We start from the raw sequence: 57,671 nt of genomic DNA on the forward strand, positions 1-57,671 counted from the left end.
TTGCACCATCGATCTTCGCTGCCTCATAAACAGAATATTCGATGTTCTGAAGTCCTGCCAGATAGAATACCATATTGTATCCGGTCCATCTCCAGATCAGGGCGATGATAATAACAATCTTCGCACTGGTGGAGTTTCCAAGGAAATTATATCCTGTGGAGAGAATTCCCAGTTTCATCAGAACACTGTTGACCAGACCGTCTGTTGCAAACATGGAACGGAAGATCAAGGAATAGGAAACCAGGGAAGTTGCACATGGAAGAAATACACATGTACGGAAAAAGCCTTTGAACTTCAGGTCTTTGTTGTTCAGAAGCTGTGCAAGCAGAATCGCAAGAATCAGCATGATCGGAACCTGAATGATCAGATACAGGAATGTGTTGCCAATGGACTGCTGGAACACTTTATCTGCAAGGATACGTTTGTAGTTACTGAAGATTGGATCTGCAAAACGCATATTTGCGCCGGCACCTGTCTGCAGGGAAATGATAAATGCCCGAATCATTGGATAAAAGCTCATGATGGCGATCATGATAGAAGCTGGTGCCAGGAATATCCATCCGGCAGCTTTCTGCTTCGTAGCCAGTGTCATACCTTTTTTCTTGGAATTCACAGGAACTCCTCCTTTCAAGCCTATATATACTGCAACTTTTCCATCTAACAGCTGTACCAGTGAGCAAAATATTTTTATGTAACTTCCTTTTGCTCAGCCGTACAACTGTTAGATAGGCGCCTGTATGGAGTAACAGGCATTTTCTTTGAACAGAAAACGGAGGACTACTTAGCAGTCCCCCGCCTCCTAATAATTAATTCCTATTTAATTTCAATTACTTGTCCCGGAAAGGATTACTCAGTCATCTTGAATGCCAGTGTATCCTGTGCTTCCTGAAGAGCGTCTTCCTTAGCTGTTCCGTTTACGATATTAACAACAGCTGTGTTTACGCACTCTCTTGCCTCATAGTGATATGGAGTCTTTGTGAACTCCGGAATATGAGAAGAGTACTCTACGATTGTTGAGAAAATCGGCTGTCCGCCAAAGAACTCGTTTGGCTCGTTGTAAACATCAGACTCACCAGCTGGCAGATAGCAGGAAATAGCACCTGTCTCAGAAAGGATTGCATCATAGAAGTCTGTGCTGGAGCCAAATGTGCTTGCAAGGAAGTCCTCAGCAAGCTCTACATTCTTGCAGTTAGAGGTAATATACCAGGAAGATCCACCGTTGTTTGCATAGTTTGTAGCTGTGTCAACACCGTCAACCTTAGGCATTGTGGTGATTCCCCATAAGCCTTTCTGATCTTCTGTGGACATCAGAGTAGCTGTGATCCAGTTACCATTTACAATACCAGCAGCCTCACCGCTTGTGATGGTTGCAATGTACTCATCCCAGTTGTTTACAAGTTTCACAACGTCGTTCTGAACCAGCTCTGTGTAAAGGTCGATACATTTCTCAGCTGTCTCATTGCCAACGATATAAGCTTCGCCGTCTTCGTTAACGAAGTTCGCACCACAGGACTGGATCATCATCATAAGGGTATCGCCGCCTGTTGCTTCGCTTGTAAGAAGGTATTTGCCGGTCTTCTCGTGAATATCTTTACCAATCTCTTCGAATTTGGACCATGTGATATCTGTAAGGTCATCCAGTGTATATCCTGCTTCTTCAAGGATATCGGTACGGTAGCAGGCGATAACAGCACCGTTATCAAACGGAACACCGTAATGTGTATCATCTACCATAGAATAGGACTGTTTCAGAGCTCCGAAATCATCCCAGTTAACATTCATATCTTTCAGGTCTGTGAAAGCATCTGGATAAGCTTTCAGGAATTTCTGATAGCTGTTATCCTGCATGAGAACGATATCCGGAAGTGTGCTGTAGTCACCAGCGTTAGCTGCTGTAGTAAGCTTGGTCTGGCAGTCATCAGAAGATGTCTCGATGATATCTACTGAAAAGCCTTCATGATCAGCTGCATACTGATCAGCTGCGATCTGCATGGACTTGATATTGAAGTTCTGGTCCCATGCCCATACGGTTAATGTGTTGTCGTTGTCCTCTGCAGATACAACTGTTGCTCCTGCTGCCATGGAAGCTACCATTGCACCTGTAAGTAATACGGTAAGTACTTTTTTCTTCATAGAAATATCCTCCCTTAAAATTGTTTCTCTGTATTTCTTATGAATGTATTATACCATCCGCATATAGGGTGATGTATGCAATACCGCCCATATAATGTGCATTTTCGACCATTATGCTTGTTTTTTTCTTTTTCATGTTTCGTTCATTTTTTCAATTTTTTCGTCATGCTTACGAAGTATATGGTTTTTTTTCACTAAAGCACACATATTTCATTTGTTTTTCTGTACTTTTTCACAAACTTTATATGTATATTTTGTGAACTATTCACATTCTTTTCTTTTGTTTCTATGCAAAAAAGACTTTCTGTGGATACCTGGTTTTCAGGGTATGGAGCATCTCTTCTGTAAGATCCAGAAGTAATTTGATCTTACGTCCGTCTTCCTTAATGATCATTGTGTAATAGGGAGTATCTTCTTCATAGGAAGTATAATCATACTTCTTTAAGTGCTCTGTTCCACCGTTCTTTTTGTACTTTGCCACTGAGCTATGCCAGTGAGGGGCTACCACCTCCAGCTGCCGGAGATCCAGCTCATGGGCTGTCTTACGGTACTTGTTTCCATAAATCACATCTATGGTAAGCTGTTCATTTTCCATTATGTATTCATAATCCCGCTGGCAAAAGGTCCCGTAAATAAAATAAAGACCTGCCAGGCAAAAACCAGCCAGCATAAAGGCCTGAGATATGGTAATTCCCATAACAACAAACACTACGGCAAAAAATACCATGGTCTTTTTTAATACTCCGGAAAGCCTCTTTTTCTTTCTGGTCACCTGTTCTACTATTTTGTAATCGTACATTCTACCATCCCTCCTCTGAATGAATATCAAATTTCAAGAGCTGCTGCTCGTAATTTTCCGGGCGTTTCCGCCACTCTGCCGGCGACATTCCCATCAGCTGGCGGAAGTTCCGGTTAAATGTGGAATTTGTTGTAAAGCCACATTTGTAGGCAATATCTGCGATAGACTCATCCGTCTTTTTCAGAATCTCACAGGCTGTCTGAATTCTTACCTTGTTAATATATTCCAGAGGACTCATATGCATATAGGAGGTAAACACCCTGCGAAAATGAGTCTCACTGATATGACAGGCTTTTGCCAGATCACCAATTCGGATATCCTCCATATAACATTGGGAAATATAGTCAATAGACCTGGAAATCATATTGGTGATTTTTCCTTTTTCCTCAATATTTTCTTCCTCAGAGGAACGGTTCATTCTTGCCACTTCCGCAAGTAATGCCAATAATACTCCTTTGGCCTCTTCCAGATAAAACTCATCACTGGCGCGCATAATTTCCAGTATCTTGATTATTTTGTTTGAAAGGCTTTTATATTCTGATTCTTTCAGGCAAAGTGCTTTTGAATAAATACGCTGGATCATTTTTTCTGCCCTGAGGGGCGTTCCTGCAGCCACCTGCAAAAAACCTTCCGCATCAATAAACAAATATTCCCATTTGCTGATATTTCCCACATCGCTGGTGGTCGTATGGGGAAAGTTCGGTGGAATAATGGTAAATTCCCGCCCTGCAAAGCGTACAGGCTCTTCTCCTAACACCAGCTCTCCTTCGCCACTGTAGCAGAAACCGATCTCCAGATAGTTATGAAAGTGAAGGTAATCCACATCCCTTCCATAATTCTGCACCCACTTTTCACCAAGAAGTGCCAGAATGGGGATTCCATCCTGCATCTGGTAATAGCGGAATTCCATTTTCATTTTTCGTTTTTTCGCCATGTAGTCTCCTATAACAAAATTAAAAATATAGTTTTTTTTATCATACCACACTTTCCTTGTAAAAAGGAAATTTTTCTGTTATTCTCTTTTTAGATAAACGCAAAAAGGAGGATACTTATGTCACAAACCCAGATTTTATTATATAATTTTAAAGATGAGGATCGTCTTCACCAGATCCGTAGATATTTGAACCGACACAGAATCTCTGTCCGCATGGTACAGCAACCAGAGTACCTGGAAAGTCTCGGATTTCTCTTCGAGATTCCTGGGTTTTCTAAGAATCCGGTATTTAATCTTGGAAAAAATTTTCAGGAAGAAATGATGGTGCTGAAGGATTTTTCCAGTGAGCAGCTGGATGAATTTCTGGCTTTCTTTAAGGAAAATGGCCTGCTGCCAGTGAACTTAAAAGCTATGCTTACACCGGTTACGGTTCACTGGGATTCTTTGAAGCTGCATGATGAGCTTATGAAAGAACATACGGAGATGTATTCACACAAATAAGCCAAATCAAGATCTGCTTCCTTGTCTGGATGAAGGCGCCGCAGCGGGCTACGGCAACCGAATTCGGGCAAAATGTACCGCAAAGTGTGCGTGCAGATTGCGGGAATAATTTTTCAGACACACTTTAGAGCGTATCTGAAAATCCAGGACGCGAAAAGGCCCTGCACTCGGCAGGGCCTTTTCTTTATTAACATCTAATCTTAAACGGTCTGATTAGTACAGTTTAGCCATCTCTTCGATGTTGTCTGGGTTGAACTCAAGTGGAGCACCAAGAACTACTTCTGTACCACCGTCATCAGCTGCTGTGATTGTGTAGTCGCCAAGGTCACCAGCTGTGAAGGTTTCATCAACAGCACCTGTGATTTCATCATTGATCAGAGCGATTGTTGTCAGAGCGGAAAGTTTTCCAAGGCCCTGCATATCCCACAGATAGAAGTATGGGCAGGAATGCTCATCATCAGCACCTGTGTACTCAAGCATCTCAGATGGAAGTCCAAGACCTGTCAGTTTGCAAGCAGATCCATTGTCCTGAAGGTATTTAGCAGCTGCAGCGATACCAACTGTTGTAGGTGCGCAGATAACTTTCAGATCCGGATATTTCTCAAGAAGAGCTGCTGTCTGGTCTGTGGATTTCTGTGGCTCGTCATCGCCGTATGCAACTTCTACAAGCTCAAGCTTGGAATATTTGTCATCCTCTTCCATGATCTTCTTCATAGCGTCGATCCATGCGTTCTGGTTTGCAGCCTGAGAAGTAGCGGAAAGAATTGCGAACTGTCCCTCTCCACCTGCGATATCAAGGCAAGCATCAAGAAGAGCCTGTCCTACAGCAACAGTACCAGCCTGGTTGATGAAGATCTGACGGCTGTCTGGGTTTGTAGCGGAGTCGAAGCAGGAAATTTTGATTCCCTCATCCATAGCTTCCTGTAATTTAGCCTGAAGAGCGTTTACGTCGTTTGCGGAGATACAGATTGCGTCATAGTCCTGGGAAATCAGGTTGTCAAGAACTTTGATCTGAGCATCTGCTGTAGCTGCCTCTGGGTAAACAGTATCAACAGTAGCACCCTCTGCTTCAGCTGTCTCTACGAAAGATTTTGCAGCGATTTCGAAGAATGCGTTACCAGCGGATTTACCAACCAGTGCGATTTTCTTTCCGTCAGCGGAACCTGCCATAGCCGGAACTGCGGATCCAAGGATCATTGCACCACAAAGAAGTGCGCTTACGATTTTTTTGTTCATGTTTTTTTCCTCCCATGGAATAATATAGTTTTTGTATTTGTAACTGCCCTGCCTTCTGCAAGGCAGTTTACAAGCTTTATAAGGTTACATATGAGTTAGTTAAGGATTTTTTATTTCGCTGTTTTTGCTTTTTTCTGAACTTCTTTAATAATGTTTGGAAGTGCAACTGCACCGATCAGAAGCACACCGATGATCAGCAAGATAACCTGCGGATGAATGTTTCTCTGTCCAAGACCAACACGAAGGCAGACGATGATAAATGCGGAAATCAGACCGCCGGCGATATTACCTTTACCACCTGTGGAGGAGATTCCTCCGAATACTGCCATTGCGATGGCATCCATCTCAAATCCGTTACCGGTTGTGGTATTTGCACCGAATGAGGAAGACATCAGAAACAGTGCACACAGTCCGGAGATGGTTCCCATCAGGGTGTAGATCACGAAACGGATCTTCTGTACATGGATTCCGGAGTAATAAGCTGCAAGACGGTTGGTACCGATTGCATATACTCTGCGTCCGAAGGTACATTTTCCAAGGATAACAGCTGCGATGATTCCAAGGATCAGAACCAAGAAAAGAATGTAAGGAACACGTCCTACTTTTCCGCCAAGTGCTGCAAAGCCTTCTGTGTTTGTTACGGAAATACTTCCGCCGCTTCCAAGAACGATTTCTGCAATACCTCTGAAAATAATCTGGGTTGCAAGTGTTACGATCATTGGAGGTAGTTCTTCAAATCTGGTAAGAACAAATGCGTTTACAGCGCCGCAAAGGGATCCAACCAGAAGTGTGGCAAGGATTACCACGATAAACGGGGCTCCTGTGTTTGCCACGATACAAGCCATTGTTGCGGAGAGACACACGATAGATCCAACGGAAATATCGATCTCGCCAAGTACCAGAATGTATGCCATCGGCAGCATCAAGAAGATTTCTGCCAGGTAAACAGGCATCTGACGGAGCAGACTCTTCAGATTATAGAACTCAGAAAAGTTTGCACAGAAAATATTTACTGCAATAAACAGGAGTACCAGAATGCCTTCCCAGCTGAAGATCATCTGTTTCACAGGGCTTTTCGGCACGTTGTTAATACTTCTTCCAGATTTTCCAGCCATGATTACATCTCCCTTCCCTTTAATGCATTTTTGTCAGCTGTACGCTGTAAAACAATGTTTACAACAACGACTACAAGAATGATAACACCCTTGATGGTATTCAGCCACAGCTGATCGAAGAATGGAATCAGCGGAAGTGCCTTTGCAATAGTTGCAAGGATCAGGGATCCAAGAAGAGCACCAAGTACTGTACCACGTCCACCACTCATGCTTACACCACCGATAACGCAGGCTGCGATAACATCCATCTCACCGCCCTGCTGCATATCAGGCATTGCAGAAGCGTAAATGGAAACCTGAAGAGCTCCGCCAAGACCTGCAAGAAGACCCATAATGGTATAAACAAGAAGTTTAATATTTTTTACATTGATACCGGAAACCTCAGCTGCACTTGGGTTACTTCCTACTGCATAGATTCTTCTTCCGATGGTAGTCCATTTCATAAATACGAAGAAGATCACATAGCAAAGGATGATCACCCAGATTACAAGGCTCATTCCCAGGAATTTTGTTGTTGCAAAATCTTTAAATTTGCCAAGGGCTGCTGCACTTGCCCACTCACCGTTGTGGGAAACAAGATATCCCATAGCACGGTAAATGTACATGAAGCCCATTGTTGCGATGATCGGAGGAACATCTGCTCTGGAGATCACAAGACCTACCAGGAAACCACATGCGATTCCGATTGCCAGTGCGATCACAAATGCCAGGAAAGTACTGGAAATGTGCTCGTATTTCAGAAGCATACCGATTGACATACCAGTCAGTGCCAGAGTAGACATGATGGAAATATCAATTCCGCCTACCAGCATAACACACAGCATACCAAGTGACATTACCATTGTTACCGCATTGTTTTTCAGCATATCCGTCAGAGACTTGAATGTAAGGAATGACGGGCTGATGATTGTGATTACTACGAAAAGCAGAACCAGGATCACTGCAAGCAGTGCTTCACGGGAACCTGTCAGCTTTTTCATGAAAGATTTCTTTTCCATTATTTAGCTGCCCCCTTTCCTGTTGTACCTTTCTCCATAGCCAGCTCAAGGATCATCTCCTGGGTTGCCTCTCCTCTTCCAAGCTCTCCTGTCTTACGTCCGTTGCACATTACAACGATTCTGTCAGACATTCCAAGGATTTCCGGCATTTCTGAGGAAATCAGGATAATTGCATAACCTTTCTTTGCAAGATCACCCATAATCGCATAAATCTCAGCTTTGGCACCAACGTCAACACCTTTTGTAGGCTCATCCATGATGACCACCTTCATCTCCTGGCTAAGCGCCTTGGCAACTACAACCTTCTGCTGGTTACCACCTGACAGAGAGCTTGCAGGCTGGAAAATATCAACGGCTTTGGTATCAACCTCTTCCAGAAGTCTCTTGGAAAGATCTCTTTCTGTCTTCTCGTCATTGAAGCCTTTTTTTGCATATTTGCTGATAGTTGGAAGTGTTACATTTCTTCCAAGTCCCCAGCTCATGATCAGACCTTCCTTCTGACGATCCTCCGGAAGAAGGATAATTCCTTCCTTCATTGCGTCAGACGGCTGTTTGATATGTACTTCTTTTCCTTCCAGATAAACCTTTCCTTCATCTGGAGTTGTGATTCCACAGACGCTCTCTACAACCTCTGTACGACCTGCACCAACCAGACCTGTAAGACCTACGATCTCGCCAGCGTGTACATTGAAGGAAACATCTTTGAAATATCCGGTGCGGGATAAGTGCTCGATACGAAGCATTTCATCACCGATCTTAACCTCCGGTTTCGGGAACAGATCCTTGATCTCACGGCCAACCATGGCTTTGATCAGGTCTGCATTGGTGATTCCATCTACATCGTAGGTACCAATGTACTGAGAGTCACGGAATACGGTAACTCTGCTTGCCAAACGGTACATATCCTCAAAACGATGGGAAATGAAGATAATAGAAACTCCTTTTTCCTTTAACTGATCTACGATTCTGTAAAGTTCCTCGGATTCTCTCTTTGTAAGAGAAGCGGTAGGCTCATCCAGGATCACGATCTTTGCATTTGTAGACAATGCCTTTGCGATCTCAACCATCTGCTGCTGGGCCACACTTAAGGTTCCCATTTCTGCTGTGGAATCGAAATCTGCATTCAGCTGCTTCAGAAGCTTATTTGCCTCCTCATTCATAGCTTTCCACTGGATTATGTGATTCTTCTTGATCTCATGTCCCATAAAAATATTTTCAGCTACTGTTAAATGTGGATAGGATGTGGGGTGCTGATAAACAGCTGCAATTCCTGCTTCCTGTGCATCCTTCGGACCTTTGAAATCCACTTTTTCTCCAAACAGGTACATTTCGCCTTCTTCTGCTTTATGTACACCGGTAATTACTTTAATGAAGGTAGATTTACCTGCACCGTTTTCGCCCATCAGTGCGTGAACTTCGCCAGGCTTTAACTGGAACTGTACATTGTTCAGTGCTTTAACGCCGGGGAAAATTTTCGTAATGCCTTTTAATTCAAGAACATATTCAGACACGGCTTTTTCTCCTCCCTTTCTTGATCTGTTATTATTCTACCACCTGTGCACTTTGTTTGAAAATGGGAAAATATTTTGAAACAGGGTAAAATATTTTCCACTTAATGGGTAAAATTTTCCACTGATCTTAAAAATATTCCACAAAGCAAGGTACTTTTAGTCTCGTATTTTGGATATAATTGTGGTATGATGGGTGTGGCATTTTTTATTAATACGTTTTTATAACCTTACAGATAACTGTTCATTTCTTTCGCAGTTACTGTCATTTCACTAATCAGGAGCTCCGGTGATTTCCGGAGGGATATAACGGAGATTCATTATGAAATTACTGATCGTAGACGATGAAGAGCTCACCCGTACCGGTGTGATTTCTTCCATTGACTGGCAATCCATCGGAATCCAGGAAGTGCTTCAGGCAGATGATGGAATAAACGGAATTGAAATGGCCAGGGTACACAGACCGGACATTGTACTATGCGATGTGCGTATGCCCCGTCTGGATGGAATCGCAATGCTGGAACAGCTGGAAGAAATTCTTCCTGATATTGTTCCTGTTTTTATGAGCGGATATTCGGATAAGGAATATCTAAAGGCTGCCATCAAGCTAAAAGCCGTCAATTATATAGAGAAACCTCTGAACCCAGTGGAAATCCGGGATGCCATTATGGAAGCCCGTGATCTTTGCCTGGAGAAAAAACGCACCCGGCAAAATGCGTCCATCCATTCCATGGAAAGCGCTTCCCGCCTGGCACTTCTTCTCACCCAGCCTTTCGCACATGCGAAGGAAAGTATTGATCAGCTCATAGCGGAGCTGTCTCTGTCTATCAGCAATACCACTCCTTTTACTGCAATTGTGCTTAAAACCGATACAGAGGAGGAGCTTCCTCTTTCAGAGGCAAACGCCATGTTTCTGTCAGTCCGGGAATTTTTAAAAACCTTCCATATAGATTGTATTTTTGCAGAAAAGCGTGTGCAGTATATGGTTTACTTTTTGTTTGGTTCCACTCCCGGAGCTGCCGTTCGAAAAAGTATTGAAGAATTTTTCTGTAATCTGTATTCCCGCTGCACCAGATTCTGCATCGCAGCCGGAGACACTGTTACAGGTATTTCCAGAGCTTATCAGTCCTATACTTCTGCTGTTATTTCCCTGCAGAGCAGCTTCTTTTTCCCCACAGGTACCTTTCTGTCTCCTTTTTATCAGGCACCTGTTTCCGAAACAGCCGCAGAGCTTTCTGCCAGTCCGGAGAATGAATTTCTCACTCTTCTCACTGAAAAAAATAAGGAAAAAGCAAAAGCTTTCCTTGATAATCTGTTTCTGTATTATAACCAGAATCAGAATATTCTGCCTAATCAGGCCAAGGATCTCTATTACAAATTATTCCGTGCTTTGGACAATGCTGCGCGTCAGCTGAAGCTAACCTTATCAGATACCCAGGAAAATTTAATAGACACATTGGAAAAGATTTTTTCCTATAATGAGATGCACCAGAAGCTGGTGAAAAAGACAGAGATTTTTTTCCAGACAGCAGTCAGCACAGAAGAAGAAAATTCTACTATTTTTCTGATCAAGGATTACATAGGGCAGAAATATATGAACGAGACCTTATCTGTGAAAGATATCAGTGATCATGTATTTTTATCAACCTCTTATGTATGTACCTTCTTCAAAAATGAGACCGGTCAGACTTTAAATCAGTACCTCACAGAATACAGAATGGAAAAGGCCAAGCAGCTGCTGTCTGACCCCAGGTATAAAATTACAGATATTTCCTCGCGGGTGGGATACAGTGACGGGAATTATTTCGGTAAAAGTTTTAAGAAGTATACAGGTTTTTCTCCTTCTGAATATCGAGAGAAAATGAGTTAGTTTTCTGCAACACATAAAAAATTTTATATATTTCAAAACACCTATATATTTTTGAGGAGTGTGAAATAATTTGCATAAGCTTAAGCAATGGTACCAGGATCTGAACCTGCAGTCCAAGTTTACCCTGGTACTTCTTTTGATCGTGTCAATTCCTGCGATCGCCATTATCTTCTTTTTTTATGGAAGAGCCTACGACATGGTAGTTTCCTATACGATCCGCCAGGAACAGGACCGGTCTGCAGAAACGGCGCCGTTGATAGAAGAATCCATTCAGAAAGTCCTGGATGTAAGTGAAGAAATTTCTTCCCTTGATTTTTACCAGACACTTTTTAAAAATGCCATAACCGACTCCTTCACGGATCTGGCAGTTTCCCCGGATGCGGCATCTTTTTCCCAAAAGGTAGATCAGCTGATCACTGGTACACCTGTTACCAATGTCAAAATTTATATGGAGGTACCAAAAGACTCTCCTTCAGACATAAATGCACTTTTAAATAAAGAAGACCTGAAAGATACTTTTCTATCTCTTGATCAGGTCCGTGGAACCTACTGGTATGGTATTTTCCGCGGAAGCCGCGTTTCCCAGCTTTTTTGTCCCTCCTTCTATCTTGGTACAAAGGAACAAAAGGCATATGGAGATCAGGCATATATCACCCATGCTTCTGTGATCTATAACAACGGAACTTATGATGCTTACATGGCGGTCTATTATTCCGGTCATGATTTTCAGCAAATCCTGTCTGAGAATCTTACTCTGGACGGCAGTGTATCTTATATTATGAATGAGCGTAACAACCTGGTTTCTGCTTCCAGTGATTCTCTCGCCGGAATTTACTGGCTGGATTACGACAAGATCATGGAGTCCTACATGTCCTCCAACAGTTTCGTGGAGCAGGATATTCTAGGGAAAACCGTTTACGTTGGTTTCTACCGGATCAAACAGCCAGGCTGGTTTATGGTGACGGTACTTCCCTCCCAGCCCCTGATCAATCAGAGTAATATCCTGGTTTTGCAGTTTTTATCCATTTATATTGCGGTACTGGTGCTTGCCTTTTTGCTTGCAAGTACCTTGTCCAAATCCATTACAGGGCGAATTTCCTCCGTTATCAGTCAGATGAGAACAGTCCGTCACGGTCCTCCGGTCCCTATGGACAGCCCAAGTGCGCACGATGAAATTGGTGACCTTATTGATACATACAACTATATGACACGCAAAATGAACCAGCTTATGGAAAAACAGGCCCAGGCTGCTGAGGATCTGCGAATTGCCGAGTTTAATTCCCTGCAGGCTCAGATCAATCCCCATTTTCTTTATAATACCATGGATATGATCAACTGGATGGCCCAGCAGGGACGTACCTCTGAGGTCTGTAACGCAGTGCAAAGTCTTTCCAGATTCTACAAGCTGACACTTAGTCGCAAAAAGGGAATCAGTACTATCGCCAAGGAAGAAGAACATGTTTCCATCTATGTTCACCTGCAGAATATGCGCTATCATGACAGCATTTTCTTCATTTCCGATATTCCGGATGAACTGATGGAATACCAGATTCCAAAGCTGACCCTGCAGCCTGTTATAGAAAATTCCATACTTCACGGCATTCTGGAAAAAACTTCCAAGTCTGGAACTATTGTACTTACCGGATGGATGGAGGATGGGGATATTGTACTTCTGATTTCTGATGACGGAGTTGGAATCGCGCCGGATAAACTGCCCGTGATTCTTTCCGGGGAAGGAACCAGTATTTCAGGTGGAACTAATATTGCGATCTATAATACTCACAGACGGCTTCAAGTGCTTTATGGCGCAGATTATGGATTGACTTATTCCAGCGATGTAGGAAAAGGAACTGAAGTGCAAATCCGAATTCCGGCAAAGAAGGATGTAGAAAACAAATAGCAGTTTAATCTTATCATCTACAGCAAAAGAGAGAGTCTGACGACTCTCTCTTTTACTGAATATGAATATGTGTACAAACCATATAGATGGTCTTATTCTTGCTATTATTTGCACAGCTTTGAAAATTATCTTGTTACAATATCAACCGGTACATTGAAGATCTTTGCAACCTTCAGGATGGTATCAATATGTCTGCCTGTTGCAGCTGCCATATGATGTGTCGGGCCAGCTTCACTCCAGCGGTTTACAAACTCTCTTGCACCACATGTAAAACGAGTTCTCATGTTCGTATCGCCAAAGGAAAGGATTGGTCCTTCCTCATTGATTCCCTCAGCAACAACGAATTTGAATCGTCCGTCTCCATCCTGTGTGATTGCAAGATAGGTAACCGGACCTGTGTATGGATAGAACTGTGTCAGATATCCGCCGCCTGTTTTGCCATGGAACACTGGTACGATCTTCATGGTAGGTTTCTTATCAGAAATATCGGCATCACCACTTCCGGAATGACCGATAATGCAGATGTCATCATTGAAGTCAATGGAATACATCTCGGAAAGCTGGCCTGTGCCGGAAATTGTCTTCAGAATACTCATTGCCATGGCAACCTTCATATCACCCTCAACAGCACATGCAGTACCCTGTTTGATCAGCATAGAGAATGCCGGAATCAGCATACTGTCAAGGACACCAGCCTTGCCCTGTGCAAATCCGTCATAATGGGAAGCGATCATTCCAAGATGCTCGTCCTTTACCCATTTCTCAAATGCTACAACATATTTTGCCATATCCCATACTTTCTCAATTGTTCCGCCGCCCTCAATATCAAAGGTGTCCAGAATATCCTGAGCTTTTGCACGAATTGCATCCTCATCTGTGATATCATCCGCAATTGCCCACATTTTTTCCCAGTCAAACTGTTTGGTATAAAGGAACATTCTGTTGTACAGGTTGGTCTCATCAATGTAAAGGTCCATCATACCTGGGTAAGGTCTTCCAATCTGGGCAATATTTGTGTCACGGAATCTTCTTCTTACCTGAGCTGCTTTACACCAGTCTTCAATCTCAGCCTGAACGCCTGGATCTCCGCCTTCTACAACACCAGTGATAACAGCATGTCTCTTTCCAGCTCTCTCAAGGTCAGCAACAGCTTCTCCAACAGCACCGCAGGCATATCCTTCGCCGAGCCATGTAGCAATGTCTGTGTGATCGTAATCCAGAGCTTTCAGCTTCTGAACATTTACCAGAACAACCGGAACATTCAGGTCACGGATTGCAGGAAGCATGTTGTAAGATGTAGCGTAGGTTAACATCTGAAGGAAAACGAGATCAACGTCTGCTGCACGGAATTTATCCCCAGCAGCCATAGACTGTTCTTTTGTTGTTACCATTCCTCCATCGATGATTTCTACGGTATCCGGAATTGTTTTCTTAAATGCCTCGTACTGAGCCTCAAACTCTGGTACCAGTGAAGGGAACTGAGGCAGATATGCGCCTAAAGCAATAGAAAATACACCAACTTTTGCTTTTGTGTTTACTAACATAGTAGTACCTCCTGTTTAATTTGATATATTATGCATCTGTGATTCAGGCTGCGAACATAACGCTTATTGCTCATAGGTTCAGAAACAATCTGTTTGCCCATATGCCACAGCTCATAACCACAATTGCCATTATACAAATGATCGTATATCCCGGCTGTTTTAACTTCTCATTAAGCCTGATATACCTTAATTCCAAAGGACTCATGAATGGTAGTACGAGCCTCTTCGATTGATTTAAACTCTTCTGCTTTTAACATCTGAGCTGTAATATTACCGATTGCAGTTGCCTCTCCAGGACCTGCATGAACCTCTTTGCCTGTTGCTCTCGCAGTCAGCTCATTAAGATAGCCTGCATTGGAACCGCCGCCAACTACATGGATACGACTGAAGGTTCTTCCTGTCATCTCTTCCAGTTCCTTTGCTGTCTTTGCATAGCACTCAGCAAGACTGGTATAAATAACAGTAGCAATTTCTCCTAAAGTTTCCGGAACCTTCTGTCCGGTTCTTCTGCAGTAATCTTTAACCTCTTCGATCATGCTTTCCGGAGAAAGGAAGCACTCATCATTTGCATCTACTCTGGATGGGAAATCTTTCGCTTCCTCTGCCATCTGACAGATTTCTGCAAATCCATATTTATCATCATATTCATGACGAACAGACTGGATCATCCAAAGTCCCATGATATTCTTCAGATAACGGAATCTTCCTGCATAGCCGCCCTCATTTGTAAAGTTCATCTCGCAACTCTTCTTGGAGCAGTCAGCTTTTTCTCTTTCAATTCCCATCAATGACCATGTTCCTGAGCTGATATAAATAAAATCGTCGTCGTTTGCAGGAACTGCAAGAACTGCGGATCCGGTATCATGTGTAGCCGGTGCTACAACTTCCACATCAAACCCAACTTCTGCTTTTACCTCTTCTGTAAAGTGTCCAACACTGGTACCAGGCATGATCAGCTTCTGGAACATTTTTCTTGGATATCCAAGTTTATCAATCAGTTCGTAATCCCAGTCCTTTGTTTCTGCATTTACCAGCTGACCTGTTGTTGCCTCTGTATACTCACAGGTTTTCTTGCCTGTAAGAAGATAATGGAAATAATCCGGTACATGAAGCATAGTTTCAGCCTGTTCCAGATATTCCGGATGTTTTGTCTTCACAGCCATCAGCTGATATACCGTGTTGAAAATTGCTTTCTGAATACCGGTACGTGCATAAAGATCCTCAAGAGAAATCGTCTTATATACTTCCTCATCCATACCTTCATTTCTGTGATCACGATATCCCACCGTATTTCCAAGAACCTTGTCGTCCTTATCCATCAGTACAAAGTCAACGCCCCAGGTATCAACGCCCATGCTTACCGGAATCTTGCCGATCTCTTTACATTTCTTAAGACCATTCTTAATTTCCTGGAAAAGTCTGTCAAACTCCCAGCAAAGCTCGCCGTCTTTCTTTACCATTCCATTCTCAAAACGATGAACTTCCTCAAGCTCCATTTTTCCATTCTCAAGATGTCCAAGGATCAGACGTCCGCTGGAAGCACCGATATCTACTGCTAAATAATACTTTGTCATTTTATGAAACCTCCTCAATTGTAAAATTACGCTGTATGTATCAAGGTTCCTGTCTTATTGTCACACACAAATGTCGCATCAAACATTTTCCATAAACAATAACGTTACTGTTCACTCCGTTCACAGTAACGCGCTTCGCGATGCACAGAAATCATGCATTCGCATGATTTCGCACCGCAATTCTCGGGTTTTCTGTGAACTTTGTTCACAAAAAACGCCTCGCGGAACGTTACCAGTGAACAGTAACACAATAACGTACCAATCCTGATATTCCTCATACAGCGGCTTTTCTAATTGATGATATCATAGTACTATAATATTCATCAATAAATAAGAACCTTGTTTGTCTAAAAAAGTGTCCTTATTTGCAAACAGAATGTTCTGTCCACTATATTCACAAAAATCCTCTCACATAAAGTATCTGGAAGATAGTGACAATATTTTCCGTGCTGCAATAATTCCTCTTTCACCCAGAAAACCCCCGGGGCAATGCCCCAGGGGTCTGTTTCATTCACAGTTTATAAACCTGCAAACATTGGACGTTGTATCGTCTCTTTACTTTTTAATTAGTCATAAAGGTTTGGAGCGATGTCTTCAGCGTCGATGTTTGTAGAATCATACCAGTAACCAGCTGTAGGAACATCCTCAAGCTCAGCTCCGTTAGCAGCTGCTGTCAGAGCGTAGATTGCATAATATCCCATCATCAGAGGAGACTGTGTAACTGCACCAAGGAATGTGCCATCTGTTACAGCTGCTTTAATGATAGAACCAGCGTCGAAACCAACACCGATAACGTCGCCGTTAGCTGCGTCAGAACCAAGAACGTTCAGGTTAGCGTTAGCTGCAAGAACACCCTCTGCTGCAACCTGGTTGGAACCGAAAATTGCGATACAGTTTTCCTGGGAAAGGATAGCCTGAGCCTCTGTGGAGCAAAGCTCTACAGTTGTCTGTGCCGGAACTGCAACCTGGATAACAACGTCTGCGTCAGCTTCTTCAGCGTCAGCACCTTCTGCTGCGTTTACATAGAACTCATTACCTTTAACTGCTACTGTTTTTCCATCAGCTTTAATCAGCTCGATCATCTTATTGATGAATCCTGTACCACGCTGCTGGATGTTAAGACCTGTAGCATCCTGGTTAACCTCACCGATGATAACCTGTCCGTCAGCATTAGCGATAACGTCTTTGATTGCCGGATACATGTTCTCAGCTGCTACAGAACCAGCCTGATTGTTGTCTGTGCAGACTTCGCAAACTACAGATCCTTCCGGAGCATCAGCGATACCTGTATCAAATGTAACAACCGGGATTCCTTTGTCAACACATGTCTGAAGAGCTTCCTGAACAGAAGATGTATCGCAAGCTGCAAGTCCTAATCCAACAGGATTAGCTGCGATAGCTGTATTGATCATGTTAACCTGGTCAGCGATATCGGACTCACTGTTTGGTCCCTGTGCTGTATAGGTAACACCTAATTCTTCAGCTGCTTTGTCCATACCTTTCATAGCTGCTTCCCAGTATGTAGCCTGGAAAGATTTAACCATCATAGGGAATTCATAAGCTTCGTTAGCTGTAAGTCCTTCAAACTGATCTTCCGGAGCTGCCATAACAGTTGTTGCTGCTAAACCAGATACCATTGCTGCACAGAGTACTAATGCCATAACTTTCTTTGCTTTCATTTACTACTTCCTCCTTGAAATAAAAATTATATAGTTTTTTATGATGATACGTCGCTACACTCTCCGACGCTTCACATCCGTTATGAAATTGTTACTGTTTACCAGCTGTTCTGCTTATAAACAGAATTCTGCTTTTCTTCAGGCTGACTGTCTGTAAGCCAGCCTGTATGTTTCAGTTATTAGTGTGCACTTTTTTTCTCTTTCAGGATATCGATCAATACTGCAACGATCAATACAACACCTGTGATGATCTGCTGCCAGTTTGCCTGCAGACCGACATATGGAAGACCGGTCTTTAACAGCATGATTACGAAAATACCTACCAGAGTTCCTACTACAGATCCATAACCACCGGAAGCTGCAACACCACCAACGAATACACCACCGATTGCGTCCATCTCAAGTCCGGCACCAGTACCAGGCTGTACAGTAGGAGTTACTGCTGCGTATGCGATAGCTGCAAGTCCGGTAAACAGACCGCAAACTACGTATACCATTACATGGTAAAACTTAACATTGATTCCGGAAAGAGCTGCTGCTTCTTTGTTGGAACCGATTGCGATGGTGTAACGTCCGAATTTTGTATGATTCAGAACGAACTCCATCAGGATTACCAGAAGGATCATCCAAAGGAAACCGAGCGGGTAACGGGAAGCGCTTCTTCCCTGTCCGATTGTCAGTTTAAAGATGGAATGGAACCATCCGCCTGGCTGATTCAGTGTTGGCCATGGTGTAGCACTGCAAAGAGAACCAGCACCACGGGTAATCATACAGGTACAAAGAGTAGCAAGGAATGGCGGCAGGTTCATGATACCAATGAGAACACCGTTCAATGCGCCGATTGCAATTCCAAGCACTACACAGAGCAGCATTGCTACTACTACTGGAACATTGTTGCTTCTTACAAGTGTTCCGCCGATCAATGCGTAACATACCATACCAGTTCCGATTGACAGGTCTACACCGCCTGTGATAAGCGGGAATGTAACACCGATTGCCATCAGAAGGTCATAATATGAGAAATCCAGCATACTCAGGATTGTGGTGTACTGTCTGAACTCCTTACTCATAAAGGAGAAAACAGCAGACAGTGCAATGATAACCAGCAAAACAATAAATCTCTGATCACTTAAAATACTTTTTTTCTTCTTAGTCATGACGTCCTCCTTAATCGATATTCCGTGTCGCCTTATTCATGATGTGTTCCTGTGTAGCTTCAGAAATATCAATATTTCCTGTTACCTTACCTTCACACATAACGATGATTCGGTCACTCATTCGGAGAATCTCGGTCATTTCAGAGGAAATCATAATAATAGATTTTCCTTCTGCTGCAAGCTTGCTCATTAACTTGTAGATCTCGTTCTTCGCACCAACGTCGATACCTCTTGTAGGCTCATCGAAGATCAGGATCTCACTGTCACGGGTAAGCCATTTTGCAATAACTACCTTCTGCTGGTTACCACCGGAAAGATTCACTACCAGCTGGTCTGTAGAAGGAGTCTTGGTTGCAAGCTCTTTCACATATCTCTCTGTAACTTTTTTCTCTTTGGCTTTGTTGATGAATAAACCGTTGCAATATTCTTCCATGGTAGCCAGAGTTGTGTTCTCTGTTACAGATTTCTGAACAACAACTCCATATCTTCTTCTGTCCTCAGACAGATAACCGATACCATATTTAACAGCATCCTGTGGGCTGTTGATGGTTACTTCATGGAGCTGTCCATCTTTACCCATAATGGAAATCTTACCGCTCTGTTTCGGATCTGCCCCAAACAGTGCTCTGGCTGTCTCGGTACGTCCTGCTCCCATCAGTCCTGAGAAGCCAAGGATTTCACCTTTACGAAGCTCGAAGCTTACATCCTGAACCATCTTGCCTGCATTCAGATGCTCTACCTTCAAAACAACCGGGGCATCTGGTGCAACCATGCTATGATCCTTCGGATCTTCGTAAATAACACGACCAACCATCATGTTGATAATATCTTCTTTTGTACTGTCTGCTGTGATCAGGGTTCCAACATAGCCACCATCTCGCATGACAGTTACACGGTCTGTGATGACCTTGATCTCATCCATACGGTGTGAGATGTATACAATACCAAGATTCTTCTTACGAAGGTCTTTGATGATTTCAAATAAATCCGCAATCTCCTTCTCAGTAAGAGCAGCTGACGGCTCATCAAAAATGATCACCTCAGCTTTGTGGGAAATAGCCTTTGCAATCTCACACATCTGCTGCTTACCAACAGTAAGATTACTCATTTTTTCTCTCGGATCGATCTCAATATTCAGATCCTGAAATAATTTCCTGGAATCTTCGATCATCTTCTTATCATCTACACGGATTCCCTTCTTCGGTTCACGTCCGATAAAGATATTCTGTGCAACAGTAAGATCTCCGATCATATTTAATTCCTGATGTACGATCACCACTCCGGCATCCTGAGCTTCACGGGTATTGTGAAATTCTGTCTCTTTGCCTTTATATGTAATTGTTCCGGAATCCTTCTGGTAAATACCGGTAAGCACCTTCATCAGTGTGGACTTTCCGGCTCCGTTCTCTCCCATAAGTGCATGTACTTCACCGCGTTTCACTTCGAAATTAACATGATCCAGGGCATGAACTCCAGGAAAGGACTTATCAATATCCTTCATAGTTAAAATAACTTCACCCATTGTCGAATCCTCCCTTATGATCAGTTCTTTCTGCGTCTTGCAGAAACGTCAGCGTAAACTGCTACAATAACAATGATACCTGTAATAATCATCTGCTGTCCTTTACCAAGACCAAATGCCATGATTCCCTGCTGAAGAAGAGAGATGATAAATACACCGATTACAGTACCGCCGATGGAAGCAAGTCCACCAACCATGGATGTACCACCCATTACGCAGCCTGCAATTGCCTCGTTGTTATACTGATCGCCATATCCTGGCTGAACGGTTGTATAAGTAGCTACAAAGAACAGTGCTCCGATTCCTACCAGGAATCCACAGATCACATATGCAAGCATTCTCCATTTTCTGGTGTTGACACCAGAAAGACGAACTGCCTCGCTGTTAGATCCAAGACAAAGGATATAACGTCCTGGCTTTGTATTGTAAAGAACAATACCGCAAACCACTGCCATTCCAAGGAAGATCACAAGACCAACCGGGAATCCATTATAAGATGTGATATTACGGAACCATCCGTTTACCGGATCAGAACTCTGCGGCCAGCTGACTGACTGTGTCTTGGTAAATACAGAAGCAATACCTTTTGCAATGTTCATGGAAGCCATGGATACGATAAATGGCGGAACTGACATATAAGAAACCAGCCATCCATTAAATATACCAAATGCAAGACCGATGAGCACACACAGAACCATGGCAGCTGCACAAGGAACTCCATAAGAAGTCATGCAGTAACCGGAAACCAGTGCACAGCAGAACATAACCGGTCCGATGGAGAAATCAATTCCTCCCGTAGCAATTACAAATGTTACTCCAAGTGATAAAAAGCCCAGGAAGTATACATAGTTCAAAGTAGATTTGATACTGTCGCCAACAGGGAATTTACTTCCGAGTACTACCTTGAAAACTACGAACATAAGAACAAGAATACAGACAAGCATGATTCTGTTCAGGCCGAGCTTTTTCACAATTGGATTTTGTTTTAACTTTTCCAACTTTTCACCCTCCTTGATTTTTTGTTATTGTCCAGGTTTATCTCACTCTTCCTGAGCAATAACTTTTTGCACTCTCTGCGTTTTCTATATAATACCTTGAATTCTGCACAATTGTAATAGAATATTTTCCAGAAAAAGGTTAAATATTTACGGTATGGTCATAAATTTTTAACCTTTTATGTGAAATATGCACTAACACTTTACCATGTAAAATCAAAAAACCTCAAATTCAATCCTTTTCATACGTAAGAAACGCAAAAGGATCGAACCTGAGGTCTCATTTTATCTGACAGAGTATATTAAAAAGATCTGGTACAGCATAAATCGGGTAACTCTTCCGCAAAACGTGCAGCTGTGAAGATACAGAACAGCTACAAAGTCTGTTTTATGGTATTAAATGGGAAGATCAGCTTTTCGATTTCGCTGGAATACATATTCTCCGGAGTTACAAGCTGACAGCCGGAATTTACATTCTCATCGTAAGGTTTGCCCTGCAGCATACGCACAGTCTCCGTTACACCCAGATAGCCCATCTTAAACGCTTTCTGCACAACAATTCCCTTGAAGACACCCTTTTCCATAAGCTGAACTGCTTCCTGGGAGCTGTCTACCCCCACTACCTGGATTTGGTCTTCCATATCATGCTTCTGTACCGCCCGTGCTGCGCCTACAGAGGAATATTCATTCATTCCTGCAATCATTTCAAGATTCGGATATTTCTCCATCAGTTCTTCTGTAAGCTGGGAAGCCTTATCAAACTGGGAATTACAATATACTACGTCTACAACATTCTTATTATAATCCCCCAGACCTTCCCGAAAGCCCTGTTCTCTTTCGATTGCGGTGGAAACACCTTTTACATGGCTTACAATTGCAATCTGAGAATCCTTATTTAAAAAAGTTCTGGCATATTCCCCCAGTTGCTTTCCTGCTTCCAGGTTATCTGTGGCAACTGTCATATCCTGAATATTGCTTTCTGTATAGGAATCTATAAATGTGATCTTGATTCCCTTATCTTTTGCCTTCTGCAATAATTCATCGGAAGCATCAAAGCTGGAAGGGGAAAATAATATTGCATCCGGATTTTTCTCAATGGCCTCTTCCAGAAGTTTATTCTGTACCTCCACATCCTGTTCTCTCTCCGGTGCCAGCACTTCCAGTTCTGCACCGCATTCCTGCGCCGCCATTCTTGTCCCGGAAATCAGGGAGGTCCAGAAGTCATTGGTTCCATCCTCTGTTTTCGGTATGTAAATTAATGACCACTTTTTGTTATTATTTTTTTGACGAATATAAAGCATTCCTCCGGAAACCAGACACACCGCCAGCGCTATGCATACAAGCATAAGCCATTGTTTACGCTTTTTCATGATGTTCCTCCTGCTCGATCGGAATTACCACTGTAACAGTCGTACCTTTTCCTTTTTCACTTTTATAGCTCAGACCATATTCCTTTCCATAGTACATACTGAGACGTCTTTGAACGTTGTATACACCGACACCATTAGAACGATAATTGACTTTATGCTTCTCAAAAATCCGGTTCAGGGTCTCCTCATCCATTCCCACACCGTCATCTGCTATTTCGATAACTGCATTTCCATCTTTCTGGTATCCGTTAACAGTAAGCATCCCTTTTGATTCCTTATATTTAAGACCATGATAAATTGCATTTTCCACAATTGGCTGAAGTACAAGTTTCACTATATGCACACTGTTAATAGATGGATCCACATTGATCTCAAATTCCAGTTTATCCTTATAGCGCATTTTCTGAATGGTGAGATAACTCTTTACATACTGGATTTCCTGGCCGATGAGGACCGTTTCATCTTCGTTGCTGATACTTTGCCGCAAAAGCCGTGCCAAAGAAGCGGTCATCAGTACTACATCTTCATATTTCTTTCCTTCTGCCATCCAGATAATGGAATCCAGCGTATTATAAAGAAAGTGGGGATTGATCTGGGACTGAAGAGCTTTCAGTTCACTCTTTCGCTTCAGTTCCTGTTCGTGGACATTCTGTGCCATCAAATCTTCAATCTTATGGGTCATCACATTGAATGATGTGGTAAGACTTCCAATTTCATTCTGGGAAGGTATAACCAGATCATCTGCTGCCTTGAAATCTCCTTCCTGAACCCTTTCCATAGAATCACGAAGCTTCTGAATCGGAAGAGTTATGCTTCTGGCAATAAAGCTGGAAATAAGCATGGCGATCACAACCAGTACAATGGCCGTCATTACATATATGTTATTGGCCTCTTTACTGCTCTTTAAAAGCTCTGCCATATTCATGCAGCCAACAATCGTCCAGCCAGTTATCTCAGAGCGGGCAAGTGTATAGATTTTTTCGTCATCTCCCTCTCCTGTTACTACCGTATCTGTGTCGGCATTCATAACAATATCAATGTTCTCCGTCTGAAGCTCATTATACAGCTGCTGCTGGCTTGGATGATAAACGATGTTTCCATTCTGATCCAGAATAAATACATATCCCTTATCCCCAATGCTGTTCTGGTCGCAGAGCTCACTGATGGCGCTGTAATTCAAATCAATAAATACAACACCGTCACTGTTTCCCGTGCCATAGAAATTGTGGACTTCGCGGCTTAAAGTAATCACCCACGGACGCTGCCCCTTGATCACATGCTGGACATGGGAAGAACTGAGACAATACTGATTGTAGTTATCTACCGCATTGGTGTACCACTCCTGAGTGGAAAGATCCAGATCCGGATTGGTGGCCTGATATCCGCTGTTTATAAGCATAACTCCATCTTTTTGCACGATTCCAATGTTGCAGATGTCATCACGGCCTTTCAGTATCGTACTAAATTGTTCCAGGAGACGTTTCCTGTGTCCTTCTTTTACAGCCTCATCCTCACCGATGCGCTGGTACAATAGCTGATACGCATCCTGGCTTTTTGCAATAACTGAGGCAATATTATCCATATATGTAATATACGAATCAACATTCTGATTCAGCTGATGTATAATTGTCTGGGTATAAATGGCAGAGTTCTCATAAACTGTAGAATTCGTATATCTTACTGATACTGCAGTCGCTGCAAGCACCGCACAGAGAACCAGAGCAGAAACAGCCACAAATATAGTGCTTTGAATACTTTTAAAGCCTTTAAGAAATTTTCGCTCTCTTTTGTTTTCATTCATAGGCTGCTCTCCCTTGCATTTTTCTCATTCATTTCAACTTTTTATTTTTCATACCTTTCATTACTGATTTCTGCAGAAATAATTCACCTGCTGTCAACAACTCTTTTATAGCTGCAATTATTCACTTCCGGATTCAATCATTTCCAGATCACATTCTGTCTGAAAATTTTCCTTAAGATTCTCTGAAATATGAATCTTCCCATCATCTGTTACCAGGATCACATTGAATTCTTCCCTGTGCTGCCGCCAGAATTGACAAGCTTTCTCATAACCCATGATATAAAGAGCCGTGGACATTCCATCTGCAAGTGTACCATCCCTTGATACGATTGTCACAGACAGCAGATCTCCATCTGCCGGATATCCTGTCCTGGGATTGATGATATGAATATAGGTCTTCCCATCTTCTTCAAAATACCGCTCATAACCGCCAGAAGTAACTACGGCCTGATTTTCCACAAATAAAACACCAATATAATCCTGCTGTCCGCCTTTTGGATCACGTATTCCCACTTTCCAGCTGCTGCCGTCTGGCTTCGTCCCTATCGCCTGAATGTTTCCTCCAAGAGAAACCAATGCGGAAGAAACGCCATATTCCTGAAAAAGCTCTGCCAGCTTCTGACCTGTATATCCTTTTGCAATTCCTCCAAAATCAATCTGCTGATCTGCTCCAAGCGTTACAAACTTTGTTTTTTCTTTGCTGTCCCTACCCTTTTCATCAGAGTCCCGGGTCTGTATTTCTACTTTATTTCCATCCACCAGTGCCAGTTTTTTTTGTACTTCTGCAGCTGTAGGCACATGATAATTGCCTGTAGGGAATCCCCATAGCTTCATCACCGGATAAATAGTATCGTCAAAAAGTCCGTCTGTCTCCTGATAAATCTCTTTTCCCCGGAGGATCAGCTCTGCCAGATCATCTGTTGCCTGCAGATTTCCCTGTTCGTTTAAAGCATATACTTCACTTTTACTGTTTTCTGCTGATAACATCGCATCCAGTTTCTGTACTTCTTCTATAGCTGCATCTACAGCTTTTTCATTGTTTTTACCATATGCGGTAAACTCCATATAGGTGTCCATCGCAAACAGCTGCTTCTGGCATTTCTGATTCTGAACAAAATACCTGGTTCCTTCTGTAAAAATCAAAATTCCAATACAAATGCCGGCTGCCGTCAGTACTTTTCTTTTCATATGGATCTTTTTTCCCTTGCATACTCGGTAGGAGTCTTACCTGTCATTTTCTTAAAAGAAATTCCAAAATAATGGGGATCTGAAAAGCCCACCTTCTCCGCAATCTCATAGTTCTTAAGTGCAGTCTGTTCCAGGAGTTCCTTTGCCTTTTCCATACGGGTCTTACTGAGGAATTCCAGGAAAGTGCCTCCTGTGGCTTCCTTAAAAATAGTACTGAAATAGCTTGTACCAATATTCAGATAGGAGCAGATATCATTCAATCCTAATTCCGGCTCATTGTAATGCTGGCGAATATATTCCATAGCAAGTACCGCCTGCTTCTGCCCGCTGGAGCTGTTCAGGGAAGAGCACCTTTCGAATACCTCGTGAACATAGTCCTCTGCCATTTTAAAAGCTTCCTTAAAAGTTTTCTGTTCGGTTACCCGTCCCATGAGAATTTCTCTTTTGTGGAACAGATCTTCATTCTCAGAAGAAAGAGCTTCCCAGCAGCTTCCTGCATGGCGCAGAATCATCTGAAGGCAGACACAGGCCTGACTTTTATCCACTCTGGCCTTTTTGATCTCAGATTTCATAACAGAAAGAGCCTGATTCATCTCAGCTTCATTGCCTTTCTTGATTCCATCTACCATATCGCTTAATGGCTGCTGCAAAGAAATACTTCTCTCCGGATTCAGTGTTTCTGTATCAATGAGCAGATTTCCGCCCAGTAAATAGCGCAGTTCAATAGCCTTCTCAGCCTGGTTATGAGACTGGATCGTATCTCCGGGATTCCTTACCCAGCCCCCAATTCCTGCTGAAGCTTCAATGCCGATCACTTCTTTTACTTTTTTCTGGATTTCCTGACAGATTTCCTGTATTTCTCTGGAAAACTCCCTGCTGCGGTTTCCCATAAAGAGGATACACACCCGGTTATTTCCTTCCTGATAGGCAATTCCTGCATTACGATCTGTCACGATCTCATCTGCAACATTAAATAAAACAAAAGCCATTAATGCGCTCTCCTGGCGTTTTTCCATATCAATCTGATGAATATCGGAAAACAGATCCATGTCAAATAACGCAACCCGATAAGATGCTGCCTCCAGATTAATTCCCATTCCAGACAATTCCTCCAGGCTCTCCTGCACATCCCGCGTACAGCTTACCAGAGATTCAATCGCTTTCGAACGAATCACCAGAGCATTTTTGTGATAATCCTGAGATGTCTTTGTGAGGGATTCTATTTTCTTCTTTTCTTTTCTCTGCAGATCTACTTTTTCTTTCATTTTGCCAATAACTTCTCTGAGCTCCATAGCAGTTACCGGCTTCAGCATGTATTCGCTTACATTATACTGAATTGCTTTCTTTGCATATTCAAATTCCCCGAAGCCACTGAAGATCACAATTACGATCTCCGGGTAATTATCATGCAGAAAATGGCTCAGTTCCATTCCATCCATATACGGCATCAAAATATCTGTGAGAACAATATCTACCGGATGGCTCTTCACAAAATCTGCTGCCTGCTTTCCGTTTTCGCAGTCTCCTACAAGCTGGCAATCCATGGACTTCCAGTCAATATTCTCCTTTATGGCGTCACGTACCAGGATCTCATCATCTACAAGTAAAATTCGATACATAGTTTTCGCTTTCCCTTTCTATACACAGCATGTACCTCATCGGCTCCCCTGCGCCTGTTTGCACATGGTATTCTATTAATTTCGGCTAAATATTATATTATCACATACCATAAAATCATGCAAACTAAACAAACAATTCCAGAGTTTGTTTAAAAAACATTGGTTACTGTTTACTCCGTTCACAGTAACGCGCTTCGCGCCGCAATTCTCGGGTTTTCTGTGAACTTTGTTCACAAAAAACACCTCGCGGAACGTTACCAGTGAACAGTAACAAACACTGTTACTGTTTACTGGTAACAAAAAAGCTGCAAAGTTATAAGAATTATAAACCCTGCAGCTTTTCTGCTGTGTAAGATATTTAAAGAAGCTTTGAAATTATAACCATTATTTTACGATCACTCCATCCTCATCCCAGAGATCGTGCCAGTCCTTTGCACCTTCCCACAGGAATACATGGCCTTTGATCAGACGGTTATTCTTATCAAGGGAACGGATGGTTTCCATCTCTTCTTCTGTCAGAGGATCTTCCGTGACACATTTCAGGTTCATGGTGTAATTCTTCTCTTTCAAAGAGAATGGAATTGGGGAAGCACCTCTCTGTACAGCCCATTTAATGCAGATAACTGCCGGATGAACACCATGTGCCGCTGCAATTGCTTTCAGCTCTGGCAGTTCAATATCCGCAATATCTTCTGGCATCTTATCACGTTCCGGACGCTCAGGAGAACCAATTGGGCAGAATCCTACCACTTCAATACCATGCGCTCTGCAATAATCAAACAGCTCCGGCTGCTGGAAGCATGGATGAAGCTCCATCTCGATCGCAGCTGGTTTAATTCTGCAAAGTGGAAGTACTGCCTCCAGTTTCGGAATTGTCATATTAGACATACCGATATGTTTCGTCAGACCCATATCTACCAGGCGCTCCATCTGGCGCCAGGTTTTCATAAAACGCTCTACTGTGAACGGTTTGGAATCAGGATTTCTGGAATCCACATCACAATGCGGTGCATGATAGTTCGGGAATGGCCAGTGAACATAATACATATCCAGATAGTCAAGCTTCAGATCCTTTAAGGTCTTCGCACAGGCAATCAGTACATCTCCGTCGCCATGCATATCGTTCCATACTTTGGATGCAATAAAAAGTTCTTCTCTTTTTACAATGCCTTCTGCAAATGCATCTGCGAAGATCTTTCCGATCATATCTTCATTTCCGTAACATGCAGCACAGTCAAAAGAACGGTAACCTACACGAAGTGCACCTGCAACAGAAGCAGAAACTGCATCTGCATCTGCATGGTCACTTCCAAAAGTGCCCATTCCAACAACTGGCATCTTAGCGCCAGTATAAAGTGTTCTCTGCGGAACAATTGCCGGATCGATCATTGTCATTTTCTTATCCTCCTTAACATTTCGTTTGCACTATAGATTTCAATTACAACGCAATTTACTTTCGCTTAATATCTTTTACTACATTTTCTTATAATTTAGTAACCTCAATCTGTGGAAGCAGTTTCTCCATATCTTCCATCACAAAAAATCCAGTCTCCTCGCGCATGGCTGCTGACGCTGAAATAGCACTTGCCAGTTTCATTGTCTCAGGAAGTGAAAGTCCCCTGGATAACCCCAGTGCGAATCCTGCGATCATAGAATCTCCACACCCAACTGTGTTCACTGCATTTATTCTCGGAACCAGTGCACGGAAAATCCCTTCATTTCCTACTGCAAGAGAACCGTCAGCTCCCAGGGAAACAGCTACGATTTCCACACCTTTTGCATGAATCTCTTTCGCCGCATCTATAATATCCTGGATATCATCACAATTCTTACCTGTGAGCATGCGGATTTCATCAATATTGGGCTTGATCATAGTAGGTGCTGCTTCAATTCCCATTTCAAGAAGTTTGCCGCTGGTATCCAGAATAACCGGAATTCCTGCCTCTTTTACAATCTTTATAAGACGCTGATAAGCAGTTCCGTCAAGTCCTTTCGGAACACTTCCTGACATTGCAACTACTTTCGCTTCTTTTACAAGATTACGGAATTTTTCCTCAAATCCGGCAAAATCCTCTTCTGTAAGGGTAAACCCCGGCTCCAGAAATTCTGTCTGTACTTTATTAACCTCATCCCAGATATTAATACAGGATCTGCTCTCTGCAGCTACATGATAAAAAGCACTTTTAATACCAAACGGCTTCAATGCATTCTCAATATAAGCTCCTGCATAACCACCTACAAAGCCTGTAGCAGTCACCTCTGCTCCGTAAATTGAAGCCGGCTTGGATACATTCAGACCTTTTCCACCAGGAACATAAGTACATTCCTTTACACGATTTACTTCTCCGGTCTTAAAGTTATTTACCACATACCGCTTATCAATAGCTGCATTTAATGTTACTGTCAGTATCATATGCTCAATCCTCATTCACCAGAAGAATCTTCCCCTTTACAAGACCAGGCGTCTTATAGAGCTGGAATGCTTCCTGAGCCTGACTCATTGGCATTTTGCGATAAATAAATCCCGGATCAAATTTCAGCTGACCGGTTGCAAAATAATGAGCTGTAAGATCCCACTCTTTGCCTGGAAACGGGGAACTATAAGACATCCAGGAGCCTGTAAGTTTGAATTCTTTACGATTCATATTCTCCCACTGCTTTGGTGTAAACGTAAGATCTGCATGAGGTGTTCCAATGAAGCATACGTGTGCCTTATTCGCAGCAAGTTCAAATGCCATATGCATAGTGGGAACCTGTCCGGCTGTTTCAAACACATATTCATAGCCCTTACCACCGGTAATTGCCATAGCCTCTTCCATATAATTCTCTTTGGTTGTATTGATAACTGCATCTGCGCCCATTCTCATGGCAAGATCCAGGCGTTCCTCACTAATATCAAATACGACAACCTTCTTGGAACCAAAGATCTTTGCCCACTGCATTGTGAATATGCCAATTGTTCCACATCCTAAAATCGCTACGCAGCGACCGCCCTGATAATCATTCTGAAGGAGTCCATGAAGAGCAACTGTGGATGGCTCGAACATTGCACCCTGTTCATAGGAAATAGACGGATCAAAAGGAATCGCATTCTGCTCTGGAATTACTACATAATCCGCATTACTTCCCTGCTGCCTGGAACCGATAAAACTGTAATGCTTACATAAGGAGAAGTTTCCATTCTGACAATCATCACACTTCATGCACGGAAGAAGCGGAGCCCCGGAAACGCGGTCGCCAACTTTCACCTTAGTGACCCCTTCGCCAACTTCTACTACATCACCAGAAAACTCATGTCCAAGAACGATAGGATAAAAATGAACACCATGATTCAATACTCGCGGAACATCAGAGCCACAAATGCCGGAAGCTTTTACTTTAATCTTTACCCAGCCTGGTTTTGCCTGCGGTTCTTCGATTTCCTGGTACTGTACATCCTCGTTTGCAACTACAACTGCTGCTTTCATCTTGAAATACCTCCTTACTTCCGTACCATCATAGCTTTCAGAGATTCATATAAATCCCTATATGTACGGTATGTCTTATTATAAACTTCTTTATTCTCAGGATTGGGCTCATGGCGTCTTGTCTCTTTCACTGTCATGGAAACCGCTTCCTCGTAATCTTTATAAAATCCAACTCCTACGCCAGCCAGGATTGCAGCACCTAATGTGGTTGCTGTATCGGAAGCAGGGACCACCACTGCCTTGCCTGTCACATCAGCCTTAATCTGAGTCCAGAGAAGGGAATTGGCTGAACCTCCCATAGCACGAAGAACTTCTGCTTTAGCACCTGCTGCTTCAGCCACCTCCAGATTATGGCGCAGGGAAAATGCTACGCCCTCCATACAGGCTCTTACCATGTGTCCCTTGGTCTTAGCAAAATCAAGTCCATAGAAAACGCCTTTGGCGTATGGATTCCAGACAGGGGATCTCTCCCCGGACATATATGGAAGGAACACAACGCCTTCACTTCCGGCTGGTACTGCCTCGGCAATTTCATTCAGTTGTTCCAGAGAGGATTTCCCGGTATCCGCCTTGCGGCTCCTCTCATAAGCTGCAAATTCTCTCTCAAACCAGCGCATGACACCGCCGCCTCCGGTAGTTCCTCCCTGAAGAAGCCACTTGCCTGGCACTACGTGATATCCTAAGATCAGACTTGGATCTGCTTTGTATGTATCTGTGCAGATGCTCATGCCACCAGCCTGTCCACCCTGCTCCTGGGTCTCCCCCGGATGGATCACACCTGCACCAAGTGTCCCACAGGCTGCATCCAGACCGCCGGCCACTACAGGAGTTCCGACAGTCAGTCCACTCTGGGCTGCCGCCTCTTCCGTCACAGTTCCCACTACCTTATCGCACGTAACAATCTCCGGAAGAAAATCCACAGGAATTCCCAGTTTCTCACACATCACTTCATCCCAGGTACCAGTACGCATATCAAAGCAATGCAGGCCATATCCCTGTGAAAGATCCTGTGTGATGGCACCAGTCAGTCTGTAAGCAATAAAGCTGTTTGATTGAAGGATCTTGTAAATCTTATTATATACTTCAGGCATATTCTCCTTATACCAGAGAATCTTCGCTGTGGTATAAGAAGGCTGAAGAGAATTACCTGCAACATTGAAAATATTCTCACTGCCGATTTCATTATTGAGTCTGTCGCAGATTTCCTGGGCTCTTGTATCCATCCAGATAGGTGTATCTGTCAGAACATTTCCCTCATGGTCAATGGCAATAGCCGACCAGCTCTGCCCATCAATTCCCACTCCGGCAATCTGCTCTCCTGAAATATTACCCGTCTCCAGGCATTCGCAAATAGCGCCGCAAACCGCATGCCACCATTCATCCGGCTTCTGCTGCGCCCATCCCTCATGAGGATAATAAACAGGGTAATCCCCATTGGCGGAAGCCATCACCTTTCCGTTCTTGTTAAATATGGCAACCTTGCACGCGCTGGTTCCAATATCAATTCCTAATAAATAGTCTTTGCTCATCCTTGTCTCCTTATGGATTTCCCCATAAAAATATCAGTCTGAAGTTTCCGTACAATATGGTCAGGAAGCTCATCTCTTCCTTCAAGCCGTTCCAGCATGATCTGTGCTGTTTCCCTTGCAATTTTCTCTGTGGGCTGTGAAACAATGGTAAGTGCAGGTCTGCATGCACGGGCAAAAGGCAGATTGTCAAATCCCACCAGGGAAATCTCCTCTGGCATGGATACCCCCATCTCGTTAAGCCCGATCACTGCCCCCATAGTCATCTCATAGTTCGTCACAAAAACAGCTGTCATATCCGGATTCTCTTTCACCAGCTCTTCTACTGCCTGAACCCCTCCCTGGATCGTGTAATCACCATGACAGATCAGCTTTTCATCAACCGCAATTCCATGAGCCTTAAGTGCTTTCATATATCCTAACATACGCTGTCTGGCAGTGAATACCTCATCCGGTCCACCGATCAGACCAATCTTCTGATGCTGTTCTTCTACCAGCATGCCAACAGCCTTCTCAGCTGCATTTACATTATCCACCAGCACACAGTCGCAGGATATTCCCTGGATCATACGGTCGATAAGCACAATGGGTTTACCTGTTTTCTGAAATTCATTCAGATGGGCTCCAGTCATATCTACCGGCATATTGATAATTCCATCCACACGTTTCCGGGTAAGGAAATCCACTGCTTCTTTTTCAAGCTTCTTATCTGTTCTGCAGTCACAGACAATCGCTGCATATCCATGGCTTCGGAGGATATCCTCCATTCCACTGATGATTTCTGCGCAGAAAACATTGTTCAGCTCTGGAATCACAACCCCCACTGTCTTGGTCGCATTGGTCTTCAGACCGCGGGCAACTTCATTTACTTCGTAATGTAATTCTTCGATGGCTTCTTCGATCTTGATACGGTTCTTCTCTCTTACATTCCCCCCATTGAAATAAGAGGAAATCGTTGCCAGACCAAGTCCTGTCCGTCTGGCAATATCTTTCATCGTCGCTGCCATAAATCAGCCTCTTACTCAGCCTTTCCGTCACAGCCGCAAACTTTCATACGGGCCATTACAAGCTCTTTCACAGCTGCAATTCCAGCCTTGCCATATGCCTTAGGATCAAATACCTTCTCATCCTCAAGTGTCTCTCTGACAGCCTTGGAGTATGCTGCACGAAGCTCGGTGGCAAAATTAACCTTACAGATTCCTCTCTTTACGCAATCCATAACATCCTCATCGCTAAGGCCGGAAGCGCCATGAAGAACCAGAGGAATATCTACAACTTCACGAATTTCACTTAAACGCTCCTTATCAAGAACAGGAGTTCCCACATAGAAGCCATGTGCTGTGCCGATTGCTACCGCAAGAGAAGTAACGCCGGTGCGCTCTACAAATTCTCTGGCTTCCTGTGGATCGGTATTGGTATCTGCAACTGCAACCAGGTCGTCTTCCTTACCACCTACCTTACCAAGTTCTGCCTCGCATGGGATTCCCATAGAAGCTGCTACGTCAGCCACCTTCTTGCTCACCTCAATGTTTCCTTCATAATCCAGCTTAGAACCGTCAATCATCACGGAAGTATATCCAGCCTTCAGAGCCTTCATGGCGAGATCAAAGCTACTGCCGTGGTCAAGGTGCAGGCAAACCGGAACGGAAGCCTTTGCAGCTTCTGCTGCAACGATTGCCTGATAGGTCTCAAGAGTGCCATATTTAATAGTAGATGGAGTAGTCTGGATCATAACAGGTGCTTTCAACTCCTCAGCTGCCTGAATGATAGCTTTCACCATCTCCATATTCTCTGCATTAAATGCACCCACTGCGTAACCGCCCTGCTGAGCTTTCAACAACATTTCCTTAGATGTAACAAGTGGCATATTCTCCTCCTTCTGCCTGCTGATACAGGCCGTGAATCTTCTGTTTTCAAGAAACCGAAACGTTTCTGTTTTAGTTCATATTAACTCTTTTCCAAATTTCTGTCAACAGTAAATATTTCATCTTTTTGCGTAAAATTTTACCTTGAAAAATCCAGCAAAGAAAGGTAACTTATAGAGTAGAATACTTTCGGAACCGGTATCAGTTTTTATAGATTACTGTGCCAGATTTCTGAGAAAGAACGAAGGGAGAATATATTATGTTAAAAGGAATTCCAGAAATACTTTCACCACAGCTTTTAAAAGTTTTATGCGAGATGGGACACAGCGACCGCATCGTTATCGCGGACGGCAACTTCCCAGTAGAATCAATGGGTAAAGATGCAATTGTTGTTCGCTGCGACGGACATGGAGTTCCAGAACTTCTGGACGCTATCCTTACTGTTATCCCTCTTGATTCTTATGTAGAGAAACCAGTTACCCTGATGGAAGTTATGCCTGGCGATCCGGTAAAAACTCCAATCTGGGATACATACAAAGAGATTGTTTCCAAACATGATGAACGTGGCGCCGAGGCAGTTGGAAATATCGAGCGTTTCGCATTTTATGAAGAGGCAAAGAAAGCATATTGTATTATCGCTACAGGTGAGAAAGCTGTTTACGCAAACGTTATGCTTCAGAAAGGTGTTGTTATCAACAAATAATTTTTTATTTCAGCTAAAAAGCTCCGTCGGATTCCCGGCGGAGCTTTTATTATTCATGTTTATTATGATTCACTATTTTTTCCTTTTTTCTTAAGGAGCCAGATTACCACTGCGATGCCAATGATAATAACTACAACCAGAATCCAGATAACAGAATTCATTCCTTTATCTGTGCTCTCCACATTTTCGCTGGACGCTTCCTGTTCTGCACTTTCTGAAGGAGCAGTTGTTACTGCTGCCTCTTCTGTAGGCGCAATAGTCTCACTTGGCTCCGGGATAGGCGTACTTGTCTCAGTCGGCTCCGGGGTAGGCGTACTTGTCTCAGTTGGCTCCGGGGCAGGCGTGCTCGTCTCAGTCGGCTCCGGGGTAGGCGTACTTGTCTCAGTTGGCTCCGGGGCAGGCGTACTTGTCTCAGTCGGTTCTGAAGCTGCAGTTGCTTTCTTAGTAGGTTCTGGTACAGGAGTACTCGTCTCGGTTGGCTTCGGAGTAGGAGTACTTGTCTTCTCAGGCTTCGGGGTAGGAGTGCCTGTTAGCTCTGCCTCCGCATCACCGATATCTTTGCCTTCGGTACCTGCTTTTCCAACTTCAGAAGTATTCTCTCCAGCCTGAACAGATTGGGAACCGTCTTCCGCTTCTTTCTCAGTTTCAGGAACAAGTTCTACTGTACTCTCTTCCGTATTGGTGGCTTCTGCAATATTTACCCAGCCAGAAACATCACCAGCCTCTGTGTGTCCCCAGATACCATCTTTACCAGTATCTACTTCTGTATCAATATATAACTTCTCACCATTCGCTATATTACAGCCTCCGGAAACTGTGCCGTACTTTTTTCCAGGTCCTTTATACAGGCAAACGGAACCGTCTTCCTTAGCATTGACTGTAATACTGTAATTCGCATCCTTGCTTCCGTATAAAACAAGCTCTGATGCCACTGCCTCGGCAAGAGTAGCCGGCTTCAGATAATTCTCTTCCAGGAAACCAAACATGCCATGAAGCTGAGCATATACCCATACCTTTCCAGCTTCATCTGTGGTCTCTCCTTCTACATGGATCGCAGTTCCATTAGGAATCAGCTCATCATTCAGCTTCGGGCTGGAAGCATCTGCCTCTGAATACATGTCAACACCGCCATCAGGCGATTCTACAATCATATAGTAATCTGTTTTATAATCAACCTGCTGTGTCTTTCCTGCATCTGCAAAAACTCCCACAGTCATGCAAAAAGTAAGAAGCACAGCCAGCAACATTCCCAGCTTTTTCTTCATATATATCCTCTTTTCCCTCTTGTATACATTTTTCGTTACTGTTTACTGATAACATTCCGCGAGGTATTTTGTGAACGGAATGAGCAGTAACCATTTTTCTGCTTTTCATTGTAACACACCAGGAAAAACTTGCAACCATTTTTCTCATATTTTCCCATTATTTTACAGCAACAGTTACTATTCACCGGTAATGTTCCGCGAGGTGTTTTTATAAACAATTTCACAGAAAAATCGGGAATCCGGGCGTGAAATCATGCGAATGTATGTCCGATAAAGAGCCCCAGACAATAAAAGAGCGAGACAAAAGTCCCGCTCTCTCAGCTTTCCTTCATTGTCCTGGGGGAGTGAAAGAAAGCAGTTAAATTATAAAAAGCTAATTATTTATAAAGAGGTCCATAGTTCTTGCAAGCTCTGAAGTCTGCACCCTCTTTATCCATTCCAAATGCATTCCATGCTGCCGGACGATAGATATCTTTCTCCGGAACGTTATGCATAGATACCGGGATACGAAGCATAGAGCACATTGTGATCAAGTCAGCTCCGATATGTCCGTAGGAGATAGCACCGTGGTTAGCTCCCCAGTTGTTCATTACATCATAAGCTGTCTTGAACGGTCCCTCTTTGCCATCGCATCTTGGAGCAAACCATGTACATGGCCATGTGTAGTCTGTACGTTTCCAAAGTTTGTCAGATACTTCTGCTGGAAGAGCAACTGTCCATCCTTCAGCAATCTGCAGAACCGGTCCAAGTCCTTTAACAAGGTTCAAACGGATCATTGTTGCAGGCATCTGAGCTTTTGTTTCATAACGGCTGGAGTATCCGCCTCCACGGAAGTATCCGTTGTCAGCCATACACCATTCAGTGTTTTCCATGATAGCTTTCTGGTCTTCTTCTGTGATATCCCACCACTGTTTCATAACAGCATTGCCGTTTTCATCTTTAGCTTCGCCGTTAGCGTCAAGGCAAGCAGCACCGGAGTTGATCAGGTGAAGGAATCCGCCAGCTTCTTTAGCTACGCCTTCAAGATCATATCCTGTAGCTTTCTTAACAGCCTCTGGGCTCCAGTATGTACGAACATCAGCGAAGATCTGAGCTCTGTTTGTAAGAAGTTTCATGAACATCATTCCAAGTCCGTTGAGAACGTCATTCTCTGTAGCGAGGATGTATGGCTCACGAGCTCCGTTCCAGTCGAAGGATGTGTTCAGCATAGCTTCTGCAAAGTCACCGTTTGGATAGAAATCTGTCCACTGTCTCTGTCCCTGGAAACCAGCTGCCAGAGCGTTGTGTCCGATTGCTTCCTCGGAGAATGCAGGATCAAGGTTATCGCAGCCGTTCATCAGCTCTTTGATGATAACTGCCATTTTAACTACGAACTCAAACTGCTCTTCTTTCTTCTCTGGGGAGAACTGCAGTTCTTCAGGGTTCTTGTCCCAACCAATCTTACAGGTCTCTTTCGCCCATTTGAGAGCTTTCTCAAATTCTGCGTGATCGTAGATGCCTTCTGTCATACGACGGATGATTTCTACCTCATCAACGGATTCAACACGCATTCCAAGATAGGATTCGATGAAATCGGAATCAATGATAGATCCGCCGATACCCATTGTAACGGAACCGATCTGCAGATAGGATTTGCCTCTCATGGAAGCAGCTGCAACTGCTGCACGTCCGAATCTGAGTAATTTCTCTTCAACGTCTGCCGGGATAGATGTGTCATCAGCTTCCTGAACATCATGTCCATAGATACCGAATGCCGGAAGACCTTTCTGTGCATGTGTAGCAAGAACGGATGCAAGGTAAACTGCTCCTGGTCTTTCTGTTCCGTTGAAGCCCCATACAGCTTTGATTGTCTGAGGATCCATATCCATTGTCTCTGCGCCATAGCACCAGCACGGTGTAACAGTAAGTGTGATGTCTACGCCTTCTTTACGGAATTTGTCAGCACATGCAGCACTTTCACCTACACGTCCGATTGTTGTATCAGCGATAACAACTTTAACAGGCTCACCGTTGGAATATCTCAGGTTTTCTTCAAAAAGTTTCGCAGCGGATTTAGCCATATTCATTGTCTGCTCTTCAAGAGATCCTCTGACATCGAGTGCTCCTCTACGTCCGTCGATTGTTGGTCTGATACCGATAACCGGATAGCTGCCTACTAATCTGCTCTTTGCCATGATTCATTACCTCCATAATAAATATATTCTTTTTTAAGAGGTTTCACTAAAAAACCTCCCTGTTTCCTATAGTTCATAGTATACAATTGCCAAACCGTAATTACTTGTGATATAATGGCAAAAAATAGTATAATATTCACTTTTTTGATCATTTTGTAAAAAATCCATCAAATTAACTTAAGGAGGAATTTATTTTGCAGGATCTGGACCATAATGAAGACCGTTTAAGGGGAACATATGATTTTCCTTTTGAATTTCATCATATTGATCAGGCTCATCCGCGCTATGTAATGTCCTATCACTGGCATGTAGAATATGAAATCATTCGTATTCTTGAGGGCTCTCTCACTGTCACTTTAGACGAAAAAAGTTTCATTGCAACAGCTGGAGACATCATTTTTGTACATAGTGGAATTCTTCACAGTGGAATTCCTGATAATTGTCTTTATCAGTGCATTGTTTTCGACGGAAATGTTTTCCTCAAAAATAATTCTGTTTGTGCAGGATATATGCAGAAGATTATTCATCAGGAAATTCTGATCTATCATCATTTTACACCAAAGCATATAGAAATCTGCAATACAATAAACAGTCTTTTTGATTCTCTTTGGAAAAGAGAACCTGGCTACGAGCTCACTGTAATTGGACAATTTTACCACTTTTTCGGCATTATTTTTAGTAATCATTACTATCTTGAAAGTATAACACGCGCAAGACGTGATTATAAGAGAATTTTACAGCTGAAACAGGTACTTGATTTCATTGAGCACAACTATACGGGGGCTCTGACACTAAAACAGCTTTCGGCCTCCGTATCCATGTCACCCAAATACTTTTGCCGTTTTTTCTCCGAAATGACCCATCAGACTCCCATGGATTATCTGAACAGGCAGCGCATTGAGAGAGCCTGCTATGAAATCTCCACAACCGATGATTCTATTACAGATATTGCATATCGAAATGGATTTAATGATCTGAGCTATTTTATACGTACATTTAAAAAATACAAAGGAACTACACCAGGAAAATATAAGAAAAGCTGATTAGGAGGGCGAGCATTGGCCGGATGCCCGCCCACAAAAAAAGAATTGACTTCTTTTTCTATTATTTCTCAGATATGCTAAAGATGTGATTTTTTTCGTCGTAAGAAAAACGACAGAGAATCATTCCTGTATTTTTTACAGGCTACGTTGACGCATTTTATGCGTTTTCTTTTGCTGTTAAGACTCGAAAAAAGCCATAGCTTATTCTTGTTTTCGCTATATATGCCATTTTTCCAGAATGGTCTCTTATTCCAGGACCCTTATGTAGCAGGTTTTCAAGTAACCGGATGATGGAATTGCTGCTGATCAGGCAGATTAGCCCATGGCAGAAAACTGTCCGCACATACTGCTGCAGAACGCCGCAGAAAATCAGAAATTGTTTTTCTCTTTCGTTTCTTTTATTCTAACAAAAGCCGGTTGCCATTACAACGAAATTCGGTCGTAAAATTCTCACATAATTCGACACTTAAATGATAAATTTTATCTGTAACTGAAGTTTTCTTTTTTCTGAAACGTGCTATAATATTTTCAATTAGAAGCAACTAACATAAGTATGACGAAAGGAAGCTGTTGAATCATGGGAAGATGTTATCATTTATCAAAAACTGTTACGGAAGACCTGGCAAATGAAATCATAAAAGAACTGACAGAGCGAGGCGATGTGAAACACGCCAGAATCTCCGCTGACGGACGTTATCTTCATGTGGATACTATTGACGGAGAATTTTCCGTGGTAATGTATTCAGCAGTAAATATCTGCAGCCGTATTGCAAACTGCGAGCTGTCCTTTGTGAAATTTGATTACACAGCTTAGAGCGTGTTTGAAAACATACCGCCAGGACATTTATGGCAAATCTATTAAAAAAGGGAGATTAAATTATGCAGCAGATTACATTAAAAATAGACGGAATGATGTGTGGAATGTGTGAATCCCACATTAACGAAAGTATTCGTAATAACTTTTCTGTAAAAAAAGTCACCTCGTCCCATACAAAAGGAGAGACGGTTATCCTTACAGAAAATGATCTTGATGAAGCAAAACTGAAAGAGACTATTGATAAAACGGGTTATAAACTGCTTTCTGTCTCAAAAGCTCCATACGAAAAAAAGAAAGGCTTTTTCTCTTTCCTAAAGAAATAGCCTTTCCCTGTCATAATCCTTGTACTATATTCCAACTACAATATTTCCGGTAATACGGACAATGCATATTCTGCCAGGCTGTGATCTTCCTCTCCTGTGCCTCCGCTTATACCAAGACCTCCGATAATCGTATCTCCGGATTTCAGCGGCACGCCGCCTCCGAAAATCACGATTTTTCCACCATCCATCTTATCTACGCCATAAAAGGTTCCGCCTGGCTGAGCCAGTTTAGATAATTCCATGGTGGACATCTTCACCGCAACAGAAGTATAAGCTTTTTTCAAAGCGACATCAAAGCTTACCAGAAATGCCCCGTCCATTACATGAACGGCAATTGGATTTCCTTCCGGACCACAAACTGCAATCACCGCTTTCTTACCGCGGCGAAGGGCTTCCTGTTCGATTTTCCCGATCAGTTTCTTCGCTCCATCCAGTGTAATCTTATTCTGCATACCCATGCGGCGCAGTACTGCCTGAATTACAGCTTCGTCTACAGAATCAGAGGTACCAGATATGAGAGAATTTTCAACTTTCGTATCCACGCTCACGCTTCCTCCTGCCACTTTCTCAGTTCCACTTGCATGTAGTTCCGTATTTTCAGAAGATGCGTCAGTTTCTACAAGCTTTGACGTTCCCGTCTTCTGACCTGCTGCCTCCGCTTCTTCGTAGCGTGCAAGCACATACAGATAGTCGGCCAGACGGTTCATATATTTCTTGCTTCCTGTGTCAGAACCAAACTTTACACTTACAGCGGCAAGATCACGCTCCGCTCTTCTGGCCACAGCCCAAGTCACATCAATCTCAGCAGACAAGCGACAAGCCCCAGGTAATGAGGACTCCTTCGGCATATGAAAAAGCCCCGTCAAACGGTCAATCTCTTCCTCTAAAAACTCTGTCTTGTCATCATTGATCTTATACTCTCTATTATATGGATCTGCCACTCCTGCATCAATTCTGGTCAGATTTTCCTGGATCTTTTCCAGGAAACGGATGGTATCTCCATCTCTGATCATGGTTTTCAACACTCCAATATGGCAGGAAAGTTCATCTATGGTTCCCTCCAGCTGGATTCGGTCATCCGCTTTGGAAACGTTTTTCGAATGGACAAGATTGGTAGTTCCCTTGTCACCATTCTTTGTATAAATACTCATACGACTTTCTCCTGACATTTTACCCATCCGGCAAAATGGATTTTATTATGCACCAATACACTGAATATAAGACAAGGTTCGTGCAAGAGCAGGAAATAATCCACATTATCTTACGTTCACTACATTAGTTATAAACAGACTCTGGACAAATACACGCAGTTCCACCGTATTTGTCCAAAGTCTCTTATATGTTACCGGGCACAAAGTGAACAGCAACTCTTAACTTCATTAAAATGACCACAATTTCCTGTAGATCTTCACAATATCCTCTTTTGTTGGGACTCTTGGGTTGGCAGTTGTGCAGGCATCAGCAAGCGCCAGGTTTGCCATTTTGTCAATTGCTGCAAAATACTCATCCTCAGAAATAGTTCCCATTTCTTTAATCGTAAGCGGAATATTCATTTCCTTCTGCATAAACTGAATCCAGTTTACAAGAGATCTTACAGACATTACTTTGTTGTAGTTACTCAGTCCAAGAATATGTGAAATATTGGCATATCGCTTTACTGCCGGAAGATATTCCTGCTGACTTCTGCTGTGTTTGTTGATATTTGCATTAAATTCTACAATATGCGGAAGCAGCATTGCATTGGCACGTCCATGAGGAATATGGAAAATAGCTCCCAGCTGATGTGCCATACTATGTGTGATTCCAAGTCCTGCAGCATTAAAAGAAAGTCCGGCAAGACAGGAAGCTACATGCATTTTCTGACGGGCATGCATATCACCACCGTCAAGGTATGCTCTTAACAGAAAGACTCCGCAGATTTCAATTGACTTTTCTGCAAGAGCAGACGAAAATTCATTGTGATTGATACTTACATAAGACTCAATTGCATGAGTCAGTACGTCCATACCTGTATCTGCTGTGATAGAGGGCGGAACGCTCTTTACCAGTTCTGCATCCAGGATTGCCTCATCAGCTGTAAGGCTGTCTGAGATCAGCGGATACTTCACATGATTATCTGTATCATTTACAACTGCAAAAGAGGTAACCTCAGATCCGGTACCACTGGTAGTAGGAATTGCAATAAGACCTACTTTGCCGTAATTGTTGATCTTCAGGGCAAACTCACGGATTGCCTTGGATGAGTCAATTGCAGAGCCGCCTCCGACAGCTACTACAACCTCCGGCTGATACTCCAGGAACTTCTTTACACCTTCTGCGATTTTTCCTACCGGTGCATCCGGCACAACATCACTGAATACTTCAAACTCCTTGCCACCGCGTCTCAATGGGTCTGTGATCAGCTCGATCATTTTCCCTTTTGCGATGAATGGATCTGTGATCACCAGAACTCTTTTGTATGGCAGTTCTGCCAGTCTATCCAGGGCATTGTCACCAAAATGGATGACTGTTTTCATTTCAAAAGTTTTCATAATTCAATGCTCCTTTATTGCAGCTTTCTTTTGTGAGCAGAAAGCTTCTATCGGACAGATTCCGGATATCTGCACTCCACGCCCTCTTCTTCAAAAAGCTTCAGCCATTTTTCAGAAGGCTTCACATCTGTCACGACGATATCAACATCCCGCAATCTTCCGGCAACGGAAAATGCGGTCTGGTCAAATTTCGTATTGTCCACAACCAGGATTTTCTTACGTCCTGAATCCAGCATTGCTCTCTTTGCTGTTCCAAAAGCTTCCTGTGATTCCATTACTCCCCAGTTCTCATCAAGAGCCTTACAGGAAAAAATAACGGTATCTACAAAATAAGAGCGAATGACTTCTTCTGTCCGGGATCCAAGAAAAGCCAGATAGCCTTCCTTCATCATCCCACCTGTGGAAATAATATTCCATCCTGACACATCTGCCAGTTCCAGAAGGATCTCCATGGAATTGGTGATCACAGTCAGACGCTCCTTCTCTTTTAATGCCTTTGCCACAAACACTGCAGTAGTGCTGGCGTCCAGAAGCAGATGTTCCCCGTCATGCACAAGAGAGGCTACAATTTCCGCCATCTTCTGTTTCCCAACTACATTCTGATTCTTGCGCACATTAAAAGGGAGATCAATGCTCACATCTTCATTGATCACAGCTCCGCCATAACTTTTAATGGCAAGCCCTTCCTTCTCCAGCTTGTCCAGATCCCGTCGGATGGTTTCCTCAGAGACACCGTATAACTGGCTCAGTTCACTTACTACTACGCGCTTCTCATTCTGTAATTTCTCAAGGATCAGATTCCGTCTCTCTAACGCAAGCATGTTCAGGTCCCCTCCGCGTTCATTTTATTGGTCAGACCAGAATTACAGAAGGCTGTCGATCATTCTCTTATCCGGATGTGCAATAACAGAGGAATCCAGATACATGCCTTTTTCAGCAACAAGCTCTTTCGCTCTGTCGATTGATGCGGATACAGCAGAAACCTCACCAGTGATCATCATGTAAGATTTTCCGCACATGCCTTTTGCAATACGAAGCTCAATAAGATCTACAATTGCAGTCTTTGCAGCCTGATCTGCAGCCTCAATAATGGAAGCTGCATCATATGTTTCAAGAATTCCCAGCGCACTGATCTCCTCAACCTGAGTAGTTCCATAAATAGCCGGGAAAAGAGACTCGTGTGGATTACCCAGTACAAAACTGTCAATGCACTTGTCCTCATATGTTGTTACAGCTGTATCTACGGCAGCTTTTACCGCACTGAGATCACCGGTAATAATTGCAATATATTTACCCGGACACACGGTCTGCGCCTCAACGATTTCTACATCAGATGTCTTAACCATTGCATCTGCTGCAGTAACGCCGGTAGCTGTAGTTTTGAATTCAATCATTCCGATTGCTTTACTCATTTTCTGCACGTCCTTTCTAATTCTTTGCAACTACGATCCAGCGGTCTGTCACCTCGGTAACTTTACCGGAGATGGTTGCATGGATACCAACACTTAAGCCCTGGGCAGGAGAAGCGATCATCTGACCTCTTGTCACCTGATCTCCAACTTTTACAATTGCCTGAGCAGGTGCTCCGATATGCTGGCTAAGAAGAATTTTAACCTTTGGAATATCAACCAGTGTCTCGTCCATCGGTGCGTCTTTGTCATATTTTGTAAGACCAAGACGTGCCATCAGGCGTTCTTCCGGAACCTTGCGGTATTCTCGGGATTCCTTAACTGGTACTGGCTGTACTCCCTGAGGAGGACGAATACCTGCCTTACGAAGTCCGCCCTTCATGTCTGCAAGAAGTGTTCTTGGAGCAAGGCTCTGAGGACATGCATACATCTCACAAACTCCACAGGAGCTGCAGAAGCTTGCATTGATGTATGGATTAACATCTCTGAAATCCTGATTGGAAGCTGCACGCATGAAGCGGGCTGGATCAATCGGATGTCCCAGATTGTTACGTGGGCAAAGATCTGTACAAGTATTACACTGGCAGCAAATAGATGCTGCACGTTTTAAATCTATAGCAGAAGTCCGCATCTTCTTCTGTACGATTAAATGGTCTTTTGGCAGAACCAGAATCGCATTTGTTGTCTTCGTCACAGGGTCAGAACCTTTTCCGATTCTTCCCATCATCGGTCCACCAATAAAGTAAACCGGATCTTTTACAGTAGTTCCGCCTGCCTGGGCAACAACATCATCCATAGTACATCCAAGAGGTACTTTTACAGTTACCGGATGATTTACCTCAGCTACAACAGACACATATTTGGCTGTTACAGGCTCTTTTTTCTCTACTGCCTTGTATATATTATACAATGTCTCTACGTTAAACACAGCAACTCCCTGCTCAATAGGAAGTCCGCCAGGTCTTACAACTCTACCAGTTGCTTCGTAGATCAGTACAACCTCATCTCCCATCGGATACACTTCATCCAGAAGGTGAATGCGCATTCCAGGGAACTCTTCAATATGCTGTTTCAGAGCATTTACTGTCTGAACGTAAGATTTTTTGATTCCAATAATGGCTTCAGAAGCTCCAACCGTTTCCTGAACCATATGGAAGGTTTTCATAATTTCGTAAGCGTGCTTCTCTAATAACTGTCTGTGTAATTTCAGTAAAGGTTCGCACTCTGCACAGTTCATAAGAATGGTATTTGCTTTGTCTGTCAGCTTCATGTATGTAGGGAATCCTGCACCGCCGGCACCAACTACACCATTCTCCTGTATAATATTCTGTAATTCTTTGATATCCATGGCGTTACTCCAATCCTGCACCGTCATCAACGATACCTACAATGGCGGCATCTACCGGTGCTGTTTCTACGCCGCAGCCAATTCTTGCCGCGCTTCCTTGTGCCACCAATACATATTCTCCGATTCCTGCACCGATAATATCGATTGCAACAATCTGACTGAGGTCACCTTTCATGTGATGAACCGGTTCCACGATCATAAACTTATTGCCGATCAGCTTTTCGTTTTTTCTTGTGGAAACAACGCTTCCTACTACCTTGCCAACTATCATGTGAACCTCCAAATTTTATATCAGTTCAGCCATGCACCTGTCATTTTCAGAACCAGCATGGCTGAACACTTTATTTTAGTAATGAGGAAATGATTCCCAGAACATTACTTTATAATTGTAACTGTATTGCCTGTGGCAATTTTTGCTGCATTTGCTTCATCTGTATCAATGTGCATCTCCAGTGTAAAGCTGTCATCTACACGGATCTTCACCTGATTAAAAATGGTTCCTCTCTCATTGTCAGCCTTAACAGATACGATATCTCCATCCTTCACACCGGCTGCCTGGGCATCCTTCGGGGACATGTGAATGTGACGCATTGCTACGATACATCCCTCTTTCAGATAAATCGCACCTTTCGGTCCGACAATTGCAATAGGAGCACTTCCCTTAACATCTCCAGACTCACGCACCGGTACTTTCATACCAAGCTTGATTGCGTCTGTAGCTGATACTTCAACCTGGGAAGCCTTGCGGACCGGTCCGAGAATACGTACATTCTCAATTGCACGGAGCTTCAATCCAACGATAGTTACTGTCTCATTGGAGGCAAACTGTCCGCCCATCAGCTCTTTCTTCTTGGTGAGCTGATATCCTGGTCCAAATAAAGCTTCAACATGTTCCTGTGTCAGGTGGATATGTCTTGCGGAAACTCCGATGGGCACCATGAAGCCATTGCCTTTTTCTTCTTTTTTATTGAGAGCATCCAGTACCATTCTGGTAATCAGCTCAACATTATTGGTTTCCAAAAGTACACCTACTTTCTTCCTGGAATTCGGTAATGTCTGACATAGCAGACATTATAAAAGTAAGAAGCATCCATGAATTCGCTCATGCAAGCACAGCTCATTCATGGCTGCTGTCTGGACTTTTATATTATTTCAGAACTGGAAGGATTTTCTCAACATCTGTATGAGGTCTCGGAATTACGTGTGTAGCTACAAGCTCTCCAAGTCTGGATGCTGCTGCGCTTCCGCTCTCTACTGCAGATTTAACTGCTCCAACATCTCCACGAACCATAACTGTTACAAGACCGGATCCGATCTTCTCTGTTCCAACTAATGCAACGTTAGCTGCTTTGCACATCTGGTCAGCTGCCTCGATAGCTGCTGTAAGTCCTCTGGTTTCTACCATTCCTAATGCTTCCTGTGTCATGATTTTTTCCTCCTTATGAATTGCTGGTTTCTCAGCTTCTATATGTTTGGTTTCTGTAATCTCTTTGTCAGCTGCAGTGGTCTTCGGCTCTTCAGTCTTTACTTCTGCTGCTTTTGCTCTGGTTGTTCTAGCCGTTCTTCTCGGAGCGGCTGCCTTTTTAGGGGCTGCTTTTTTCGCTGTCTCTTTCTTTTCTTCGTCAGCCATTATTCATCCCCCTTTTTCTTTCTCCATCGACTTGCGCTAAGCTCCACCATTTTGACGATTTCCTCATGGGGATTGGCAATTACTGCATAGCTTGCCGGTTTCTTGATGGCATTTGTTGCTGCCGCTTCCACGGCTTCTGTAACAGCTGCCACATCGCCTTGTACAATAATGGTCACCAGTCGTCCGCCCAGCTTACGCTCCCATGACGCCAGCTCAACGTCTGCCGTTTTACACATGATGTCCAGGGCATCCATGGCCGCTACAACACCTGTGATTTCAATAAAACCATATGATTTACTCATGAGCGAACTCCTTATAGTTCATTAGATGCTTGGAAGGATTTTCTCCACATCTGTATGAGGTCTTGGGATTACGTGTGTAGCTACAAGCTCTCCAAGTCTGGATGCTGCTGCGCTTCCACTCTCAACTGCTGCCTTAACAGCTCCGACATCACCGCGAACCATAACAGTTACAAGACCGGATCCGATTTTCTCTGTACCAACCAGTGTAACCTCTGCTGCTTTTGTCATTGCATCTGCTGCCTCGATTGCAGCTGTAAGTCCTCTGGTTTCTACCATTCCTAAAGCTTCCTGTGCCATGATGAATTCCTCCTGATATATCTCGACTTTTCAAGTACGCTCCAGCGTACTTGCTGTGAGGTACCTGCCATGCTCCGCATGACTTTGTTCGTTTTTATTATAGACTTAAATTCACTGGTTAGCAATCATTAATCCTTATCCAGTGCGCTGATTTTCAGCATTTTTTGTGTACCGGGTTCCGGATTTGGTATTACGTAGTGCTGTACCACACCGGTCATACTCTCTGCTACTCTGATTCCAGCTTCTACAGCCTCTGTTACATCAGAAACGCTTCCGCGGAACTTGATGCAGACAAGGAGCGGTACCGGCAGACTGTCCGCATTTGCAGGTTTATTTTTATCAAAAACCTCCAGATGGACATTTGCTGCCTTGCAGCCGGCGTCGGCCGCCACAAACGCTGTTGCCAGTCCGAACACCTCCAAGATTCCTACAGCTTCTGCCATCTTGATTCTCCTTTATCCGGCAATTATTTATTTACAACTGCGATCTTAAGACCGGTCATTGCAAGGTTCTTCTTTAATGCTTCATTGATCTCCTCAAGCGGATACTTGTCTGTGATCAGCTCAGACATTGGAAGTCCGATTGCGTTTGCTCTCTTAAGGAAATCAAATGTTGTAACGTAATCTCTTAAGGTGTATACCCAGGAGCCTACGATTGTAATCTCTTTGGAGCAGATGTCAAAATGCGGGTTGATTGTAGCATCTCCACCATTGATGAAGAAACCAAGCTCGCAAAGACCACCGCCGTTACGAATAAATTTGTAGATGTTTGCATGAGCAACAGGTGATCCTGTACACTGGAATGCAAAGTCTGCAAGATGTCCGCCAAACTGATCTTTAACAGCTTCAGAAAGTGCTTCGATTCCTTTGTGCTCCATGAAGTTAACGCTCATGGTAGCGCCCATTTTCTTAGCGAAATCAAGACGCTGCTGATTTCCATCTACAGCACAGATGTTCTCGATACCCATGGTACGAAGAACTGCAATACAGATCAGACCGATTGGTCCGCATCCCTGTACAACAACTCTGCTGTTGAAACGAAGGATACCAGTTGTTTTTGCTCTCTCAACTGCATGTACAAGAACTGCACATGGCTCGATCAGGATACGGGAATCCAGATCAAGATCACTTACGTTGAAGAATGTACTTCCAAACTCTCCGCCTCTGATAAAGATGTAATCAGAGAACCATCCGTTAAGATGAATGTCATCATCTGGAAGAAGTCCGTATACGTCAGCTCCGCCAACGTTTTTCTTGTTCAGGTCGAACATTGTGATCTCCGGATCATCCTTGAAAATCATACAGGTAACAACTTTGTCACCGATCTTAACCGGTTTTCCAGCTGTATCAGTCTTAACATTTTTACCCATGGCAACGATCTCACCAGTTCCCTCATGTCCAAGTGCAACCGGGATCAGGTTGAATGGGTCTCTCTTAAATTCGTGAGCATCAGTACCGCAAACGCCGCAGCCTTCTACTTTAACAAGGATGTCGTCATCACCAAGTGCCGGAATCGGGTACTCTTTAATATCAAAATGCTCTTTTTCAGTAAGTACTGCAACGTGTGCAGTTTTCGGGATTGCGCCTGCCGGTGCTGCAGCTGGTGCAACTGGTGCTGCTGATGCAGAAGCTGCCGGTGCTGTTCCAGCCATTCCAGCAAGAACCTGTTTTACGATTTCTTCGATATTTACGTTATTCATGTCCATTTTTATGTTTCCTCCTGTCAGCGAATGCAAAGGCTGTCTGCCATTACGCAGCGTCTTCTCTTGGTGAATGTACTTGCACTTGTAAGTCCTTCACCAGTACGGCTTGCGATTGTGAATGTACAGTAACCTTCTCCGCCGAATCCAAGTGCTGCATAGGAAGGTGCATTCTTAACAAGGATTGCGGTGTCGATTGCTTTCGCATATTTGGTGATATTGTCAATGTTCTTGGAATGAATGTGTGCAGAGTGGCGGTTGCCATGCTCAAGCCATACAGCCTGCTCTACTGCATCATCAAAATCTTTTGCCCTTACAACGCCAAGGATCGGCATCATAAGCTCTGTAGCGATAAGTGGATGTTCCTTCGGTCCTTCAAATACGATGCAACGGATATTTGCAGGAGCATTTACTCCGATCATGGAAAGTAATGTTCTTGCGTCACGTCCAACGCATTTACGGTTCAGCTTGCCGCCTGCAAGAACAACTGCTGTAAGTTTATCCTGCTCTTCTTTGGAAGCAAGGTAACAGTCATTTTCACTTACCAGATAATGCATAAGCTCATCTGTAATAGAAGCAACTGCCACGATTTCCTTCTCTGCGATACACGGAAGGTTGTTATCGAATGTACATCCGTTTACGATATCCTGAGCAGCTTTTCTTACATCTGCTGTCTCATCTACAACTGCCGGAGGATTTCCTGCGCCAGCGCCGATTCCACGTTTTCCAGAGGAAAGGACTGCTGTTACAACGCCAGGACCGCCTGTTGCTGCAATAAGCGGGATATCTTTATGTTTCATCATAATATTGCTTGTCTCTAATGTAGGTTTCTCTACTGTTACTGCGATATTGTCCGGGCCACCTGCTTCCAGGGATGCCTCATTTAAAAGATTGATCGCATAAATAGAGGTTTTGATTGCTGCCGGATGTGGATTAAATACAACTGTATTTCCACCTGCCAGCATACCAATTGTATTGCACAGAATGGTCTCACTTGGGTTCGTACACGGAGTGATTGCTCCGATTACGCCAAACGGTCCCATCTCGATCAGAGTAAGTCCTCTGTCACCTGACCATGCTGTAGTGCTGAGATCTTCTGTACCAGGGGTCTTGTCTGCTACCAGATGATGTTTCAGGATCTTATCTCCTACATTTCCCATTCCGGTCTCATCAACGCCCATACGTGCAAGGATTTCTGCATTTTCTTTTGTTTTTCTTCGAATGCAGGTAATAATTTTTTCTCTCTGGTCCAAGGACATTTTCCGAACGATCTTCTGGGAAGCTTTCGCAGCCTCAATGGCCTCGTTCATATCTGTGAAAATTCCATGTTTACCGGCCGGAGCGTCTGCAATCTGCATTTTCGCCATAACTTCCTGTACAATATCCTGTACCATGCTCTCGCTGATTGGCATGAGATTGTTCCTCCTTAACAATTGCCCGCAGCTGCCTGATTTTCCCACAGCTGCCGGTCTTTATATTTTCTGATTATTTCAGTCCTAACTGAGCCATAACCTGTTTGGTGATCTTAGCTACTAACTCTGCATCTGCATTAGCTGTATCTGCTGCCGGAGCATCGCAGTTACCGCCAACGAAATCATACTGATATCCCGGGAACTGTTTGTAGTCTTCATTGTGACATGCGCCACCGCAGTTATGGCAGTTCATGCCATCTTTGTTCTGGCAAAGGCTTGCCGGATGTTTTCCAGGCATACCGAATTTACGACGGATCTCATAAAGTTTCTTAATGTTCTCTTTATCAAATTCCTTCGGACCTCCAAGAAGTTTGCTCTGATACAGAAGCTGTGCATAGAATTCTACGGACTCCATCTTCATGTATGCAGCGTTCAGGTCCGTGCTCCAGGTAAGAGCTCCGTGGTTCTCAAGAAGAACTGCATCGAAGTATGGAAGATATTTCTCAAGGTTATCCGGGATCTCCATTGTAGAAGGTGTACCATACTCAGCAATCGGAACACATCCAAGAGCGATAACTGCCTCTGGCATGATTGGCTGTGTAAGCGGAATACCAGCAATAGCAAAAGATGTTGCATAAATTGGATGAGCATGTACAACAGATCCTACATCAGGTCTCTTCTCATATACTCTCATATGCATCTTGATCTCAGATGATGGTTTGAATCCCGGGTTAGCCTGAAGAACATTTCCTTTTGCATCTACTTTACAGATGAACTCTGGAGTCATAAAGCCTTTGGATACACCAGTAGGTGTGCAAAGGAACTCATTGTCATTCAGTTTTACAGAGATGTTTCCATCATTTGCTGCAACCATGTTGCGGTTATAGATTCTTCTTCCGATGTCGCAAATCTGTTTTTTGATTTCGTATTCGTTTACCATGCTTTTTTCCTCCTTAAGCACATTCAGGTGCGGTGGATTATGTATGTTATAGTACCGCACCGGGTAACTTATCATGGCTAGGCATAGCTAGCCTGTTACTTTTTAGGTTATGTTGTAAGTTTACACCATTCCACATTATAAGTCAAGGTTTTTCCGTTGTTTTATGTTGTTTTATGTGGATTTTTTTATAGATTGCTATGTTGTTTTTCGTTGTTTTACTGTTTTTCCCCATTTGGCAGGTATTTTCTAATTCACCGGATCGGAGGCATCTTTTTCCCACGGCATTACATCGCCATCTTCCCTGAGATATTCCAAAATCTCCGGAATGCCCTCCTGCTGCCTGGAGTCTACATAAAAGATTTTTTTACAGCCGGCAAGCTCCAGCCAGGACGTGGCAAGTTTTACATTTGCATCCGGATTGTGGATTTTGGTAACAATTCCAATTACTTCACGGTTGGCCATACAGGTAATGCAAGGTGGAAAAAGGCAATACGGTTCCGTGGCAGATACCAGCAGCCCTACCACATCTGATTCATATGTATACAACGCCAGGGCGTGTCCCAGACCTTTCGTCTGGGCATACTCTCCTGGCGTATCTACGATCACATCAAAATTATTTACATATTGTGTTTTATGATAATGTATTTTTTCACCACGCAGGGCCTGGGTCAAAGTAGTTTTTCCAGCCTCGCTGCGACCGATCAGAACAAGTTTCTTCATATTCTGTCAAGTCCTTGTAATGGGGCATAAAGTAAAGCCCAGTTTATTTCCCACATAGTCCAGAATTGCGCTGGTAGAAGCTTCTACTTCCGACACAGTACCTGTGATGATCAGGCTTCCGCTGAAACGATCAACAAATCCCAGTTCAATGCCAGATGATTTCATCGCAATATCTGCCATAATGATAGCAGTTTCTGCCGGACTTACAGTCATGATCCCAATGGCCGCTCTTGAGTAATCCAGAGATGGATCAAGACCCAGCTTGGTGTAAAGAATCTTATCCGGATTGGCAATGATATGTGCCAGGGAAATCTGCTTGCCTGGCACAAGCTCCTGTACAATTCTCTGTTTCATTTCCGGAGACATATTATCTGTGTATCCCATTTTCTCCTCCTGAATAAAGAGTTTTATTTTCTGATTTGATTATACCTTTCTGCTTTCCAAGTGTCAACAAAAAGCAACACTTCTCTGCATGCGATGTGTGGTTTTTCTTGTACTGTAATGTTGTTTTTATTTGTTTTCTCTGTTTTTTCTTATTTATGATTGACATGTTTTTTGCCCTCTGGCATACTAAAGTTAACTGTAAATGGCTTTTCAAAACACTTTTATAGTGAAATTACCAGCTGCATATATTCACGTAATCTTGACTAGGAGATGATTTTATGTATCTTTCTGATATACACACACATTCTATTGCCAGCGGACACGGCACAACCTGCACCATCAGCGACATGGCAAAGGCTGCTTCTCAAAAAGGGCTGAAGCTTCTTGGAATCACAGACCACGGACCAGCCACTCTGGCTGCAGGAACTTCTTCTTATTTCCGAAGCCTGATCTATTCGCCCAGGAAGCGTTTCGATGTGGAATTATTATATGGAATTGAACTGAATATTCTGGATACCGATGGAAAAACAGATCTGCCACAGGAGCTTCTTGATAAGCTGGACTACGCAATCGCCAGCATGCATTATCAGAATTTCCGTCCTAAGACCAGGGAAGAAAATACTGCTGCTTTTCTGAACGTAATGAAAAATCCGGTTGTAAAAATCCTGGGACACATTGATAATCTCCAGTATGACATAGATTACGATGCAGTTGTAAAGGCTGCCGGTGAAAACGGTGTTCTCCTTGAGATCAACGAAGCTTCCCTGGCGCCTTACGGATATCGGGGCGATACACATGCCAACTGCGCGCAGATTCTGTCCTGTTGCCGGAAGTATCTGGTTCCAATCGTGCTTTCCAGTGACAGTCATGGAACAGAGCATATTGGAGACTTCACTTATGCCGCTGATTTCGTTCATAATGCTATGTTTCCAGAGGGTCTGATTCTTAACAACCAGATTCCGAAATTAAAGATGCTGTTAAGCATACGATAAAAAGGATCCAGCTTGCAGAATTCCAATGGAATTTTGCATTACGCAAAAACTCTCCGAGAAATATAAATGCGTAAGCTTAACTTCGTATATATTCCGGAGAGTTTTTTATACTTATTTCTTTGATTACTCATTTTCATTTTTATGATCTGCTTCTCTTACTTTCTGCATCATCGCTGCAAGTTCCTGATATTTTCCTGTCACATAACCGTAATTTTTCTTCTTATGAGGGAGCTGACAATTCGTGCAATCTTTAAATCCCTTCTCATTATATTTGAAATTTCCGCCGCATTTTTCTCCAAGGGCATAAAGCGGGCAATAGCAGAACAGACAGTTAAAGTCCTCTGGATCAGCTCCTTTATGGCATGGAAAATACTCACATTTCTTATGGCTGAAATAAGCGTATTCTTTGTCTTCCCAATATTTTTTCTCCATATTTCTCTCCTTATCTCATACAACTCAAAACAAAATATTCTTTATATTCTATTTCGTAATGCACAAAAATCAAATGATAAAAATGACTCCCGCTTACAGGAATAGAATATTGCCAGAGCGTGTTTAAAAAAGGCTTTCTGCAAGATGTGCGTCACACTCTGCAGGAGATTACGGAATAATTCTACAAACAGGCTCAGGAAAAGTGTAAAAAAAATACCGCATATGCGGCTTCTGAATCATCGTGATTTAAGAGGGAGCGATGCTACTCCGGGGTAGAATATGATCCGTTCATATATACGCGGAGGGAACGGTTTCATCCGAAGTAGTATCGCCTGCCATTTAATCTGTATAATTCTTCTGAACAGGCGATCATTCCATAAAAAATGTCCACTCACAAAAGCGGACAACATCTCAGGGCTGCGGATTCCCCAAAACTGGTTGTTACACTTTCATCGGAAGTTTAACCTCGCCATACCAAGCAGGTTTCCTGGCTCCAGAATCATCACTTCCTCTCTCCTTCTCATGCGTAAGCACAATGGACTATGAGATTCGCTCCTCTGTTACAGTGACCGGATCGCTCAGGTTTCTCACCTGATTCCCTCTTTCTGCCAGCTTATAGCTGTCAGCACTTAATATGTTCACTATGGAATTATACTAACATCATAGTACCACCGGTCACTGTCTTTGTCAACCCTTTGGAAGGATTTTTGTTATTTTTTTATCAACCTGGTGTTGCTAGTCACGGCGTGACCAGCAGCGTCATTTTTTCCTGAATCTTCTCCACCAGGATTTTCGCTGTTCTTTCATGAGATCTGTGCCCTGGGTGCTGCCTTGATCCAAATTCTCCTTCCTGTGTATCCGGAAGCTTCACAAATTCCACGCGCTCATCCCCTGTTTTTCTTTTATAATTCCCCACCGCTTTCTCAAGCGTAGGCAAAATCTCATCTCCAAGCATTCCATAACACCACAGAATATAGCTTTCTGGATTACATACGCGCAGTTTTCTCAAAAAGTCTTCCACAGCCTTTCCAACTCTGTCCATATTCTTCGTGCCGCTGCTGTCGTTTGTCCCCAGATTCACTACGATCACATCAGGCTGAAACTTCTGGAAATCCCATTTTTCCATAGCACCCAGTTGTTTGTTTCTTTCTCCATTTAAAAGACCGCACACCTGCTCATAATATAGCGGGATTGCCTGCTGCTCATTGCCTTCCCAGGAACAGAAAACGCCCCAGCCGCTCTGACTGATGCAATTGTACACCGCGCCCAGTTCTTTTGCTGCCATATATGCATAATTATCCACGGCATTGAAGCAAAAGGAATTCCATGTCATTTCTTCTCCTGCACCGCTGCCGCCCTCACCAGAGGTAATGCTGTCCCCTATTACCTCCAATCTGAGCTTTGGTGTTTCAAGAGGTAAAAACTCACCGTCAGTTTCAACCTCCAGAAGCTGAAGCAATGTTTTTTCATCTGTGGGAAACGCAGGAGTATCACGAAGAAGCTTTACATTTCTTACCTTATCCCTTTCCATATTACGGAAAAGACAGATTTCCTGTTCTCCCTTATTTACCATAAGCCGTTGGGACAATACGCCGTCTACGATCACATCCACCCATGGCTCAAAAACATCATAATCGGAGCGGATTTTCACCCATATTTCTGTTGCTTTTACATTCAGTTCAATTCCGGAAGCGGTCCAAAATAGTGTTACCGGTTCCAGACTGCCATTCGTTCTTCCTAATATTCTTAAATATGGAATTTCCTTCATCTGATAATGGCTAAGCATTTTTCTCCACCTCTCATCTGGCTATACGAAATATTTATGTTACGATTTTCAGACAATACTTTTATTCTTACTATACTTCTTTTTTCTTTGCTTTTCCACATTATTTTCAGTAAAAAGCCCCTTCCGGATTTTCATCTCCGGAAAGGGCTCACAAATTCATTTATTCAGATTACACAAGACGTCTTACAGAAGTAATCGTTCTGTATGCAGCATTATCGCTGACCTTGATGCCATCTCTGGCATTGGATGCATGGACAATCTGTCCATTTCCCATATAGATTGCAACATGTCCGCCATAGCAGATCAGGTCGCCTGGCTGAGCATCCGCATAGGATACTTCATATCCGGCATTCTGCTGCTCATAAGATGTTCTTGGAAGACTTACGCCAAAGTTTGCATATACACTCTGCACAAAGCCAGAGCAGTCAGCACCACTGGTAAGGCTTGTTCCTCCCCATACATATGGGTTTCCAACAAACTGTGTTGCATAGGATACAACAGAAGAGCCGGAACCTGAAGAACTGCTGGCTGATGAACTGTCAGAAGAACTATCTGAGGAACTGTCGGAGCTGTTTGCATCGGAATTGTAATCAACTGTATTGTCAGTATCAATTACATTACCATACTCATCATATTCATAATCAGAAGATCCATCAGAAGAACCACTTACAACATTTCCATCTTCATCATACTGAACCTCTTCTGAGGAATTATCTCCGTTCTGAGCTGCTTCCTGTGCTGCTGCAGCCGCTGCGGCCTCTGCCTCTGCCTGACGTCTTGCCTCTTCTTCTGCTGCAATACGTTCTGCCTCAAGCTGCTCAATTTCTGCCTGCTGCTGTTCCAGAAGGTTCGCATACTCAGTAGCCTGCTGCTGTGCGTATGCGATCTCATTCTCGCAATCAGCACTGTTCGCACGGGTTACATCCAACTGATACTGAAGGTTAGACTGCTGAGCCTCATATTCTTCCTTCATGGTCTCAAAATCAGCTTTCTCCTGCTCATACTGATCTTCTAACTTCTGAACCTCCTCAATCGTTCTAGCATATTTCTGAAGGCTCTCTCTGTCCTGCTCATACATCTGCTGTGTATACTCAGCTCTGGTAAGAAGGTCTGCAAGGTTATCTGCATTTAACATCATCTGGAACCATGCATTGTTTCCACCT

54 protein-coding genes and 1 riboswitch (1 of these 55 running past the window's edge) are annotated in these 57,671 nt (G+C 43.3%); of the genes, 8 read left to right on the top strand and 46 right to left on the bottom strand.

Going from position 1 to position 57,671, the window contains the following annotated elements:
• The 4 genes from AB5Z12_RS07500 to AB5Z12_RS07515 form a co-directional block, all read right to left on the bottom strand.
• Positions 1-613: carbohydrate ABC transporter permease (locus AB5Z12_RS07500; RefSeq protein WP_368368595.1), on the bottom strand; the 613-nt coding region annotated here is incomplete at its 3' end.
• Between the two features lie 233 nt (positions 614-846).
• Positions 847-2,133, bottom strand: coding sequence for an ABC transporter substrate-binding protein (locus AB5Z12_RS07505; RefSeq protein WP_148461198.1), 1,287 nt, complete (start codon positions 2,131-2,133; stop codon positions 847-849).
• A gap of 286 nt (positions 2,134-2,419) precedes the next feature.
• A complete protein-coding gene (locus tag AB5Z12_RS07510; RefSeq protein ID WP_173717084.1) occupies positions 2,420-2,932 on the bottom strand; it encodes a hypothetical protein in 513 nt (170 codons plus the stop codon).
• Between the two features lies 1 nt (position 2,933).
• Positions 2,934-3,866, bottom strand: a complete 933-nt coding sequence (locus AB5Z12_RS07515) for an AraC family transcriptional regulator (RefSeq protein ID WP_173717085.1) — start codon at positions 3,864-3,866, stop codon at positions 2,934-2,936.
• Positions 3,867-3,983: 117 nt separating this feature from the next.
• Between AB5Z12_RS07515 and AB5Z12_RS07520 the strand changes: the two genes are divergently transcribed.
• Positions 3,984-4,367, top strand: a complete 384-nt coding sequence (locus AB5Z12_RS07520) for a DUF3783 domain-containing protein (RefSeq protein ID WP_118577739.1) — start codon at positions 3,984-3,986, stop codon at positions 4,365-4,367.
• On the opposite strand, the gene AB5Z12_RS07525 is transcribed toward AB5Z12_RS07520, so the two are convergent.
• The 5 genes from AB5Z12_RS07525 to AB5Z12_RS07545 form a co-directional block, all read right to left on the bottom strand.
• The gene (locus AB5Z12_RS07525) at positions 4,330-4,488 is read right to left on the bottom strand and encodes a DUF6783 domain-containing protein (protein WP_368356779.1); all 159 of its coding nucleotides are present in this window, start codon (positions 4,486-4,488) and stop codon (positions 4,330-4,332) included. The genes AB5Z12_RS07520 and AB5Z12_RS07525 overlap by 38 nt on opposite strands.
• Positions 4,489-4,580: 92 nt before the next feature.
• On the bottom strand, positions 4,581-5,603 hold the full coding sequence (locus AB5Z12_RS07530; protein WP_368356778.1) for a substrate-binding domain-containing protein: 1,023 nt from the start codon (positions 5,601-5,603) through the stop codon (positions 4,581-4,583).
• Between the two features lie 110 nt (positions 5,604-5,713).
• Positions 5,714-6,718 (bottom strand): ABC transporter permease, encoded by a 1,005-nt coding sequence (locus tag AB5Z12_RS07535; RefSeq protein ID WP_226836507.1) that lies wholly within the window; start codon positions 6,716-6,718, stop codon positions 5,714-5,716.
• A 2-nt stretch (positions 6,719-6,720) separates the two neighbouring features.
• Positions 6,721-7,716 carry an ABC transporter permease gene (locus AB5Z12_RS07540; RefSeq protein WP_148461193.1) on the bottom strand — a complete coding sequence of 332 codons (996 nt, stop codon included), beginning with the start codon at positions 7,714-7,716 and terminating at the stop codon, positions 6,721-6,723.
• Complete coding sequence (locus AB5Z12_RS07545; protein WP_368356777.1) at positions 7,716-9,227, bottom strand: sugar ABC transporter ATP-binding protein; 1,512 nt, start codon at positions 9,225-9,227, stop codon at positions 7,716-7,718. Before AB5Z12_RS07545 ends, AB5Z12_RS07540 begins: the two co-directional genes overlap by 1 nt.
• 319 nt (positions 9,228-9,546) lie before the next feature.
• Here AB5Z12_RS07545 and AB5Z12_RS07550 point away from each other — a divergent pair, with 319 nt between their 5' ends.
• Together AB5Z12_RS07550 and AB5Z12_RS07555 are read left to right on the top strand one after the other, a co-directional pair.
• Positions 9,547-11,094 (top strand): response regulator, encoded by a 1,548-nt coding sequence (locus AB5Z12_RS07550; protein WP_173717937.1) that lies wholly within the window; start codon positions 9,547-9,549, stop codon positions 11,092-11,094.
• A 70-nt stretch (positions 11,095-11,164) separates the two neighbouring features.
• Positions 11,165-12,994, top strand: coding sequence for a sensor histidine kinase (locus tag AB5Z12_RS07555; RefSeq protein WP_368356776.1), 1,830 nt, complete (start codon positions 11,165-11,167; stop codon positions 12,992-12,994).
• Positions 12,995-13,119: 125 nt separating this feature from the next.
• Here AB5Z12_RS07555 and AB5Z12_RS07560 read toward each other — a convergent pair whose 3' ends face one another.
• The 16 genes from AB5Z12_RS07560 to AB5Z12_RS07635 form a co-directional block, all read right to left on the bottom strand.
• Positions 13,120-14,538 (bottom strand): arabinose isomerase, encoded by a 1,419-nt coding sequence (locus AB5Z12_RS07560; protein WP_148461189.1) that lies wholly within the window; start codon positions 14,536-14,538, stop codon positions 13,120-13,122.
• Positions 14,539-14,708: 170 nt separating this feature from the next.
• On the bottom strand, positions 14,709-16,112 hold the full coding sequence (rhaB, locus tag AB5Z12_RS07565) for a rhamnulokinase (protein WP_118577746.1): 1,404 nt from the start codon (positions 16,110-16,112) through the stop codon (positions 14,709-14,711).
• Positions 16,113-16,678: 566 nt separating this feature from the next.
• Positions 16,679-17,791, bottom strand: a complete 1,113-nt coding sequence (locus AB5Z12_RS07570; RefSeq protein WP_195409377.1) for a substrate-binding domain-containing protein — start codon at positions 17,789-17,791, stop codon at positions 16,679-16,681.
• 179 nt (positions 17,792-17,970) lie between these two features.
• Complete coding sequence (locus tag AB5Z12_RS07575; RefSeq protein ID WP_118577748.1) at positions 17,971-18,948, bottom strand: ABC transporter permease; 978 nt, start codon at positions 18,946-18,948, stop codon at positions 17,971-17,973.
• 10 nt (positions 18,949-18,958) lie between these two features.
• Complete coding sequence (locus AB5Z12_RS07580) at positions 18,959-20,470, bottom strand: sugar ABC transporter ATP-binding protein (RefSeq protein WP_148461187.1); 1,512 nt, start codon at positions 20,468-20,470, stop codon at positions 18,959-18,961.
• A 20-nt stretch (positions 20,471-20,490) separates the two neighbouring features.
• Positions 20,491-21,468 carry an ABC transporter permease gene (locus tag AB5Z12_RS07585; protein ID WP_204452942.1) on the bottom strand — a complete coding sequence of 326 codons (978 nt, stop codon included), beginning with the start codon at positions 21,466-21,468 and terminating at the stop codon, positions 20,491-20,493.
• 371 nt (positions 21,469-21,839) lie between these two features.
• Positions 21,840-22,835, bottom strand: coding sequence for a substrate-binding domain-containing protein (locus AB5Z12_RS07590; RefSeq protein ID WP_195391730.1), 996 nt, complete (start codon positions 22,833-22,835; stop codon positions 21,840-21,842).
• Positions 22,822-24,636, bottom strand: a complete 1,815-nt coding sequence (locus tag AB5Z12_RS07595; protein WP_118577752.1) for a sensor histidine kinase — start codon at positions 24,634-24,636, stop codon at positions 22,822-22,824. Before AB5Z12_RS07595 ends, AB5Z12_RS07590 begins: the two co-directional genes overlap by 14 nt.
• Before the next feature lie 117 nt (positions 24,637-24,753).
• On the bottom strand, positions 24,754-25,824 hold the full coding sequence (locus tag AB5Z12_RS07600) for an FAD:protein FMN transferase (protein WP_368356775.1): 1,071 nt from the start codon (positions 25,822-25,824) through the stop codon (positions 24,754-24,756).
• Positions 25,821-27,443, bottom strand: a complete 1,623-nt coding sequence (locus AB5Z12_RS07605; protein ID WP_173770688.1) for a response regulator — start codon at positions 27,441-27,443, stop codon at positions 25,821-25,823. The genes AB5Z12_RS07600 and AB5Z12_RS07605 overlap by 4 nt, the downstream gene beginning before the upstream one ends.
• A gap of 384 nt (positions 27,444-27,827) precedes the next feature.
• Positions 27,828-28,838 carry an aldo/keto reductase gene (locus tag AB5Z12_RS07610; protein ID WP_148461182.1) on the bottom strand — a complete coding sequence of 337 codons (1,011 nt, stop codon included), beginning with the start codon at positions 28,836-28,838 and terminating at the stop codon, positions 27,828-27,830.
• 88 nt (positions 28,839-28,926) lie between these two features.
• A complete protein-coding gene (gene pfkB / locus AB5Z12_RS07615; protein WP_173770689.1) occupies positions 28,927-29,856 on the bottom strand; it encodes a 1-phosphofructokinase in 930 nt (309 codons plus the stop codon).
• 4 nt (positions 29,857-29,860) lie between these two features.
• Positions 29,861-30,910 carry a galactitol-1-phosphate 5-dehydrogenase gene (locus AB5Z12_RS07620; protein WP_173770690.1) on the bottom strand — a complete coding sequence of 350 codons (1,050 nt, stop codon included), beginning with the start codon at positions 30,908-30,910 and terminating at the stop codon, positions 29,861-29,863.
• 14 nt (positions 30,911-30,924) lie between these two features.
• Positions 30,925-32,439 carry a xylulokinase gene (gene xylB / locus AB5Z12_RS07625; protein WP_368356774.1) on the bottom strand — a complete coding sequence of 505 codons (1,515 nt, stop codon included), beginning with the start codon at positions 32,437-32,439 and terminating at the stop codon, positions 30,925-30,927.
• The gene (locus tag AB5Z12_RS07630) at positions 32,436-33,443 is read right to left on the bottom strand and encodes a LacI family DNA-binding transcriptional regulator (protein WP_173734870.1); all 1,008 of its coding nucleotides are present in this window, start codon (positions 33,441-33,443) and stop codon (positions 32,436-32,438) included. Before AB5Z12_RS07630 ends, xylB begins: the two co-directional genes overlap by 4 nt.
• Positions 33,444-33,454: 11 nt before the next feature.
• Positions 33,455-34,303 (bottom strand): class II fructose-bisphosphate aldolase, encoded by an 849-nt coding sequence (locus AB5Z12_RS07635; RefSeq protein WP_173717930.1) that lies wholly within the window; start codon positions 34,301-34,303, stop codon positions 33,455-33,457.
• 257 nt (positions 34,304-34,560) lie between these two features.
• Here AB5Z12_RS07635 and AB5Z12_RS07640 point away from each other — a divergent pair, with 257 nt between their 5' ends.
• The gene (locus AB5Z12_RS07640; protein WP_118577760.1) at positions 34,561-35,004 is read left to right on the top strand and encodes an RbsD/FucU family protein; all 444 of its coding nucleotides are present in this window, start codon (positions 34,561-34,563) and stop codon (positions 35,002-35,004) included.
• Between the two features lie 62 nt (positions 35,005-35,066).
• Here AB5Z12_RS07640 and AB5Z12_RS07645 read toward each other — a convergent pair whose 3' ends face one another.
• Entirely contained in the window at positions 35,067-36,269 is a 1,203-nt protein-coding gene (locus tag AB5Z12_RS07645; protein ID WP_368356773.1) for a hypothetical protein, read from the bottom strand.
• Positions 36,270-36,646: 377 nt separating this feature from the next.
• A complete protein-coding gene (locus AB5Z12_RS07650; RefSeq protein ID WP_118577763.1) occupies positions 36,647-38,443 on the bottom strand; it encodes an L-fucose isomerase in 1,797 nt (598 codons plus the stop codon).
• A 194-nt stretch (positions 38,444-38,637) separates the two neighbouring features.
• Between AB5Z12_RS07650 and AB5Z12_RS07655 the strand changes: the two genes are divergently transcribed.
• The 3 genes from AB5Z12_RS07655 (at position 38,638) to AB5Z12_RS07665 (ending at position 40,626) form a co-directional block, all read left to right on the top strand.
• Positions 38,638-39,486 (top strand): AraC family transcriptional regulator, encoded by an 849-nt coding sequence (locus AB5Z12_RS07655; protein WP_173734868.1) that lies wholly within the window; start codon positions 38,638-38,640, stop codon positions 39,484-39,486.
• Positions 39,487-40,063: 577 nt separating this feature from the next.
• The gene (locus tag AB5Z12_RS07660; protein WP_118577765.1) at positions 40,064-40,300 is read left to right on the top strand and encodes a hypothetical protein; all 237 of its coding nucleotides are present in this window, start codon (positions 40,064-40,066) and stop codon (positions 40,298-40,300) included.
• Between the two features lie 65 nt (positions 40,301-40,365).
• Positions 40,366-40,626: a heavy-metal-associated domain-containing protein gene (locus AB5Z12_RS07665; protein ID WP_148461172.1), complete on the top strand. Its 261-nt coding sequence runs from the start codon at positions 40,366-40,368 to the stop codon at positions 40,624-40,626.
• Between the two features lie 35 nt (positions 40,627-40,661).
• On the opposite strand, the gene AB5Z12_RS07670 is transcribed toward AB5Z12_RS07665, so the two are convergent.
• From AB5Z12_RS07670 to AB5Z12_RS07745, 16 genes are all read right to left on the bottom strand, one after another.
• Positions 40,662-41,777: a cob(I)yrinic acid a,c-diamide adenosyltransferase gene (locus AB5Z12_RS07670; protein WP_368356772.1), complete on the bottom strand. Its 1,116-nt coding sequence runs from the start codon at positions 41,775-41,777 to the stop codon at positions 40,662-40,664.
• A gap of 228 nt (positions 41,778-42,005) precedes the next feature.
• Positions 42,006-43,157 (bottom strand): 1-propanol dehydrogenase PduQ, encoded by a 1,152-nt coding sequence (locus AB5Z12_RS07675; RefSeq protein WP_368356771.1) that lies wholly within the window; start codon positions 43,155-43,157, stop codon positions 42,006-42,008.
• 47 nt (positions 43,158-43,204) lie between these two features.
• On the bottom strand, positions 43,205-43,978 hold the full coding sequence (locus AB5Z12_RS07680; RefSeq protein WP_173716624.1) for a DeoR/GlpR family DNA-binding transcription regulator: 774 nt from the start codon (positions 43,976-43,978) through the stop codon (positions 43,205-43,207).
• A 42-nt stretch (positions 43,979-44,020) separates the two neighbouring features.
• Positions 44,021-44,569: a BMC domain-containing protein gene (locus AB5Z12_RS07685; RefSeq protein ID WP_118577770.1), complete on the bottom strand. Its 549-nt coding sequence runs from the start codon at positions 44,567-44,569 to the stop codon at positions 44,021-44,023.
• 16 nt (positions 44,570-44,585) lie between these two features.
• A complete protein-coding gene (locus AB5Z12_RS07690; protein ID WP_173716623.1) occupies positions 44,586-45,914 on the bottom strand; it encodes a 4Fe-4S dicluster domain-containing protein in 1,329 nt (442 codons plus the stop codon).
• Between the two features lie 4 nt (positions 45,915-45,918).
• Positions 45,919-46,185, bottom strand: coding sequence for a EutN/CcmL family microcompartment protein (locus tag AB5Z12_RS07695; RefSeq protein ID WP_117850917.1), 267 nt, complete (start codon positions 46,183-46,185; stop codon positions 45,919-45,921).
• Between the two features lie 104 nt (positions 46,186-46,289).
• On the bottom strand, positions 46,290-46,934 hold the full coding sequence (gene pduL / locus AB5Z12_RS07700; RefSeq protein WP_117850748.1) for a phosphate propanoyltransferase: 645 nt from the start codon (positions 46,932-46,934) through the stop codon (positions 46,290-46,292).
• Between the two features lie 127 nt (positions 46,935-47,061).
• On the bottom strand, positions 47,062-47,340 hold the full coding sequence (locus AB5Z12_RS07705; protein WP_005427721.1) for a BMC domain-containing protein: 279 nt from the start codon (positions 47,338-47,340) through the stop codon (positions 47,062-47,064).
• A gap of 203 nt (positions 47,341-47,543) precedes the next feature.
• Positions 47,544-47,846, bottom strand: coding sequence for a BMC domain-containing protein (locus AB5Z12_RS07710; protein ID WP_118577772.1), 303 nt, complete (start codon positions 47,844-47,846; stop codon positions 47,544-47,546).
• 21 nt (positions 47,847-47,867) lie between these two features.
• Positions 47,868-48,143, bottom strand: coding sequence for a BMC domain-containing protein (locus AB5Z12_RS07715; protein WP_118577773.1), 276 nt, complete (start codon positions 48,141-48,143; stop codon positions 47,868-47,870).
• Between the two features lie 128 nt (positions 48,144-48,271).
• The gene (locus tag AB5Z12_RS07720) at positions 48,272-48,586 is read right to left on the bottom strand and encodes a BMC domain-containing protein (protein WP_118577774.1); all 315 of its coding nucleotides are present in this window, start codon (positions 48,584-48,586) and stop codon (positions 48,272-48,274) included.
• A gap of 23 nt (positions 48,587-48,609) precedes the next feature.
• Complete coding sequence (locus AB5Z12_RS07725; protein ID WP_173716622.1) at positions 48,610-49,848, bottom strand: zinc-binding dehydrogenase; 1,239 nt, start codon at positions 49,846-49,848, stop codon at positions 48,610-48,612.
• Between the two features lie 17 nt (positions 49,849-49,865).
• Complete coding sequence (locus tag AB5Z12_RS07730; RefSeq protein WP_173716621.1) at positions 49,866-51,254, bottom strand: aldehyde dehydrogenase family protein; 1,389 nt, start codon at positions 51,252-51,254, stop codon at positions 49,866-49,868.
• Positions 51,255-51,327: 73 nt separating this feature from the next.
• Positions 51,328-52,194 carry a class II aldolase/adducin family protein gene (locus AB5Z12_RS07735; RefSeq protein ID WP_118577777.1) on the bottom strand — a complete coding sequence of 289 codons (867 nt, stop codon included), beginning with the start codon at positions 52,192-52,194 and terminating at the stop codon, positions 51,328-51,330.
• A 246-nt stretch (positions 52,195-52,440) separates the two neighbouring features.
• A complete protein-coding gene (locus AB5Z12_RS07740) occupies positions 52,441-52,914 on the bottom strand; it encodes a EutP/PduV family microcompartment system protein (RefSeq protein WP_148461167.1) in 474 nt (157 codons plus the stop codon).
• A gap of 6 nt (positions 52,915-52,920) precedes the next feature.
• Positions 52,921-53,298 (bottom strand): BMC domain-containing protein, encoded by a 378-nt coding sequence (locus AB5Z12_RS07745; protein WP_021924989.1) that lies wholly within the window; start codon positions 53,296-53,298, stop codon positions 52,921-52,923.
• Positions 53,299-53,576: 278 nt separating this feature from the next.
• On the opposite strand from AB5Z12_RS07745, the gene AB5Z12_RS07750 reads away from it, so the two are divergent.
• The gene (locus AB5Z12_RS07750; protein WP_173716620.1) at positions 53,577-54,290 is read left to right on the top strand and encodes a phosphatase; all 714 of its coding nucleotides are present in this window, start codon (positions 53,577-53,579) and stop codon (positions 54,288-54,290) included.
• Positions 54,291-54,413: 123 nt separating this feature from the next.
• Here AB5Z12_RS07750 and AB5Z12_RS07755 read toward each other — a convergent pair whose 3' ends face one another.
• From AB5Z12_RS07755 to AB5Z12_RS07765, 3 genes are all read right to left on the bottom strand, one after another.
• Positions 54,414-54,722, bottom strand: coding sequence for a cysteine-rich small domain-containing protein (locus tag AB5Z12_RS07755; RefSeq protein ID WP_173716619.1), 309 nt, complete (start codon positions 54,720-54,722; stop codon positions 54,414-54,416).
• A 459-nt stretch (positions 54,723-55,181) separates the two neighbouring features.
• A riboswitch (cobalamin riboswitch) is annotated at positions 55,182-55,370 on the bottom strand.
• 91 nt (positions 55,371-55,461) lie between these two features.
• Positions 55,462-56,508: a GDSL-type esterase/lipase family protein gene (locus AB5Z12_RS07760; RefSeq protein WP_118577781.1), complete on the bottom strand. Its 1,047-nt coding sequence runs from the start codon at positions 56,506-56,508 to the stop codon at positions 55,462-55,464.
• Between the two features lie 169 nt (positions 56,509-56,677).
• Positions 56,678-57,671, bottom strand: partial view of a C40 family peptidase gene (locus AB5Z12_RS07765; RefSeq protein WP_148461165.1) — the 3' portion only. 362 nt of this gene lie beyond the right edge of the window; only the last 994 of its 1,356 coding nucleotides appear in the window; its start codon lies off the right edge, out of view; it ends in the stop codon at positions 56,678-56,680.

The sequence above is a fragment of the Ruminococcus sp. RTP21358st1_G6_RTP21358_211008 genome, from assembly GCF_040908885.1.
Taxonomy (GTDB): domain Bacteria; phylum Bacillota; class Clostridia; order Lachnospirales; family Lachnospiraceae; genus Blautia_A; species Blautia_A faecis.

What these genes read in the sequence shown, in the direction of transcription:
- AB5Z12_RS07505 (WP_148461198.1), bottom strand. Translation starts at nt 2,133, where the DNA reads ATGAAGAAAAAAGTACTTACCGTATTACTTACAGGTGCAATGGTAGCT.
- AB5Z12_RS07510 (WP_173717084.1), bottom strand. Translation starts at nt 2,932, where the DNA reads ATGTACGATTACAAAATAGTAGAACAGGTGACCAGAAAGAAAAAGAGG.
- AB5Z12_RS07515 (WP_173717085.1), bottom strand. Translation starts at nt 3,866, where the DNA reads ATGGCGAAAAAACGAAAAATGAAAATGGAATTCCGCTATTACCAGATG.
- AB5Z12_RS07520 (WP_118577739.1), top strand. Translation starts at nt 3,984, where the DNA reads ATGTCACAAACCCAGATTTTATTATATAATTTTAAAGATGAGGATCGT.
- AB5Z12_RS07530 (WP_368356778.1), bottom strand. Translation starts at nt 5,603, where the DNA reads ATGAACAAAAAAATCGTAAGCGCACTTCTTTGTGGTGCAATGATCCTT.
- AB5Z12_RS07535 (WP_226836507.1), bottom strand. Translation starts at nt 6,718, where the DNA reads ATGGCTGGAAAATCTGGAAGAAGTATTAACAACGTGCCGAAAAGCCCT.
- AB5Z12_RS07540 (WP_148461193.1), bottom strand. Translation starts at nt 7,716, where the DNA reads ATGGAAAAGAAATCTTTCATGAAAAAGCTGACAGGTTCCCGTGAAGCA.
- AB5Z12_RS07550 (WP_173717937.1), top strand. Translation starts at nt 9,547, where the DNA reads ATGAAATTACTGATCGTAGACGATGAAGAGCTCACCCGTACCGGTGTG.
- AB5Z12_RS07560 (WP_148461189.1), bottom strand. Translation starts at nt 14,538, where the DNA reads ATGTTAGTAAACACAAAAGCAAAAGTTGGTGTATTTTCTATTGCTTTA.
- rhaB (WP_118577746.1), bottom strand. Translation starts at nt 16,112, where the DNA reads ATGACAAAGTATTATTTAGCAGTAGATATCGGTGCTTCCAGCGGACGT.
- AB5Z12_RS07570 (WP_195409377.1), bottom strand. Translation starts at nt 17,791, where the DNA reads ATGAAAGCAAAGAAAGTTATGGCATTAGTACTCTGTGCAGCAATGGTA.
- AB5Z12_RS07575 (WP_118577748.1), bottom strand. Translation starts at nt 18,948, where the DNA reads ATGACTAAGAAGAAAAAAAGTATTTTAAGTGATCAGAGATTTATTGTT.
- AB5Z12_RS07580 (WP_148461187.1), bottom strand. Translation starts at nt 20,470, where the DNA reads ATGGGTGAAGTTATTTTAACTATGAAGGATATTGATAAGTCCTTTCCT.
- AB5Z12_RS07590 (WP_195391730.1), bottom strand. Translation starts at nt 22,835, where the DNA reads ATGAAAAAGCGTAAACAATGGCTTATGCTTGTATGCATAGCGCTGGCG.
- AB5Z12_RS07595 (WP_118577752.1), bottom strand. Translation starts at nt 24,636, where the DNA reads ATGAATGAAAACAAAAGAGAGCGAAAATTTCTTAAAGGCTTTAAAAGT.
- AB5Z12_RS07600 (WP_368356775.1), bottom strand. Translation starts at nt 25,824, where the DNA reads ATGAAAAGAAAAGTACTGACGGCAGCCGGCATTTGTATTGGAATTTTG.
- AB5Z12_RS07605 (WP_173770688.1), bottom strand. Translation starts at nt 27,443, where the DNA reads ATGTATCGAATTTTACTTGTAGATGATGAGATCCTGGTACGTGACGCC.
- AB5Z12_RS07610 (WP_148461182.1), bottom strand. Translation starts at nt 28,838, where the DNA reads ATGACAATGATCGATCCGGCAATTGTTCCGCAGAGAACACTTTATACT.
- pfkB (WP_173770689.1), bottom strand. Translation starts at nt 29,856, where the DNA reads ATGATACTGACAGTAACATTAAATGCAGCTATTGATAAGCGGTATGTG.
- AB5Z12_RS07620 (WP_173770690.1), bottom strand. Translation starts at nt 30,910, where the DNA reads ATGAAAGCAGCAGTTGTAGTTGCAAACGAGGATGTACAGTACCAGGAA.
- xylB (WP_368356774.1), bottom strand. Translation starts at nt 32,439, where the DNA reads ATGAGCAAAGACTATTTATTAGGAATTGATATTGGAACCAGCGCGTGC.
- AB5Z12_RS07630 (WP_173734870.1), bottom strand. Translation starts at nt 33,443, where the DNA reads ATGGCAGCGACGATGAAAGATATTGCCAGACGGACAGGACTTGGTCTG.
- AB5Z12_RS07635 (WP_173717930.1), bottom strand. Translation starts at nt 34,303, where the DNA reads ATGCCACTTGTTACATCTAAGGAAATGTTGTTGAAAGCTCAGCAGGGC.
- AB5Z12_RS07640 (WP_118577760.1), top strand. Translation starts at nt 34,561, where the DNA reads ATGTTAAAAGGAATTCCAGAAATACTTTCACCACAGCTTTTAAAAGTT.
- AB5Z12_RS07645 (WP_368356773.1), bottom strand. Translation starts at nt 36,269, where the DNA reads ATGAAGAAAAAGCTGGGAATGTTGCTGGCTGTGCTTCTTACTTTTTGC.
- AB5Z12_RS07650 (WP_118577763.1), bottom strand. Translation starts at nt 38,443, where the DNA reads ATGGCAAAGAGCAGATTAGTAGGCAGCTATCCGGTTATCGGTATCAGA.
- AB5Z12_RS07660 (WP_118577765.1), top strand. Translation starts at nt 40,064, where the DNA reads ATGGGAAGATGTTATCATTTATCAAAAACTGTTACGGAAGACCTGGCA.
- AB5Z12_RS07665 (WP_148461172.1), top strand. Translation starts at nt 40,366, where the DNA reads ATGCAGCAGATTACATTAAAAATAGACGGAATGATGTGTGGAATGTGT.
- AB5Z12_RS07670 (WP_368356772.1), bottom strand. Translation starts at nt 41,777, where the DNA reads ATGAGTATTTATACAAAGAATGGTGACAAGGGAACTACCAATCTTGTC.
- AB5Z12_RS07675 (WP_368356771.1), bottom strand. Translation starts at nt 43,157, where the DNA reads ATGAAAACTTTTGAAATGAAAACAGTCATCCATTTTGGTGACAATGCC.
- AB5Z12_RS07680 (WP_173716624.1), bottom strand. Translation starts at nt 43,978, where the DNA reads ATGCTTGCGTTAGAGAGACGGAATCTGATCCTTGAGAAATTACAGAAT.
- AB5Z12_RS07685 (WP_118577770.1), bottom strand. Translation starts at nt 44,569, where the DNA reads ATGAGTAAAGCAATCGGAATGATTGAATTCAAAACTACAGCTACCGGC.
- AB5Z12_RS07690 (WP_173716623.1), bottom strand. Translation starts at nt 45,914, where the DNA reads ATGGATATCAAAGAATTACAGAATATTATACAGGAGAATGGTGTAGTT.
- AB5Z12_RS07695 (WP_117850917.1), bottom strand. Translation starts at nt 46,185, where the DNA reads ATGATAGTTGGCAAGGTAGTAGGAAGCGTTGTTTCCACAAGAAAAAAC.
- AB5Z12_RS07705 (WP_005427721.1), bottom strand. Translation starts at nt 47,340, where the DNA reads ATGACACAGGAAGCATTAGGAATGGTAGAAACCAGAGGACTTACAGCA.
- AB5Z12_RS07710 (WP_118577772.1), bottom strand. Translation starts at nt 47,846, where the DNA reads ATGAGTAAATCATATGGTTTTATTGAAATCACAGGTGTTGTAGCGGCC.
- AB5Z12_RS07715 (WP_118577773.1), bottom strand. Translation starts at nt 48,143, where the DNA reads ATGGCACAGGAAGCTTTAGGAATGGTAGAAACCAGAGGACTTACAGCT.
- AB5Z12_RS07720 (WP_118577774.1), bottom strand. Translation starts at nt 48,586, where the DNA reads ATGGCAGAAGCTGTAGGAATCTTGGAGGTGTTCGGACTGGCAACAGCG.
- AB5Z12_RS07725 (WP_173716622.1), bottom strand. Translation starts at nt 49,848, where the DNA reads ATGGACATGAATAACGTAAATATCGAAGAAATCGTAAAACAGGTTCTT.
- AB5Z12_RS07730 (WP_173716621.1), bottom strand. Translation starts at nt 51,254, where the DNA reads ATGCCAATCAGCGAGAGCATGGTACAGGATATTGTACAGGAAGTTATG.
- AB5Z12_RS07735 (WP_118577777.1), bottom strand. Translation starts at nt 52,194, where the DNA reads ATGGTAAACGAATACGAAATCAAAAAACAGATTTGCGACATCGGAAGA.
- AB5Z12_RS07740 (WP_148461167.1), bottom strand. Translation starts at nt 52,914, where the DNA reads ATGAAGAAACTTGTTCTGATCGGTCGCAGCGAGGCTGGAAAAACTACT.
- AB5Z12_RS07745 (WP_021924989.1), bottom strand. Translation starts at nt 53,298, where the DNA reads ATGGGATACACAGATAATATGTCTCCGGAAATGAAACAGAGAATTGTA.
- AB5Z12_RS07750 (WP_173716620.1), top strand. Translation starts at nt 53,577, where the DNA reads ATGTATCTTTCTGATATACACACACATTCTATTGCCAGCGGACACGGC.
- AB5Z12_RS07755 (WP_173716619.1), bottom strand. Translation starts at nt 54,722, where the DNA reads ATGGAGAAAAAATATTGGGAAGACAAAGAATACGCTTATTTCAGCCAT.
- AB5Z12_RS07760 (WP_118577781.1), bottom strand. Translation starts at nt 56,508, where the DNA reads ATGCTTAGCCATTATCAGATGAAGGAAATTCCATATTTAAGAATATTA.